Annotated in this window: 52 protein-coding genes, 1 tRNA gene and 2 pseudogenes (1 of these 55 running past the window's edge); 29 read left to right on the plus strand and 26 right to left on the minus strand. The window is 62.6% G+C overall.

Annotated elements, in window-relative coordinates:
- Positions 1-114 precede the first annotated feature (114 nt).
- A complete protein-coding gene (gene tyrS, locus H7993_RS18885; protein WP_185795312.1) occupies positions 115-1314 on the minus strand; it encodes a tyrosine--tRNA ligase in 1200 nt (399 codons plus the stop codon).
- 209 nt (positions 1315-1523) lie between these two features.
- Here tyrS and H7993_RS18890 point away from each other — a divergent pair, with 209 nt between their 5' ends.
- Positions 1524-2987 (plus strand): peptidoglycan DD-metalloendopeptidase family protein, encoded by a 1464-nt coding sequence (locus H7993_RS18890; protein ID WP_185795313.1) that lies wholly within the window; start codon positions 1524-1526, stop codon positions 2985-2987.
- Positions 2988-2990: 3 nt separating this feature from the next.
- Positions 2991-4082: an anhydro-N-acetylmuramic acid kinase gene (locus tag H7993_RS18895; RefSeq protein WP_185795314.1), complete on the plus strand. Its 1092-nt coding sequence runs from the start codon at positions 2991-2993 to the stop codon at positions 4080-4082.
- 61 nt (positions 4083-4143) lie between these two features.
- Here the strand turns inward: H7993_RS18895 and erpA are convergent, their stop codons facing one another.
- A complete protein-coding gene (gene erpA, locus H7993_RS18900) occupies positions 4144-4494 on the minus strand; it encodes an iron-sulfur cluster insertion protein ErpA (protein ID WP_122477191.1) in 351 nt (116 codons plus the stop codon).
- 140 nt (positions 4495-4634) lie between these two features.
- Positions 4635-5669, minus strand: a complete 1035-nt coding sequence (gene argC / locus H7993_RS18905) for an N-acetyl-gamma-glutamyl-phosphate reductase (RefSeq protein ID WP_185795315.1) — start codon at positions 5667-5669, stop codon at positions 4635-4637.
- A 135-nt stretch (positions 5670-5804) separates the two neighbouring features.
- Here argC and hemJ point away from each other — a divergent pair, with 135 nt between their 5' ends.
- The 4 genes from hemJ to coq7 all read left to right on the plus strand — a co-directional run bounded on the left by hemJ (position 5805) and on the right by coq7 (position 8233).
- Positions 5805-6230 carry a protoporphyrinogen oxidase HemJ gene (hemJ, locus tag H7993_RS18910; protein WP_122477187.1) on the plus strand — a complete coding sequence of 142 codons (426 nt, stop codon included), beginning with the start codon at positions 5805-5807 and terminating at the stop codon, positions 6228-6230.
- 95 nt (positions 6231-6325) lie between these two features.
- Positions 6326-7099, plus strand: a complete 774-nt coding sequence (locus H7993_RS18915; RefSeq protein WP_185795316.1) for an SDR family NAD(P)-dependent oxidoreductase — start codon at positions 6326-6328, stop codon at positions 7097-7099.
- 69 nt (positions 7100-7168) lie between these two features.
- Complete coding sequence (locus H7993_RS18920; RefSeq protein WP_185795317.1) at positions 7169-7507, plus strand: HIT domain-containing protein; 339 nt, start codon at positions 7169-7171, stop codon at positions 7505-7507.
- A 78-nt stretch (positions 7508-7585) separates the two neighbouring features.
- On the plus strand, positions 7586-8233 hold the full coding sequence (gene coq7 / locus H7993_RS18925) for a 2-polyprenyl-3-methyl-6-methoxy-1,4-benzoquinone monooxygenase (protein ID WP_122714957.1): 648 nt from the start codon (positions 7586-7588) through the stop codon (positions 8231-8233).
- A gap of 49 nt (positions 8234-8282) precedes the next feature.
- Here coq7 and H7993_RS18930 read toward each other — a convergent pair whose 3' ends face one another.
- On the minus strand, positions 8283-8705 hold the full coding sequence (locus H7993_RS18930; protein WP_122477181.1) for an OsmC family protein: 423 nt from the start codon (positions 8703-8705) through the stop codon (positions 8283-8285).
- A gap of 200 nt (positions 8706-8905) precedes the next feature.
- Here H7993_RS18930 and crp point away from each other — a divergent pair, with 200 nt between their 5' ends.
- On the plus strand, positions 8906-9544 hold the full coding sequence (gene crp / locus H7993_RS18935; RefSeq protein WP_122714955.1) for a cAMP-activated global transcriptional regulator CRP: 639 nt from the start codon (positions 8906-8908) through the stop codon (positions 9542-9544).
- Between the two features lie 31 nt (positions 9545-9575).
- Here crp and H7993_RS18940 read toward each other — a convergent pair whose 3' ends face one another.
- The 13 genes from H7993_RS18940 to H7993_RS19000 form a co-directional block, all read right to left on the minus strand.
- Positions 9576-10265, minus strand: a complete 690-nt coding sequence (locus H7993_RS18940; RefSeq protein WP_185795318.1) for a lipoate--protein ligase family protein — start codon at positions 10263-10265, stop codon at positions 9576-9578.
- Between the two features lie 41 nt (positions 10266-10306).
- The gene (gene trpC, locus H7993_RS18945) at positions 10307-11107 is read right to left on the minus strand and encodes an indole-3-glycerol phosphate synthase TrpC (protein ID WP_185795319.1); all 801 of its coding nucleotides are present in this window, start codon (positions 11105-11107) and stop codon (positions 10307-10309) included.
- Positions 11104-12153 carry an anthranilate phosphoribosyltransferase gene (gene trpD / locus H7993_RS18950; RefSeq protein ID WP_122477175.1) on the minus strand — a complete coding sequence of 350 codons (1050 nt, stop codon included), beginning with the start codon at positions 12151-12153 and terminating at the stop codon, positions 11104-11106. The genes trpC and trpD overlap by 4 nt, the downstream gene beginning before the upstream one ends.
- 9 nt (positions 12154-12162) lie before the next feature.
- Positions 12163-12762 (minus strand): aminodeoxychorismate/anthranilate synthase component II, encoded by a 600-nt coding sequence (locus H7993_RS18955; RefSeq protein ID WP_122477174.1) that lies wholly within the window; start codon positions 12760-12762, stop codon positions 12163-12165.
- A gap of 77 nt (positions 12763-12839) precedes the next feature.
- Positions 12840-14318, minus strand: coding sequence for an anthranilate synthase component I (gene trpE / locus H7993_RS18960; RefSeq protein ID WP_185795320.1), 1479 nt, complete (start codon positions 14316-14318; stop codon positions 12840-12842).
- 59 nt (positions 14319-14377) lie between these two features.
- The gene (locus tag H7993_RS18965; protein ID WP_185795321.1) at positions 14378-15196 is read right to left on the minus strand and encodes a phosphoglycolate phosphatase; all 819 of its coding nucleotides are present in this window, start codon (positions 15194-15196) and stop codon (positions 14378-14380) included.
- Positions 15193-15867: a ribulose-phosphate 3-epimerase gene (gene rpe, locus H7993_RS18970; protein WP_122477170.1), complete on the minus strand. Its 675-nt coding sequence runs from the start codon at positions 15865-15867 to the stop codon at positions 15193-15195. Before rpe ends, H7993_RS18965 begins: the two co-directional genes overlap by 4 nt.
- A gap of 75 nt (positions 15868-15942) precedes the next feature.
- A complete protein-coding gene (locus H7993_RS18975) occupies positions 15943-16767 on the minus strand; it encodes an ABC transporter permease (protein WP_122477168.1) in 825 nt (274 codons plus the stop codon).
- A gap of 11 nt (positions 16768-16778) precedes the next feature.
- Positions 16779-18026 (minus strand): ABC transporter permease, encoded by a 1248-nt coding sequence (locus tag H7993_RS18980; RefSeq protein ID WP_122477205.1) that lies wholly within the window; start codon positions 18024-18026, stop codon positions 16779-16781.
- Positions 18027-18104: 78 nt separating this feature from the next.
- Positions 18105-19139, minus strand: coding sequence for an ABC transporter substrate-binding protein (locus H7993_RS18985; protein ID WP_122477167.1), 1035 nt, complete (start codon positions 19137-19139; stop codon positions 18105-18107).
- 96 nt (positions 19140-19235) lie between these two features.
- Positions 19236-20351, minus strand: a complete 1116-nt coding sequence (locus tag H7993_RS18990; RefSeq protein WP_122477165.1) for an ABC transporter ATP-binding protein — start codon at positions 20349-20351, stop codon at positions 19236-19238.
- 201 nt (positions 20352-20552) lie between these two features.
- Entirely contained in the window at positions 20553-21182 is a 630-nt protein-coding gene (locus H7993_RS18995) for a response regulator (RefSeq protein WP_185795322.1), read from the minus strand.
- A gap of 35 nt (positions 21183-21217) precedes the next feature.
- Positions 21218-23215 carry a sensor histidine kinase gene (locus H7993_RS19000; RefSeq protein ID WP_185795323.1) on the minus strand — a complete coding sequence of 666 codons (1998 nt, stop codon included), beginning with the start codon at positions 23213-23215 and terminating at the stop codon, positions 21218-21220.
- Between the two features lie 169 nt (positions 23216-23384).
- Between H7993_RS19000 and H7993_RS19005 the strand changes: the two genes are divergently transcribed.
- Positions 23385-24329: an alpha/beta hydrolase family protein gene (locus H7993_RS19005; protein WP_185795324.1), complete on the plus strand. Its 945-nt coding sequence runs from the start codon at positions 23385-23387 to the stop codon at positions 24327-24329.
- Between the two features lie 31 nt (positions 24330-24360).
- On the opposite strand, the gene H7993_RS19010 is transcribed toward H7993_RS19005, so the two are convergent.
- From H7993_RS19010 to H7993_RS19020, 3 genes are read right to left on the minus strand one after another with little or no spacing between them, the layout of a single operon-like run.
- Complete coding sequence (locus tag H7993_RS19010; RefSeq protein ID WP_122477160.1) at positions 24361-25128, minus strand: DnaJ domain-containing protein; 768 nt, start codon at positions 25126-25128, stop codon at positions 24361-24363.
- A gap of 1 nt (position 25129) precedes the next feature.
- Positions 25130-25789: an N-acetylmuramate alpha-1-phosphate uridylyltransferase MurU gene (gene murU / locus H7993_RS19015; protein WP_185795325.1), complete on the minus strand. Its 660-nt coding sequence runs from the start codon at positions 25787-25789 to the stop codon at positions 25130-25132.
- Positions 25786-26799, minus strand: coding sequence for an aminoglycoside phosphotransferase family protein (locus H7993_RS19020; protein WP_185795326.1), 1014 nt, complete (start codon positions 26797-26799; stop codon positions 25786-25788). The genes murU and H7993_RS19020 overlap by 4 nt, the downstream gene beginning before the upstream one ends.
- A 130-nt stretch (positions 26800-26929) precedes the next feature.
- Between H7993_RS19020 and H7993_RS19025 the strand changes: the two genes are divergently transcribed.
- The 11 genes from H7993_RS19025 (at position 26930) to H7993_RS19075 (ending at position 40955) form a co-directional block, all read left to right on the plus strand.
- Positions 26930-29692, plus strand: coding sequence for an LPS-assembly protein LptD (locus tag H7993_RS19025; RefSeq protein ID WP_185795327.1), 2763 nt, complete (start codon positions 26930-26932; stop codon positions 29690-29692).
- Positions 29673-30989: a peptidylprolyl isomerase SurA gene (surA, locus tag H7993_RS19030; RefSeq protein ID WP_122477153.1), complete on the plus strand. Its 1317-nt coding sequence runs from the start codon at positions 29673-29675 to the stop codon at positions 30987-30989. The genes H7993_RS19025 and surA overlap by 20 nt, the downstream gene beginning before the upstream one ends.
- Positions 30986-31972: a 4-hydroxythreonine-4-phosphate dehydrogenase PdxA gene (pdxA, locus tag H7993_RS19035; protein ID WP_185795328.1), complete on the plus strand. Its 987-nt coding sequence runs from the start codon at positions 30986-30988 to the stop codon at positions 31970-31972. The genes surA and pdxA overlap by 4 nt, the downstream gene beginning before the upstream one ends.
- Positions 31972-32778: a 16S rRNA (adenine(1518)-N(6)/adenine(1519)-N(6))-dimethyltransferase RsmA gene (rsmA, locus tag H7993_RS19040; RefSeq protein ID WP_185795329.1), complete on the plus strand. Its 807-nt coding sequence runs from the start codon at positions 31972-31974 to the stop codon at positions 32776-32778. Before pdxA ends, rsmA begins: the two co-directional genes overlap by 1 nt.
- Positions 32779-32886: 108 nt before the next feature.
- Positions 32887-33267: a Co2+/Mg2+ efflux protein ApaG gene (apaG, locus tag H7993_RS19045; RefSeq protein ID WP_122477148.1), complete on the plus strand. Its 381-nt coding sequence runs from the start codon at positions 32887-32889 to the stop codon at positions 33265-33267.
- A complete protein-coding gene (locus H7993_RS19050; RefSeq protein ID WP_185795330.1) occupies positions 33267-34148 on the plus strand; it encodes a symmetrical bis(5'-nucleosyl)-tetraphosphatase in 882 nt (293 codons plus the stop codon). The genes apaG and H7993_RS19050 overlap by 1 nt, the downstream gene beginning before the upstream one ends.
- Before the next feature lie 28 nt (positions 34149-34176).
- Positions 34177-34500, plus strand: a complete 324-nt coding sequence (gene glpE, locus H7993_RS19055; protein ID WP_122477145.1) for a thiosulfate sulfurtransferase GlpE — start codon at positions 34177-34179, stop codon at positions 34498-34500.
- 307 nt (positions 34501-34807) lie between these two features.
- A complete protein-coding gene (locus tag H7993_RS19060; RefSeq protein WP_122477144.1) occupies positions 34808-36730 on the plus strand; it encodes a PrkA family serine protein kinase in 1923 nt (640 codons plus the stop codon).
- Between the two features lie 104 nt (positions 36731-36834).
- Positions 36835-38106, plus strand: coding sequence for a YeaH/YhbH family protein (locus tag H7993_RS19065; RefSeq protein ID WP_122477142.1), 1272 nt, complete (start codon positions 36835-36837; stop codon positions 38104-38106).
- On the plus strand, positions 38103-39665 hold the full coding sequence (locus tag H7993_RS19070) for a SpoVR family protein (protein ID WP_185795331.1): 1563 nt from the start codon (positions 38103-38105) through the stop codon (positions 39663-39665). The genes H7993_RS19065 and H7993_RS19070 overlap by 4 nt, the downstream gene beginning before the upstream one ends.
- Before the next feature lie 66 nt (positions 39666-39731).
- Positions 39732-40955: a multifunctional CCA addition/repair protein gene (locus tag H7993_RS19075; RefSeq protein ID WP_185795332.1), complete on the plus strand. Its 1224-nt coding sequence runs from the start codon at positions 39732-39734 to the stop codon at positions 40953-40955.
- A gap of 82 nt (positions 40956-41037) precedes the next feature.
- On the opposite strand, the gene folK is transcribed toward H7993_RS19075, so the two are convergent.
- Together folK and folB are read right to left on the minus strand one after the other, a co-directional pair.
- Positions 41038-41553, minus strand: a complete 516-nt coding sequence (gene folK / locus H7993_RS19080; RefSeq protein ID WP_122477137.1) for a 2-amino-4-hydroxy-6-hydroxymethyldihydropteridine diphosphokinase — start codon at positions 41551-41553, stop codon at positions 41038-41040.
- Positions 41544-41897, minus strand: a complete 354-nt coding sequence (gene folB / locus H7993_RS19085; RefSeq protein ID WP_122477136.1) for a dihydroneopterin aldolase — start codon at positions 41895-41897, stop codon at positions 41544-41546. Before folB ends, folK begins: the two co-directional genes overlap by 10 nt.
- Before the next feature lie 76 nt (positions 41898-41973).
- Between folB and plsY the strand changes: the two genes are divergently transcribed.
- On the plus strand, positions 41974-42543 hold the full coding sequence (gene plsY, locus H7993_RS19090) for a glycerol-3-phosphate 1-O-acyltransferase PlsY (RefSeq protein WP_122477134.1): 570 nt from the start codon (positions 41974-41976) through the stop codon (positions 42541-42543).
- Positions 42544-42561: 18 nt separating this feature from the next.
- On the opposite strand, the gene tsaD is transcribed toward plsY, so the two are convergent.
- Complete coding sequence (gene tsaD / locus H7993_RS19095; RefSeq protein ID WP_185795333.1) at positions 42562-43587, minus strand: tRNA (adenosine(37)-N6)-threonylcarbamoyltransferase complex transferase subunit TsaD; 1026 nt, start codon at positions 43585-43587, stop codon at positions 42562-42564.
- A gap of 195 nt (positions 43588-43782) precedes the next feature.
- Here tsaD and rpsU point away from each other — a divergent pair, with 195 nt between their 5' ends.
- The 7 genes and pseudogenes from rpsU to H7993_RS19130 all read left to right on the plus strand — a co-directional run bounded on the left by rpsU (position 43783) and on the right by H7993_RS19130 (position 52685).
- On the plus strand, positions 43783-43998 hold the full coding sequence (gene rpsU / locus H7993_RS19100; RefSeq protein WP_002551877.1) for a 30S ribosomal protein S21: 216 nt from the start codon (positions 43783-43785) through the stop codon (positions 43996-43998).
- Positions 43999-44306: 308 nt separating this feature from the next.
- Positions 44307-46265, plus strand: a complete 1959-nt coding sequence (dnaG, locus tag H7993_RS19105; protein ID WP_185795334.1) for a DNA primase — start codon at positions 44307-44309, stop codon at positions 46263-46265.
- A gap of 67 nt (positions 46266-46332) precedes the next feature.
- Positions 46333-48177, plus strand: a complete 1845-nt coding sequence (gene rpoD / locus H7993_RS19110; protein WP_185795335.1) for an RNA polymerase sigma factor RpoD — start codon at positions 46333-46335, stop codon at positions 48175-48177.
- A gap of 374 nt (positions 48178-48551) precedes the next feature.
- Positions 48552-51500: pseudogene (locus H7993_RS19115) on the plus strand (EAL domain-containing protein); the annotation flags it as partial.
- A 14-nt stretch (positions 51501-51514) separates the two neighbouring features.
- Positions 51515-51591, plus strand: a tRNA-Ile gene (locus H7993_RS19120).
- Positions 51592-51636: 45 nt separating this feature from the next.
- Positions 51637-51873, plus strand: a pseudogene (locus H7993_RS19125) (formate/nitrite transporter family protein); the annotation flags it as partial.
- Between the two features lie 41 nt (positions 51874-51914).
- Positions 51915-52685 carry a nuclease-related domain-containing protein gene (locus tag H7993_RS19130; RefSeq protein WP_185795336.1) on the plus strand — a complete coding sequence of 257 codons (771 nt, stop codon included), beginning with the start codon at positions 51915-51917 and terminating at the stop codon, positions 52683-52685.
- Between the two features lie 37 nt (positions 52686-52722).
- On the opposite strand, the gene H7993_RS19135 is transcribed toward H7993_RS19130, so the two are convergent.
- The 3 genes from H7993_RS19135 to H7993_RS19145 all read right to left on the minus strand — a co-directional run bounded on the left by H7993_RS19135 (position 52723) and on the right by H7993_RS19145 (position 55713).
- Positions 52723-53919 (minus strand): type II toxin-antitoxin system HipA family toxin, encoded by a 1197-nt coding sequence (locus tag H7993_RS19135; protein ID WP_185795337.1) that lies wholly within the window; start codon positions 53917-53919, stop codon positions 52723-52725.
- The gene (locus H7993_RS19140; RefSeq protein WP_122477203.1) at positions 53919-54170 is read right to left on the minus strand and encodes a helix-turn-helix transcriptional regulator; all 252 of its coding nucleotides are present in this window, start codon (positions 54168-54170) and stop codon (positions 53919-53921) included. Before H7993_RS19140 ends, H7993_RS19135 begins: the two co-directional genes overlap by 1 nt.
- A gap of 109 nt (positions 54171-54279) precedes the next feature.
- Complete coding sequence (locus H7993_RS19145; RefSeq protein ID WP_185795338.1) at positions 54280-55713, minus strand: DUF2723 domain-containing protein; 1434 nt, start codon at positions 55711-55713, stop codon at positions 54280-54282.
- A gap of 345 nt (positions 55714-56058) precedes the next feature.
- Here H7993_RS19145 and H7993_RS19150 point away from each other — a divergent pair, with 345 nt between their 5' ends.
- Both H7993_RS19150 and H7993_RS19155 read left to right on the plus strand, forming a co-directional pair.
- Positions 56059-56526 carry an Lrp/AsnC family transcriptional regulator gene (locus H7993_RS19150; RefSeq protein ID WP_185795339.1) on the plus strand — a complete coding sequence of 156 codons (468 nt, stop codon included), beginning with the start codon at positions 56059-56061 and terminating at the stop codon, positions 56524-56526.
- Positions 56527-56670: 144 nt separating this feature from the next.
- On the plus strand, positions 56671-57671 hold the 5' portion of the coding sequence (locus tag H7993_RS19155; protein ID WP_185795340.1) for a flavin monoamine oxidase family protein. The gene runs 682 nt beyond the window's last position; 1001 of the gene's 1683 nt are visible here — the first part of the coding sequence; it begins with the start codon at positions 56671-56673; its stop codon lies beyond the right edge, outside the window.

Here is a 57671-nt window from a genome sequence, read left to right on the forward strand (position 1 = left end):
TAACCCTCTGAAACAGCCAACTCATTGATTAACAAGGAGTTTATTGTTTCGGCTGCGCCGGAAGTGGGGCGAATTATAGACACTACAGATTCGCCGTCAAGCCCTTGTTTTGGATTATTCGTTTTTTAGCGTAATGCGGGCAAAAGCCTTCTTCCCGGCCTGCACTATATGGGTCGCACCCAGCGTGAAGACGAATGTCCGGTCTACCACGACGCCATCTACACGAACACTTCCGGCATTAAGTAGATCGCGAGCGCCCGCGGCGTTCTTGACCATCCCTGCTTTATTAAGGATAGCGGCAATGGGCATATCTTCCGCGCCTGCGATATCCATTTCCGGCAGATCCTCCGGCAACTCGCCCTCCTTCATGCGATTGCCCGCAGCCTTGTGCGCGCTTTGGGCGGCTTCCTCGCCATGGAATCGCGCGACGATTTCTTCGGCGAGCTTGATCTTGATGTCACGAGGATTGGCGCCGGCCTCCACGTCAGCCTTGAACGCTTCGATCTCGTCCATGCTGCGAAAGCTGAGCAGTTCGAAGTAACGCCACATCAACGCATCCGGGATGGAGACCAGCTTGCTGTACATGATGCCGGGCGCTTCCTGGATGCCGACGTAGTTACCCAGCGACTTGGACATCTTCTTCACGCCGTCCAAGCCTTCCAGCAACGGCAGGGTGACGATGCACTGAGCTTCCTGACCATAGGCGCGCTGCAACTCGCGCCCCATCAACAAGTTGAATTTCTGGTCGGTACCGCCCAGCTCGACGTCTGCGCGCAGGGCGACAGAGTCATAACCCTGAACCAGTGGATAGAGGAACTCGTGGATGGCGATCGGCTGGTTGCTGGTGTAGCGCTTGCTGAAGTCGTCACGCTCGAGCATACGCGCCACGGTGTACTGCGAAGCCAGGCGAATGAAATCGGCCGGGCTGAGGACGTCCATCCAGGTCGAGTTGAACGCCACCTCGGTTTTGGCCGGGTCAAGGATCTTGAACACCTGGGCCTTGTAGGTTTCGGCATTCTCGAGCACCTGCTCACGGGTCAAGGGCGGGCGCGTGGCGCTCTTGCCACTGGGATCACCGATGGAGCCCGTGAAGTCACCTATAAGGAAGATGACCTGGTGACCCAGCTCCTGGAACTGCCGAAGCTTGTTGATCAGCACCGTGTGACCCAGGTGCAGATCCGGAGCGGTGGGGTCGAAGCCTGCCTTGATACGCAGTGGCTGACCGCGCTTGAGCTTCTCGACCAGTTCGGATTCGACAAGCACCTCTTCCGTGCCGCGCTTGATCAGCGCCAGCTGCTCTTCAACAGACTTCATATAGGTCCTACAACGCTCGGATTCAAAGGGCTCAACGATACAAGATCACGGGTCAAATACAAGGCGCGAGCACAGATGTGACTCATTGGCGCCAAGCAAACGTCTGCGAGCTTGCTTTAGAGGGGTTTTGGTTATATTTTATACAGTTATTTCATCTTCATCATGTCATTCATCTCATCTTTCCATCTTCAAAAGTCAAAAAATCACCTATGACCAAGCAACCGCCTAAAGCGCCGCCGCTTTATCCGAAGAGCCACCTTGTGGCTGCCAGCGGCATAGCCGCCCTCCTCAGCCTTGCCTTGCTGGTATTTCCCTCCAGCGATGTGGAAGCAAAGCGCACCACCATGAGCCTGGAAATGCCGGCTCCCGCAGAACAGCTCAAGGATGCCGAACAGGACACTCCGGTAGCCCCGATCGCCGAGCAGGCTGCTCCCGCGCCATTCGCCCAGATCGAGACCAGCGATTCGACAGACACCGAGCAGGCTGCACAGCCAGCTGCGCCGGCTACTTCTCAGGCAGCTGCGAGCAAGGAAGCGACTGTCGCCAAGGACGTCGCAGCGGTCAAGAAAGAGCCTTCGCACCGTCAAGTCGTTGTGGCCAAGGGCGACACGCTCTCCACGCTGTTCGAAAAGGTTGGCCTGCCAGCTTCCACCGCCGCCCAAGTGGTAGGCACTGACAAGAAGGCCAAGCAGTTCACCCAGCTCAAGCGTGGGCAACTGCTGGAGTTCGAGCTGTCGCCGGAAGGCGATCTGCTTGGCCTGCACAGCAAAGTCAGCGAGCTGGACACCATCCGCCTGACCAAGGCCGGCAATGGTTTCGCATTCGAGCGTGAAACCAGCAAGCCAGTGACGCGCGAAGCCTATGCGCACGGAGTCATCAAGAACTCCCTGTCGCAATCTGCGGCGCGCGCTGGACTGTCCCACAGCCAGACCATGGACATGGCCAGCATCTTCGGCTACGACGTGGACTTCGCTCAGGATATTCGCCAGGGCGATGAATTCGACATCATCTATGAGCAGCGCGTACTCAATGGCAAGGTGATCGGCACTGGCGGCATCCTGGCCGCGCGCTTTACCAACCGCGGCAAGACCTATACCGCAGTCCGGTACACCAACAAGCAAGGCAACAGCAACTACTACACCGCCGATGGCAACAGCATGCGCAAGGCGTTCATTCGTACCCCGGTGGACTTCGCCCGCATCAGCTCGCGCTTCTCGATGGGCCGCAAGCATCCGATCCTGAACAAGATTCGCGCGCACAAGGGTGTCGATTATGCAGCGCCACGGGGCACGCCGATCAAAGCCGCCGGTGATGGCAAGGTAACGCTGGCCGGCCGCCGCGGTGGCTACGGCAATACCGTGATCATCCAGCACGGCAACAGCTACACCACGCTGTACGGGCACATGCAGGGCTTTGCCAAGGGCATCAAGACCGGCGGCAGCGTCAAGCAAGGCCAGGTCATCGGCTACATCGGCACCACCGGTTTGTCCACGGGCCCGCACTTGCACTACGAGTTCCAGGTCAATGGTGTCCATGTTGACCCACTGGGCCAGAAGCTGCCGATGGCCGACCCGATTGCCAAGGCCGAAAAACAGCGTTTCAACCAGCTGAGCCAGCCGTTGATGGCGAAGATGGACGCCGAGCGGACGACGCTGTTGGCGAGCAAGCGCTGAGTCATGACTTACTACCTGGGGGTAATGTCCGGCACCAGCCTGGACGGGCTGGACATTGCCCTGATCGAGCAGGACCGCTCGACTCGGCTGGTCGCGACACACTACGTGCCTATGCCCGAAGCGCTGCGCCAGCAACTGCTGGAACTGTGCGCCAGCGGGCCGGATGAGATAGCCCGGGCCGCTCTGGCGGAAAACCAGTGGGTCGCGTTGGCGGCTGATGGCATATCGGCCTTACTCACCGCACAGCAACTGGCCCCTGCAGACATCCGTGCCATCGGCAGCCACGGCCAGACCGTTCGCCACGAGCCTGCCCGTGGCTTCACCGTGCAGATTGGCAACCCTGCCCTGCTGGCAGAACTGACCCAGATCACCGTGGTAGGCGATTTTCGCCGCCGCGATGTCGCAGCCGGTGGTCAAGGTGCTCCCCTGGTGCCGGCTTTCCACGAGGCCCTGTTCGGCGCCGAAGGCGAGGCGCGTGCGGTGCTCAACGTGGGTGGTTTCAGCAACCTCAGCCTGATTGGCGGGAATACGCCGGTCAGCGGTTTCGATTGCGGACCTGGCAATGTGCTGATGGATGCCTGGATTCAGCTCAAGCGCGGCCTGGACTATGACCAGGGTGGCGCCTGGGCAGCAACCGGCACGCTACAGCCGCATTTGCTCGGCGCGCTGCTGGGCGACCCGTTCTTCGCTGGCAGCGGACCGAAAAGCACGGGCCGCGAGGTGTTCAATCTGGGGTGGCTGCAGCGACACCTGGAGGCGCGGCCCGCGCTCGCCGATGCCGACGTTCAGGCAACGCTTCTCGAGCTGACCGCGCAGAGTACCGTACAGTCGCTGCGTGTCGCCCAGCCGACCACCCATGCGCTGCTGGTGTGTGGCGGCGGCGCGCACAACCAGACGCTGATGACGCGCCTGCAAGCCTTGTTGCCAGAAGCTCAGGTGGCCAGTACGGCGAAAGCCGGTGTCGACCCGGACTGGGTCGAGGCAATGGCGTTCGCCTGGCTGGCCGATTGCTGCCTGCAGGGCATAGCCGCCAATCGGCCGAGCGTGACTGGCGCACGCGGTCTGCGAGTGCTGGGCGCTATATACCCGGCTTGACGCCTGAAGCCTGAAACGAAAACGCCGTGCAGATGCACGGCGTTTTTGCGTTGGCGCTGGATCAGATCGAGAAGGACTGACCGCAACCGCAAGTGGTGCTGGCGTTCGGGTTGTTGATGACGAACCGCGAACCTTCCAGACCTTCCTGGTAATCCACCTGCGCGCCGGCCAGGTACTGGAAGCTCATGGGATCGACCACCAGGCTGACGCCTTCGCGCTCGACGATGGTGTCGTCTTCGGCAACGTCTTCATCGAAGGTGAAGCCATACTGGAAGCCCGAGCAGCCGCCACCGGTGACGAAGACGCGCAGCTTGAGGCGATCATTACCCTCTTCGTCGACCAGGTTCTTGACCTTGATGGCGGCCCCTTGGGTGAATTGCAAAGCCATGGGGGTAAAGGATTCGACGCTCATGTAGAAGTTCTCCCGGCGTACGCCGTCATAATGCTCAATGGCGGCATTATCCGCTTCTCCTACGAAAATGGTCAAGAATTAGCCAGTGGCAAACGCAGAGAGGCCCGCAAGCGGGCCTCTGGAAAGCACTGCGGCAAGCGTCAGGGGAGCATGCCGGCGTGAGACAGACCGAAGCGCTCGTCCAGGCCGAACAGGATGTTCATGTTCTGTACGGCCTGGCCCGACGCCCCCTTGACCAGGTTGTCGATGACCGAAAGCACGACGACCAGATCACCGTCCTGTGGGCGATGCACGGCGATCCGGCAGACATTGGCGCCGCGTACGCTGCGGGTCTCGGGGTGGCTGCCGGCTGGCATGACATCGACGAACGGCTCGTCGGCATAACGCGCCTCGTACAACGCTTGCAGATCGACCGATTTGTCGACGACGGTGGCGTACAGCGTGGAGTGAATGCCACGGATCATTGGAGTGAGATGGGGAACGAAGGTCAGGCCCACTTCGCCGCCAGCCGCGCGACGCAAGCCCTGGGTGATTTCAGGCAGATGGCGATGCCCCTTGACTGCGTAGGCCTTCATGCTTTCACCCGCCTCGCAGAACAACGAGCCTACGCTGGCGCCACGACCCGCGCCGCTGACACCCGACTTGCAGTCGGCGATCAGGCGCGTGTTGTCGGCCAGGCCGGCCTCGAGCAGCGGCAGGAAACCGAGCTGAGTGGCCGTGGGATAGCAACCCGGCACGGCGATCAGACGCGCCTGGCGGATCTGCTCGCGGTTGACCTCGGGCAAGCCGTAGACAGCGTCGGCCAGCAGTTCCGGTGCACCATGGGGCTGGCCGTACCATTTGGCCCATTCATCGGCATCCTGCAGACGGAAGTCGGCGGACAGATCGATGATCCTGGTTCCCGCCGCGAGCAGCTCACCGGCCAGGGCATGGGCGACGCCATGGGGCGTGGCGAAGAACACCACGTCGCAAGCACCCAACGTCTTGATGTCAGGGACGCTGAACGCCAGGCCGTCGTAGTGGCCTCGCAGGTTGGGGTACAGGTCGGCAACGGGCAGGCCAGCCTCGGATCGGGAGGTAATGACCTCTACCTGCGCCTGCGGATGCTGCGCCAGCAGACGCAGTAGTTCGACCCCGGTATAACCCGTGCCGCCGACGATACCGACCTTGACCATAAACTGCCCTCTTCACGATGCGACTGGAAAGCCTTCGATGATAGGGGGCCTGCGTCTGTGTAACAACCGTTGAGATGACGTGGGCGCTGGCAGACTCTACTATCGACGCTACCGTGAACCTGGGAATAACTGGAAATGCTTTATCTATGGATCAAGGCCCTGCACATCGTCAGCGTCGTCTGCTGGTTTGCCGGGTTGTTCTACCTGCCGCGCCTGTTCGTCTACCACGCTCAGAGCGAGGACACCGTCAGCCGCGAACGCTTCGCCGTCATGGAGCGCAAGCTGTACCGCGGGATCATGACGCCGGCGATGATCGCCACGTTCATCTTCGGCATCTGGCTGATCGCGCTGTCGCCAGGCTGGATGAGCCAAGGGTGGATGCATGCCAAGCTGACCCTGGTCATCTTGTTGACCGGCTATCACCACGTATGCGGCGCGCAGATGAAGCGTTTCGCACGGGGCGAAAACAAGCGCAGCCATGTGTTTTTCCGCTGGTTCAACGAAATTCCGGTGCTGGTACTGCTGGCCGTAGTGATTCTGGTGGTGGTCAAGCCATTCTGATCCTGCGCACAAGCAACGCGCTCAAAGCCGGTGCGCCCTGTAGACTGTCCATATGAAATCGCGCCAGCTTGCCTGGCGCGGGTATGGAGAATTCGATGACCCGTTATGCCATGATCACAGGCGCGTCGGCAGGCCTGGGCCTGGCCATGGCCGAAGCCCTGGCCAGGCGCGGACGCAGCCTGCTGCTGGTGGCGCGCCACCGTGACCCGCTGGAAATCATTGCCGCTGAACTGACCCAGCGCTTTGGTGTGGAAGTACTGTTTCGTGCCTGTGACCTCGGCGAGCCATTGCGGCTATCCGGCTTCCTGCTGGAGCTCGAGGAAAGCGAACGTCAGATCGACCTGCTGGTGAACTGTGCCGCCGTGCGCTCCCATGGGCACTTTCTTGCCCAGGACTGGAGCCAGGAACAGGACCTGATCGAACTGAACATTCTGGCCCTGACCCGCCTCTGCCATGCCCTGGGCAACGCCATGGCCGTGCAGGGCGGTGGGCAGATTCTCAATGTAGCCTCGCTGGCCGCGTTTCAACCCGGCCCATGGATGAGCAGCTATGCGGCCAGCAAGGCCTATGTCCTGCATTTTTCCGAAGGGTTGCGCGAGGAACTCAAGCAGACCGGGGTGAAGGTCTCGGTGCTGTGTCCGGGCCCCGTACGCGCAAGCCAACGGCGAATTCCGCGCCTGGCGGGCAGCTCGCTGGTGCTGGACGCCGAGCAGGTCGCCTTGCAGACCGTGCGCGCGCTCGCCCGCGATCGCGCGGTGATCGTGCCCGGACGGCGCAATGGCTGGCTGGCAAGGGCTCCACGCCTGTTCCCGCGCTGGCTGACGCGGAGATTGGCCGGGTGGATCAACAAGGCCTATGCCCCGCATTGAAGCAGGCAACACTGGGCGCTGGACGCAAGCCTCAGTACACTGACCCTTCGACCGCCATGGAGATGCATTGTGGATACTCTGTTTACCAAGATCATCAACCGGGAGATTCCGGCCAGGATCATCTACGAGGACGACCAGGTGTTGGCCTTCCACGATATTGCGCCCCAGGCTCCGGTGCATTTCCTGGTCATCCCGAAAAAGGCCATCCGTACGCTCAACGACCTGACCGAAGACGACAAGGGCCTGGCAGGGCACATTCTGTACACCGCCCAGCGCCTGGCCAAGGAGCTGGGTTGCGAAGAAGGTTTCCGGGTGGTGATGAACTGCAACGAACTGGGCGGTCAGACCGTCTACCACATACACATGCATGTGCTGGGGCAGCGCCAGATGAACTGGCCGCCCGGCTGACCGGCATTCATTCGAGCCGCAGCCCAGTGCTGCGCGCTCGTGCGCCAACATGCAGGCAAGATTTCAACGGAGGTGCCCATGGCTACCCAGCGTCACTACTCGCCGATTGACCGATTGTTGCTGCAGGCCGACACGGCCATGCGCACCCTGCTGCCGTTCAGCGGCCATCCGTCGCGACCGTCGCCGGCCGTCGTCCAGCCCGAGGTGACGATGGACAAGCAACAGAGCCGGCACGTGGCCGGACTGATGCGCATCAATCACACCGGTGAGGTCTGCGCGCAGGCACTGTACCAAGGCCAGGCACTGACCGCGAAGCTGCCCCAGGTGCGCAAGGCCATGGAGCATGCAGCAGAAGAGGAAGTGGATCACCTGGCCTGGTGCGAGCAGCGCATTCGTCAATTGGGCAGCCATACCAGCGTGCTCAATCCGCTGTTCTATGGGATGTCGTTCGGTATCGGTGCAGCCGCAGGGATTATCAGTGACCGTGTGAGCCTGGGCTTCGTGGCAGCCACCGAGCATCAGGTGGTCAAGCACCTCGACGAGCATCTGCTGCAACTGCCTGCCGAGGACGTGAAATCGCGGGCGATTCTGGCGCAGATGCGCAGTGATGAGCAGGCCCACGCCGAATCGGCGCTCGACGCCGGCGGAGCCAGGTTTCCGGCACCGATACGCTTTGGCATGAGTTTGCTGGCCAAGGTCATGACCAAGAGCACCTATCGCATCTGAATGCGCATAGGGCATGCAGAAAGGGCGCTCGGTGAGCGCCCTTTTTCATTCATCCCAGCTCGACGATCTCGTAGTCATGGGTGATCTCGACGCCGGCGCGTCCCAGCATGATGGATGCCGAGCAATACTTCTCTGCCGAGAGTTCCACCGCACGCTTGACCTGGGCCTCTTTCAAGCCGCGGCCCTTGACCACGAAATGCAGGTGGATCTTGGTGAAGACCTTGGGGTCTTCGCTGGCGCGTTCGGCTTCCAGAAAGGCCTCGCAGCTTTCGATGGGTTGCCGCGATTTCTTGAGGATGCTGACCACGTCATAGTTGCTGCAGCCGCCCAGGCCCAGCAGCAACATTTCCATGGGGCGCACGCCCAGGTTGCGACCGCCGCTTTCGGGAGGCCCGTCCATGACCACGACATGGCCGCTGCCTGACTCGCCCAGAAACATGGCCTCGCCGGCCCATTGAATACGCGCCTTCATCTTTCCGGACTCCCGTGTTCATAAAGCGGACGAGCTTAACACAGCGCAGTTGTAACGATTGATGAGGCAGGATCGGCCGAACCGCCTGCCTCGCCGTCTAAATGGCGTGTGACTCTAGAGTGTGTCTGATAAGCTGACGCCAATGTACTGGCGTATCGCCGTGATTCATGCAGATAGATTGCCCTTTCCGGAACCAAGTCATGACCGCTGCCGCGCACAAGATCAAGAACCTCGAGAAGCTGCTCGCACACGGTCAGCGTTATCGGTTCGCCGCCAAGACCACCTTGATCGCCGCAGGTGCGCGTGACGACTCGCTTTCGTTGATTCTCAAAGGTTCGGCGACGGTGGTGATCGAGGCGGAGGAAGGCCGGGAGCTGGTGATTGCCTACCTCAACGTTGGCGATTTCTTCGGCGAGCTGGGCCTGTTTCAGACTGCAAGCGGCACACAGGCACACAACGCATGGGTACGCGCCAAGACCGAATGCGAAGTGGTGCAGATCAGCTATGCCGCGTTTCGCGAATTGGCCCAGCAGGAGCCGGAGATGCTCTACGCGGTGGGTGGGCAGATGGCGCAACGTCTGCGCGACACCACGCGCAAGGTCGGCGACCTGGCGTTCTTCGATGTGACCGGACGGGTTGCCCGCTGCCTGCTCGACCTGTGCAAGCAGCCCGACGCCATGACCCACCCCGATGGCATGCAGATCAAGATCACCCGGCAGGAAATCGGGCGTATCGTGGGTTGTTCACGGGAGATGGTCGGTCGCGTGCTCAAGGATCTTGAAGAGCGCAGCGTGGTCCATGTCAAAGGCAAGACCATGGTGGTGTTCGGCACGCGTTGAGCGCAAGGCAGCCTCCACGCTCGGGCAGCGTTCAAGCCAACGCCGACAGCATCCGCGTATAGACGGCGTGCAGCTCGTCGATCAGGTCAGGGGCGGGATGACGCTCATGCAGCGCGATATGGCTGTCGGCCTTGACCCGCTGTTCCAGACCACATTGCCGATTGAACAGATTGACCGCTGCTGCCATGGATTCACGCTCGTCATCCATCAGCATCGCCCCGTGCACCAACACCACCGGACGTGTGCCGCTCAAGCCCTGGCGCCAACGCTGCGCCGTGCCGACCCATTTGCGGCCGTCGAGATTGACGTTGAAACGGCCATCGCAAAAAGCCCCTTCTATTTCACCCAACGACGCACTGCCACCCAGTCGTTCGAGGGCATCGAGCAACGGCTGGCACAGGCGGCGGTAAGCCGTTTCGATACGATGCTGATCGCCTTCAGGCTGCGGAGCCACATACACCAACGCGACGTTGATGGTGGATGACGACTGCGGCACCGGTTCGCCGCCGGTTTCGCGCAGCAGCACCGGCCAGCCGCTGGCGGCCGAGGCGAGGCTGGCCTCTTGGAAACCATCGAGGCGGCTCATGCGTCGTGGCATCACCAGCGTGCGATCCGTCGGGCACCAGAACAGCAAACCCCAGGGTTGTTCGCCTTTGCAGACAGCGCCGAGCAGATCCTGCTCGGCGCGCAAACCCTGTTCCGTAGGCAAATGCACAAGCATTGACTGAGACTCATGAGGTGAAGGCCAAGGCGGCCATTGGATCAGGGGAAGAACAGCCGTTGCAGCTCCAGGCCTGGATCTTCGGCGCGCATGAATGCTTCGCCGACCAGGAAGGAATAGACCCCGTTGATTTCCATCAACTGGACATCGGCGCGGTTGAAAATTCCGCTCTCGGTGATCACCAGGCGATCACGTGGAATGCGTGGAAGCAGATCCAGGGTGGTTTCCAGGCTGACGTCGAAGGTGTGCAGGTTGCGGTTGTTGACCCCGACCAGCGGCGTGTCCAGGGTGTTCAGCGCGCGCTCCAGCTCATCGCCGTCGTGCACTTCGACCAGTACGTCGAGGCCGAGCCCTTTGGCCACTGCGGCAAGTTCAGCCATTTGCGCATCCTGCAGTGCCGAGACGATCAGCAGGATACAGTCGGCGCCCAGTGCCCGTGCCTCGATCACCTGATAGGGGTCGATCATGAAGTCCTTGCGGATCACCGGCAGCTGGCAGGCGCCGCGTGCCTGTTGCAAGTACAGGTCGGCGCCCTGGAAAAAGTCGATGTCGGTCAGCACCGACAGGCAGGTAGCCCCGCCCTTCTCGTAGCTGCGGGCGATGTCGGCCGGAACGAAGTGTTCGCGGATGACGCCCTTGCTTGGCGAAGCTTTCTTGACCTCGGCGATCACGGCTGGCCGCTTCGAAGCAGCCTGGGTGATCAAGGCCTGGGCAAACCTGCGCGGCGCGTCGGCCGCGGTGGCAAGACGCTCAAGCTCGGCGAGGCTGACCCGCGCGCGCCGCTCGGCCACTTCCTGCGTCTTGCGCGCCAGTATGTTTTCCAGCACGGTGGGCACGCTCATGCTTCGTTCTCCTGCTTGAATACCGCGGTAAAGGCACCCAGTTCTTCGAGCTTTTCGCGGGCCAGCCCGGTGTGCAATGCATCGTGAGCCATGGCCACGCCCTCTTTCAGGCTGCTCGCTACATCGGCAGCGTACAGCGCGGCGCCGGCGTTGAGCACGATCATTTCGGCCGCTTTCTCGCCCTGCTCGGTCTTGCGCCGACCCAAGGCGTCGCGGATCAATTCGAGCGAGGCTGCCGGGCTGTCGACCACCAGGCCATGCAAGCTCTGGCTCTTGATGCCGAGGTCTTCGGGCTCGACCCAATATTCGCTGACCTCGCCATTCTTGAGCTCGGCAACGAAGGTCGGCGCGGCAAGGCTGAATTCGTCCAGGCCATCGCGCGAATGCACCACCAGTACATGCTTGCTGCCTAGGCGCGCGAGCACTTCGGCCAGCGGTCGGCACAAGGCCTGGGTGAACACACCCACCACCTGATGCTTGACGCCGGCCGGGTTGGTCAGCGGGCCGAGCATGTTGAACAGGGTCCGCAGGCCCAGGTCGCGGCGCGGGATGGCCGCGTGCTTCATGGCACTGTGATGGGCCTGGGCGAACATGAAGCCGATGCCGACGCTGTCGATGCAGCGGGCGACCTGCTGTGCGTCCAGGTTGAGGTAGACGCCGGCAGCTTCGAGCAGGTCGGCGCTGCCGCTCTTGCCGGACACCGCGCGGTTGCCATGCTTGGCCACCGTGCAGCCGGCTGCCGCGACGACCAATGCCGAGGCGGTGGACACGTTGAAGATGTTGGCGCCGTCGCCACCGGTGCCGACGATGTCGACCACTTTGTCCAGGGTTCGCAGTTCGACCTTGCTGGCGAGTTCGCGCATCGCCGTCACGGCGCCGACGATCTCGTCGATGGTTTCGCTTTTCATGCGCATGCCCATCATGAAGGCGCCGATCTGCGCTTCGCTGCACTGGCCGGTCATGATGTCGAGCATCACCGCGCGCATTTCCTCGGTGGTGAGGTCCAGCTGGCTGACGATACGGGTCAGCGCGCTCTTGATATCCATGGGTATTCCTTAGCCCTGGCGGCTGCCGCCGGTCTGCTTGAGAAAGTTGGCGAACAGCTCGTGGCCTTGCTCGGTCAGGATCGATTCGGGGTGGAACTGCACGCCTTCGACATTCAGGGTCTTGTGCCGCAGGCCCATGATTTCGTCCACAGTGCCGTCTTCGTGGGTGGTCCAGGCCGTGAGCTCCAGGCACTCGGGCAAGGTCTGCGCCTTCACGACCAAAGAATGGTAGCGGGTGACCGTCAGCGGATGGTTGAGACCTTCGAACACGCCCAGGTCGGTGTGGGTGATCGGGCTGGTCTTGCCGTGCATGACCTGACGGGCGCGGACCACGTCGCCACCGAAGGCCTGGCCGATGGACTGATGGCCCAGGCAGACGCCAAGGATCGGCAGCTTGCCGGCAAAATGCCGGATCACGTCTAGGGAAACACCGGCTTCGTTGGGGGTGCACGGACCGGGCGACACGACGATGCGCTCAGGTGCCAAGGCTTCGATCTGGGCGATGCTGAGTTCATCGTTGCGGATGACTTTGACGTCGGCGCCCAGTTCGCCCAGGTACTGCACGACGTTGTAGGTAAAGGAGTCGTAATTGTCGATCATGAGCAACATGGTGCTTAACCTCTCGAATCTGCTGACGGACCACCGGCTCGCTGGAACCGGTGGACACTGGCTTGCCGGGTCCGGAATCAGTCTGGCGACTGCTCGGCCAGGGCCACGGCCTTGAACATGGCGCGACGCTTGTTCAGCGTCTCTTCCCATTCCAGCGCAGGCACCGAGTCGGCGACGATGCCGCCGCCGGCCTGCACGTGCAGCTCGCCGTTCTTGATGACCGCGGTACGAATGGCGATCGCGGTGTCCATGTTGCCGTTCCAGGCGAAGTAGCCGACCGCGCCGCCGTAGACACCGCGCTTGACCGGCTCCAGCTCGTCGATGATTTCCATGGCGCGGATCTTCGGCGCGCCGGACAAGGTGCCGGCCGGCAGAATGGCGCGCAGGGCGTCCATCGCGGTCAGGCCCTGCTTGAGGTGGCCGGTCACGTTGGACACGATGTGCATCACGTTGGAGTAACGCTCGATGACCATCTTTTCGGTCAGCTTCACCGAGCCGACTTCCGATACCCGGCCCACGTCGTTGCGGCCCAGGTCGATCAACATCAAGTGCTCGGCGATCTCCTTGTCGTCGGACAGCAGGTCGACTTCAAGCGCATGGTCGGCTTCCTCGGTAGCACCGCGTGGGCGCGTGCCGGCAATCGGGCGTACGGTGATCAGGTCGTCCTCGACACGCACCAGCACTTCGGGTGAGCTGCCGACCACATGGAAGTCGCCGAAATTGAAAAAGTACATGTAGGGCGTCGGGTTGAAGCAGCGCAGTGCGCGGTACAGGTCGATCGGCGCGGCCTTGAAGTCGATGGACATGCGCTGCGACGGCACCACCTGCATGACGTCGCCCGCCAGGATGTACTCCTTGATGGTGTCGACGGCGCCTTCGTAGTCGGACTGGGTAAAGCTTGAACGAAACACCGGGTCACTGGCCTGCGGGCGGTTGAAATCCAGACCGCGGCGCGGAGCGATGGGCTGGCGCAGTCGCTCCATCAAGGTTTCGAGCTGGCTGCGGGCCTGTTCGTAGGCGTCGGACTGGGCCGGATCGGCGAGGACGATGGCGTGCATCTTGCCCGCCAGGTTGTCGAACACCACCACGGCGTCGGACACCATCAGCAGGATGTCCGGAACCCCCAGCGGATCGGGGTTGGGGCACGGGCCCAGGCGTTTCTCAACGTAGCGCACGCAGTCGTAGCCGAAGTAACCGACCAGGCCACCGTTGAAGCGTGGCAGGCCGGCAATGGTCGGCACGTTGTAGCGCGCCTTGAAAGCTTCGACGAAGGCCAACGGGTCTTCGACTTCGCACGCTTCGATCTCAACGCCGTCGCAGGTCACGCTGGCGTGGTAGCCATGGACGCGCAGGACGGTGCGGCACGGCAGGCCGATGATCGAGTAACGGCCCCACTTCTCGCCGCCCTGCACAGATTCCAGCAGGTAGGAATTGGGCTGGTCGGCCAGCTTCAGGTAGATGGACAGGGGGGTGTCGAAGTCGGCCAGGGTTTCGTGGGCCATCGGAATGCGGTTGTAGCCTTCGGCAGCCAGGCGCAGGAAGTCTTCGCGGGTCATGATTCAGCCTCGTGATGGAGGGGTCGAACGGTCTGTGGGCAAACGTTGGAACGGAAAAGTCAGGCGCGCCAACGCCAGCGGGCCAGGGCCTTGATGACTTTCATCCAGAGTTTGCGAGTGACCACCACGATGGAATCTCTATGAGCGGGGGAGTTGCCGTTGGCCAACGTTATCCCAGTGGCCGGATCGAAGCAACCAGGCATCAGCGCGCGCAGATCGTCGATCACCAGCGCCGGTGATTCCTCGGCGATCGGACGCCCGTGATTGTAGCCGTAGCTGAGCGCAATACAGGTCACGCCGGCAGCCTTGGCCGCCTGCACGTCGCTGCGTGAATCGCCGACGAACAATGAATGCTGCGCCTTGACCTTGGCCATTTTCATGACGAAAAACAGGGCAGCCGGATCGGGCTTCTGCTGGGGCAGCGTGTCGCCGCCAATGATCCACTTGAAATAGCGGCCCAGGCCCATCTGGTCCAGCAAGGGGGCGACGAAGCGCTCCGGCTTGTTGGTGATCAGCGCCATCTTCACGCGTTTCTTGTGCAGCCATTTCAGTGTTTCGTGCACGCCTGGGTAGACCTGGGTCAAGGCATGGCTGGACGCATAGGCCGCCGAGAAAAGCTCGAGGGCGTGCGCGGTTTCCGCCTCGCCCACGTGCTGGTGCTCGAGGCCACCCGCGAGCGCCCGGCGAACCAGCACGCGGGCACCGTTGCCAACCCATTCGCGGACAGCTTCGAGCCCCGCCGGCGCGCGCCCCAACTGGGCCAGCATGGTGTCGACGGCGGCGGCCAGATCGGGTACGGAGTCCACCAGCGTGCCGTCCAGGTCGAACATCACCAGCCGTGGCAGGCCGCCGGGAAACAGCCGCTCCATGGCACTCATGAACGGGCCAGCGTCAATTCCGTGCGCATTTGCTCGATCACATGGCGGTAGTCCGGCGCGTTGAAGATGGCCGAGCCGGCAACGAAAGTGTCGGCCCCGGCGGCGGCGATCTCGCGGATGTTGGCGACGTTGACGCCACCGTCGATCTCCAGGCGGATATCGCGGCCGCTGGCGTCGATCAGGGCGCGGGCTTCGCGCAGCTTGTTCAGCGTGCCGGGAATGAACTTCTGGCCGCCGAAGCCGGGGTTGACGCTCATCAGGAGGATCATGTCGACCTTGTCCATGACGTATTCGAGCAGGTTCAGCGGTGTGGCCGGGTTGAATACCAGACCGGCCTTGCAGCCGCCCTCGCGGATCAATTGCAGCGAGCGGTCGATGTGCTGGGTCGCCTCGGGGTGGAAGGTGATGTAGCTGGCACCTGCCTCGATGAAGTCGCCGATGATGCGGTCGACCGGGCTGACCATCAGGTGCACATCGATGGGCGCGCTGACGCCGTATTTGCGCAGCGCCGCACACACCATCGGGCCGATGGTGAGGTTGGGGACATAGTGGTTGTCCATCACGTCGAAGTGGACGATATCGGCGCCAGCGGCGAGCACGTTATCGACTTCTTCGCCCAGGCGGGCGAAGTCCGCGGAGAGGATGGACGGGGCAATTGCGAAGGGCTGCATGGCGCACCTATTCAGGCTGGAATCACGGTGGCGCGCATTGTAGCTCAGGTGGGATGAGCGGGCGAACAAGCCCTGTCAAACGGCGGCGGTGCGCAGCTTTTCGCCGCGGCCGCGCAGCCATTCCAGTACCAGCAGCAGCAACACCGAGAAGACGATCAGCAGGGTGGCCGCGGCGGCGATGGTCGGGCTGAGGTTCTCGCGGATGCCGCTGAACATCTGCCGAGGCAAGGTGGCCTGCTCCGGCCCGGCCAGGAACAGGGTCACCACCACTTCATCGAACGAGGTGGCGAAGGCGAACAGCGCGCCGGAAATCACCCCCGGTGCAATCAGCGGCAGGGTCACCCGACGGAACGTGGTCAGCGGCGAAGCGCCAAGGCTGGCCGCCGCCCGTACCAGGTTGTGGTTGAAACCCTGCAACGTCGCCGACACCGTGATGATCACGAACGGTACACCCAGCACCGCGTGCACCACGATCAGCGAGAGAAAGCTGTTGCCCATCCCCAGCGGCGCGAAGAACAGATAACTGGCCACGCCGATGATCACCACCGGTACCACCATCGGCGAAATGACCAAGGCCATCACCAGGGACTTGCCAGGGAAGTCGCCGCGGGTCAGACCGATTGCTGCCAGGGTACCGAAGATCATCGCGACGACCGTGGCGGCCGGGGCGATGATCACGCTGTTGCGCAGCGCGCGCATCCACTCTGCCGAACCGAAGAAATCCTGGTACCAGTGCAGCGAAAAGCCCTGCAGGGGATACACCAGAAAGCTGCCGGAGTTGAACGACAGCGGAATGATCACCAGTACCGGCAGGATCAGGAACAGCAGAATCAAACCGCACAGGATGCGCAGGGTGTAGAACCACAGGCGTTCGATGGGCGACAGGTAAGGGCTCGTCATGTCAGTGTTCCTCAGCTCAGGCGCAGGCGGCTGGCGCCGACCAGCCAGCTATAGATCAGGTACAACACCACGGTGGCCAGAAGCAGCAGGCCGCCCAGCGCGGTCGCCATTCCCCAGTTGATGCTGGTGTTGGTGTAGAAGGCCACGAAGTAGCTGACCATCTGGTCGTTGGGGCTGCCCAGCAGCGCCGGAGTGATGTAATAGCCGATGGCCAGGATGAACACCAGCAGGCAGCCGGCGCCAACCCCGGCGTAGGTCTGCGGGAAGTACACCCGCCAGAAGCTGGCGAACGGATGGCAACCCAGGGAAATGGCCGCACGCATGTAAGTGGGCGAGATGCCTTTCATCACGCTGTAGATGGGCAGGATCATGAACGGCAGCAGGATGTGCACCATGGAGATGTAGACCCCGGCGCGGTTGAACACCAGCTCCAGCGGTTTATCGATGATGCCCATGGCCATCAGTGCGCTGTTGATCAGACCGCCCGATTGCAGCAGCACGATCCAGGCGGCGACACGCACCAGGATGGACGTCCAGAAGGGCAGCAGCACCAGGATCATCAGCAGATTGCTCTGCCGGGTCGGCAGGTTGGCCAGCAGATAGGCCAAGGGATAGGCCAGCGCCAGGCAGATGGCGGTGATTACCAGCCCCATCCAGAACGTGCGGGCGAAGATGTCCAGGTAGATGGCCTGGTCCGGCGTGGCAGGCGCCACCTCGCCGAGGTCGTCGATGCGGTGATCGACCGCCGCCAGCAGGTAGAACGGCGTGAGGGTGCTGGTGTTGCGGCGGATCGCCTGCCAGTAGGCCGGGTCACCCCAGCGCTCGTCGAGTGCCTGCAGCGCCTCTTTGTAGGAGGCCGGTTCGGTCTTGAACGGCAGGGCACGAGCGGTTTTCGCCAGCAGGCTGCGGTAGCCGGCCAGCTCCATGTTCAGACGCTTGGACAGATCGCCCAGGCTTTGATTCTTGCGCGACTCGGCGAGGTCCTCGGCCAGTGACCGGTACACCGGTTCGTCGGGCAGGCCCTTCCCGTCCCACGCGGTCACGGCCGCCACGGTGCGCGGCATGCCTTCGACCACTTCGGGGTTGCCGACGCTTTTGTACAGGAGCGCGGCGATGGGCACCAGAAACACCAGCAGCAGGAACAGCACCAGCGGCGCAATCAACGCCTGGGCTTTCCAGCGGTTGCGCCGTTCGGCCCGGGACAGCCGCTGTTTCAAGGTGAGGCTGGCGTCCTGTTTGAGAGGCACTGCGACGGCCATGGTCAACTCCGCGAATCATTCAGGTCTAAAAAGGCGCGCCCGGCAGGCGCGCCCATGACAGCGTTGCCGCGACGCGTGTTATTTGGCCGCCCAGGCATTGAAGCGCTGTTCCAGTTGCTCGCCGTTGTCGGCCCAGAAGCTCACGTCGATCTGCACCTGATTGACGATGTTTTCCGGCGTGGTCGGCATGTCCTTGAGAATGTCCTTGTTCAGCAGCGGCACGGCCTGGGTATTGGCAGGGCCGTAGGCGATGTTTTCCGAGTAGGTTTTCTGCTGCTGCGGCGCGACCGACCAGGCGATGAATTTCTTGGCGGCTTCGACATTCTTCGCCCCCTTGGGAATGGCCCAGGCATCGAAGTCGTAGATGCCGCCGTTCCAGACCACTTTCAGGTTGCTCTCTTTCTGCACGGCAGCGATGCGCCCGTTGTAGGCCGAGCTCATGACCACGTCGCCGGAGGCCAGGTACTGCGGCGGCTGGGCACCGGCCTCCCACCACTGGATGCTGGGCTTGAGTTCATCGAGTTTCTTGAAGGCGCGGTCCTGGCCGGCCTTGGTGGCGAGCACCGAATACACGTCTTTGGGCGCTACGCCGTCGGCCATCAGGGCGAATTCCAGGGTGTACTTGGCACCCTTGCGCAAGCCACGCTTGCCCGGGAATTCCTTGGTGTTCCAGAAATCGGTCCAACCGGTGGGCGCAGTCTTGAGTTTGTCGGCGTTGTAGGCCAGCACTGTGGACCAGACGAAGAAACCTACACCGCAGGGCTGGATGGCACCCTTGACGAAGTCTTCCTGCTTGCCGAACAGCGCCGGATCGAGCTCTTCGAACATGCCCTCGTCGCAGCCGCGGGACAGCTCGGGCGATTCCACCTCCACCAGGTCCCAGGACACGCTCTTGGTATCGACCATGGCCTTGACCTTGGCCATTTCGCCGTTGTACTCACCGGCGACGATCTTGCCGGAGCCGGCCTTTTCCCACGGTTCGTAGAACGCCTTGACCTGCGCGGCCTTGTTGGCCCCGCCGAAAGACACCACGGTCAGGTCGGTAGCGGCCAACGCCTGGCCGGCCCAGAACAGGCCGAGCGTCAGCCCGGTCAATTTCAAGTGCTTGAGCATTTAATCGTCTCTCCAAGTGCAGGTGGGTCAAGCGCGGGGCGATGGTTCGCCTCTGATCGTTTTGGTACGGTTGCAGCGACTTCAGCGGTGAAGCCCTCACTGATCCAACAGCGGGTCCAGCGCGCGGGCGTGTTCCAGGGGCCAGCCCAAGGGCACCACGTCGCCCACGGCCAATGCGGGGTCGAGCTGGGCGATGGGCTGCTTGACGAAGAAATCGGTCTTGCCGCACACCTCCAGGCGCACCCGTACGTGATCGCCCAGGTAGATGAATTCGGCGACTCGCCCCGAGAAGCGGTTGATGCACTCGCCGCTGTGGCCGTTCAGGCGAACTCGTTCGGGCCGAATCGACAGGGTCACCGGTGCGCCTATCTGGCCGACATTGATCGCCAGCGCCTCGATTTTTTCACCCCGTGGCAGTTCGACGATGCAGCGCTCGCCCTCGCGGCTGAGCAGACGTCCGTTGATGCGGTTGTTTTCGCCGATGAAGTTGGCGACGAAGGTGTTCTTTGGCTCCTCGTAGAGGGCACGGGGTGGGGCGATCTGCTGGATCTCGCCCTGATGGAACACGGCCACGCGGTCGGACATGGTCAGCGCCTCGCCCTGATCGTGGGTCACGTACACCACGGTGACGCCCAGGCGCTGGTGCAGGTGCTTGATCTCCATCTGCATATGCTCGCGCAGCTGTTTGTCCAGGGCACCCAGCGGTTCGTCCATGAGCACCAGTTGCGGCTCGAAAACCAAGGCGCGGGCCAGGGCCACACGCTGTTGCTGCCCGCCGGACAGCTGCGCCGGATAGCGGTGGGCAAAGGCATCGAGCTGGACCATACCGAGCACCCGTTTGACCCGCTCGCTGATGTCGGTCTTGCTCAGGCCGCGCACGGAAAGGGGGAAGGCCAGGTTTTCCGCCACGGTCATGTGCGGAAACAGGGCGTAGTTCTGGAACACCATGCCGATGTCACGCTTGTGCGGCGGCACGTGGTTGATCGAGCGTCCGGACAGCTGGATTTCCCCCGCCGTGGGGGTTTCGAAGCCTGCCAGCATCATCAGGCTGGTGGTCTTGCCGGAGCCGGAGGGGCCGAGGAGCGTAAGGAACTCGCCCTTGCGGATGTCCAGGTTGAGGTCCTTGACGATGAGGTTTTCACCGTCATAGCTTTTCTGCACGCCACGGAAGCTGACCAGTATCTCGTCCGTACTTGCGCTTGCCTCGCTCATACCCACACCTTTGTTGAATGACTGCCGTGGGGTCAAGCCTAGAGAAGGCCGCAACCCTTGCAAATCGGGGGCTGGGAGAGATTGCCATGGGGTAGTTGGAAGATTCGGGGTAGGGATTGCCCTACAGGCCTGTCGCCCCTGAGCATGGGCGAGAAGTGCCAGAGCGGCTGCGTGGCAGAACCCCGGGTGCCACTGTCGTTTTCAGACCAGCTTGTGCTCCATCGCGTACTTCACCAGGTCGGCCAGCGACGCCACATTGAGCTTGTGCATCAGGCGCGCCTTGTGGGTGCTGATGGTCTTGCTGCTCAGGGCCAACTGCTGGGCAATGTCGTTGACGTTGGCGCCGCGAGCCAGGCGTTCGAACACCGAGAACTCGCGCTCCGACAGCAGGGCATGCCGCGGCCGGGCATCGGTGAGCCCGACCTCGAAGACCATGCGGTCGGCCAGGGCCGGGTCGATGTAGCGCCCGCCCGCGGCGACTCGACGGATAGCGGTCAGCAGCAGCGCCGGGTCGCTGTCCTTGGTGGCATAACCGGCCGCGCCGACTTTCAATGCACGCGCAGCCATCTGCGCCTCGTCGTGCATGGACAACACCAGAATGGCCGGCGGATGGGGCAGCGCGCGGATCCGTGGAATGGCCTCCAGGCCATTGACGCCCGGCATGGAAATGTCCAGCAGGACCACGTCGCAAGGGGTGACGCGCAAGATCTCGAGCAACTGCTCGCCATTGCCGGCCTCCCCTGCCACCACCAGGTCCTTGGCCAGGGCAATCAGTTGCTTGATGCCTTCACGCACGATGGTGTGGTCTTCGGCCACCAGCACTCGGATCAACGGGTCACCCTCCAGCAATCAATTCAACGGTGCGCTCAGTTCAACGGCACGGTGACCGTCAGGGCAGTACCCTCGCCCAGCCGACTGCTCAGTTCAAGCCGGCCACCGAGCATCAGCACACGCTCACGCATGCCTACCAGGCCAAACGACAGCGAGCTCACCTCGGCAGGTTCGAAGCCGCAGCCATCGTCGGTGATCGACAGGCGCAGGTCGTTGCCTTCCTGGCTGAGCTCGATTTGCACAGTATGCGCCTGGGCGTGGCGAATGACATTGGTCAGCGCCTCTTGCAGAAGGCGAAAGAGGCCCACGGCCTTGGCGTCGTCCAGAGGCGGCAACTGTTCCGGAACGCTGACCAGGCAGGGAATCTGCGTGCGCTCCTCGAAGCGATGCGCCTGCCACTCGATGGCTGAGGCAATACCGGCATCCAGTATCGGCGGGCGCAAGGCGGTGGCCACGTCGCGCACCTGCTGGAACAGCTGGGCGATCAAGCGCTTCATGCTGTTGAGGCGTTCCTGCAGCCCGCTATCGAGGTCGGCGTAGGCCAGCTCGCACATCGAGGTTTCCAGTTTCAGTACCGTAAGGATCTGCCCCAGTTCGTCGTGCACTTCTCGGGCAATGCGCGCCTTTTCTTCCTCGCGCACGGTTTCCAGGTGCGCCGACAGCTCGCGCAGTTGCGCCTCGCTGTGCTGCAGGGCAGCCAGCGCCCGACGCCGCTCGGTCACATCGGTGAGGTAGACCACCAAATACTCGGCTTCGCGAAAGCGCAGGAAGCTCAGCGAGACATCGGTGGGCAGGACGCTGCCGTCGGCGCGTACGCAGTGGGTTTCGAAGGTTTGCGCAGTGTGTTCGCTGGCCCTGGCCAGCCGCCACAGGTTCAGCCAGCGGTCCATGCTCAGGCCCGGTTCGAAGTCGGCCAGGGGCTTGTCCACCACCGCGCCGGTGTCGTAGCCGAGCATGCGCTCGGCAGCGCGGTTGGCGTAGCGCACATGGCTGTCCCAGTTGACCCAGAGTATGCCGACCGTGCTCTGTTCGATGGAGAACTGGTTGACCCGCAGGGCTTCCTCGCTCGCCGCGCGCAGGGCAATGTCTTCCCGAGCCGCCAGCAGTTGCCGTTCCAGCGCGTGGACCTGGCGGCGCTGCCAGACCAGCAGTGCGATGATGGCCACGGCGATCAGCACCAGCAGCAGGCACAGGTTCTGCCAGAACCCTCGGGATTCGCTCAGGCGCGGGTACTGTGGCTGCAACCACCGCTCGTGCAGCCGCTCCAGGTCCTTGGCGGGCAGGGACTCCAAGGCCACGGTGACGATATGCGCCAACTGCGGCCAGTCGCGCCGCGTCGCCACCCGCAGCAACTGTGGATAACCTATGTCGCCGACCACCACCAGCTCGTCGAACTCGGCCTCGCGGGACAGCCGGCCCAACTGCGCCTCGTCCACCACCGCATAACGTGCCTGCTGGCTAAGCAGTAATTGCAGGGCCTGCCGTTCCAGCGGCACACCTTGCAGATTGAGGTGGCTGTAGGTGTTGCGCAAATAGTCGGCAACCGCCCCTGGCATGCGCACGGCGACCCGGTCATTGGCCGAAAGCGTCTCGAGATCGATGGCGACTTCGCCATTGCGCTCGCCTACCAACAACTGCGGCACGCGCAGGTAGGGATCGGAAAACTGCCACAGTTTCAATCCGGCAGGGGTTTGCGCAAGACCGGGCGCCAGGTCCACCTCGCCTGCGCGCAAACCCTGTTCCAGCGCCGGCTGGTCGGCGTAGTTGCGCCAGATCAGCTCCACCTGCATGGCCTTGGCCAGCCAGTTCATCAGGTCGACGTTGACGCCGGACAACTGGCCCAGGCGACGGTCCAGTTGCGCATAGGGTTGCTGCAGTACCAGCCCGACGCGCAAGGTGCGATGCTCATCCAGCCACTGGATCTGCGCAGCGTCGAGCGGCAGCTTCACGGCGGGCACGGCGGCGGCGCCATGGACGAGCAACGGCAGGCACAATCCGCCCAGCAGTGAAAGGCGACGCAGCAGTGGGTACATATCGGTATGAACGACCTTTGCGTGGATGGCACTAAGCTATAGGCTTTGAATATCGACCGGTGTCGGGATTATCCGCGAGAAAAGGATCGCCTGTCAGGTTGCATCGATGGCAGCGTGCACTCGGCCCGGTATCGAACAAGCGAGTCATTCATTTGGGCGGGAAGTACCGATGAAAGTTGTTCAGTTGAGAGCCGTTTGCCTGGCATTGCTGGTGCCCCTGCACGGTGTTGCAGCGGCCGAAGAGGCCGCGCCAGCCAAGGAGACGGCCGAAGTCCGCCAGCCTCTGGCGGAGCGCAGCGTCGAGGATGCCCAGGCACTGGAACGTCAGTTGCCCGCCAGCGAGCAGCAACAATTGCAGGCCGGCAGCGACGAGTTCCTGTCGTTGTGGCGTCCGGCCAATACCGCCGATGCGCAGGGTACGGTGATCATCGTGCCAGGGGCCGGGGAAACGGCGGACTGGCCTCAGGGCGTGGGGCCGTTGCGGCGCAAGTTGCCGGATGCGGCGTTCAACACCCTGAGCCTGAGCCTGCCGGACCTGGTCAGCCAGATGCCTTCGGCCAGGCCAAACGAGAAACCGCCATTGCCGGTGACCACCGACACCCAGGCGACGCCACCGGACGCCGGCGCCGGGGTGGAAAAAGCCACGGCTCAGGACGCCGATACGGCCAGCACCGAGGTGCAGCTGCAAGACCCGATGCAGGTGGATGCCGAGCGGATCTTTGCCCGCATCGAAGCCGGCATCGCTTTCGCCCAGCAACACAACTCACGCAGGATCGTGCTCTTGGGGCATGGCAGCGGCGCTTACTGGGCGACCCGCTACATGGCCGAACGGCAGCCGGCGCACGTGCAGAAGCTGGTGTTGGTGGATACCCGCACACCGGGCAATGCGCCGCAGCAGATCGACGAACTGGCCGCGCTGCTCAAGGTGCCCACCACTGATGTCTACTACAGCGATCGTCAAGCAGCGGCTGACGCCGCGCAACGGCGTTTGCAGGCCAGCAAGCGGCAGAAAAGTGCGGTGTACTCGCAGGTTTCGCTCAGGTCGCTGCCGGACAAGGCCGCGCAGGCCGAGCAGCTGTTCCGGCGGGTCAAGGGTGCCTTGAATGCGCAGTAAGCCACTGCGCGGTTGATGCCACGCCTGCGCATCAGCGCAGGTCCAGGCGCTCGCGGATCAGGCTGTAGGCGTTGTGCAGTTCGCGCGTACGGTCGGTGGCCTCGCGAATCTGCGCCGGTGTGGCACCACCGCCCACCAGTTTGTCGGGATGGTGGCGGCTGAGCAGACGCCGATAGGCACGCTTGATCTGGTCGGGCTCGGTGGTCGACGAAACCCCCAACAGGCGCAGCGCTTCTTCGAAGGCCCCGCCTCGCTTGGTCACCGGCCTGTGGCGCGGCTCGTAATCCTGCCCCAGCCCCTGCACCCGTGCCGAGGACCAGCCCAGCCACTTGCCCCAGGTGACCACCAGTTCGCGCTCGGCGGTACCGGCCTGGCCATCGGCCCAGACCATCCGCCAGCAGGCACGCAGCATGCCTTCGGCGGAGTTGGGTTGGTGCTTGAGAAGCAGCAGGTGACTGCGCAGCTGATCGCCTCCCGTCTTGCCGCGATTGAACGCAACGATGGCCCGTTTTCGCGCCTGCTCGTTGAGGTTCAACGAGCGCATTTCCCGCCGCGCCTGCTGGATATGCACCGCCAGCACCTGGCCTTCGGCCTTGGCCACCCGGCCCAGCAGGACGAACAGCAGTTGCTCGTCACGCAGTACCGATTTGCCCTTGAGCCTATCTACCAATTCACTCCAGGTCTGCAACCTGAGGTGTCGATCCAGCGCCTGACCGAGCACTATGCCCAGCAGCGCCCCTGGAATGCTGGCGAGGGCATAACCTGCCGCCGCGCCGACTACCGTTCCGGGCCACAACATATCAACCTCGCTCGGCCAGCAGGCGGTCGAGTTCGGTCAGGCGTTGCGCAGTGCCGACGTCGATCCACTGGCCCTGATAGTGCTCGCCGGTGACCTGCCCAACGTCCATTGCGCGGCGCAACAGCGGTGCGAGCTTGAAGGCTGGCTCGCCATGGCCGTCGAACAGATCGGGATGGAGCACGGCAATACCGCTGTAGGTCAGGCCGGGCTGGTCGCGCACCTGGCCTTCGACCAGGCTGAAGTCGCCTTCGGGGTGATGAGCCGGGTTGTCGACCAGCACCAGATGCGCGTGGCCCGCCAACGGACCGCGCAACCGACTGAAATCGTAGTCGGTCCAGATGTCGCCGTTGACCACCACGAACGGTGCATCGCCGAGCAATGGCAACGCGTGGCGAATGCCACCGCCGGTTTCCAGTGGCTCGGTTTCGCGGGAATACTCGATGGCTACCCCGTAGCGAGCGCCGTCGCCCAGGTAGTCTTCGATCTGCTGGCCCAGCCAGGCATGATTGATCACGACCTCGGCAAAGCCGGCCCGGGACAGGGCCAGCAGGTGATACTCGATCAACCGCTTGCCGCCGGCGGCCAGCAACGGCTTGGGCGTGGTCAGCGTCAGCGGGCGCATGCGCTCGCCTTTGCCTGCCGCCAGGATCATGGCTTTCATGAGGACACTCCAAGGCTCTTGAACAGTTCACCCAGTTCAGCCAGCTCGGGGCGCCGCGCCAGTACCGTCTCTATATAAGAGAAGAAACGCGGCGCGTCGGCCAGGTAACGGGGTTTGCCATCACGATGGCAGATACGGGCAAAAATGCCGATCACTTTCAGATGACGCTGCACGCCCATCAGATCACTGGCACGGCAGAACTCGGCGAAGTCCAGCTGCACCGGCACGCCCTGCTCGCCCGCCCGTTCCCAGTAGCGCTGCAACCAGGTCTGCACACGCGCTTCGGGCCAGCTGAGGAAGGCGTCCTTGAACAGGCAGGTGATGTCGTAGGTGACCGGGCCGTAGACCGCATCCTGAAAGTCCAGCACGCCCGGGTTGGGCTCGCTGCGCATGAGGTTGCGCGGCATGTAGTCGCGATGCACCAGCACCTTGGGCTGCGCCAGGGCGCTGTCGATCAGGCGCGTGCACACCCGTTGCCAGGCGGCCGATTGCTCGGCGTCGAGCTGCTTGCCCAAAGCCTTGCCGACATACCATTGCGGAAACAGCTCGAGCTCGCGCTGCAACAGCGCAACGTCGTAGCTGGGCAGGTCCCCGCTGGCCGGCAGTTTCTGCAGTGCCAGCAGCGCGTCGATGGCATCGGCAAACAGCGCGTCGGCGTTGTCCGCATCGATCACGTCCAGGTAGGTCTGGTGGCCCAGATCGCTCAACAACAGGAAGCCGCGCTCGAGGTCCTGGGCATGAATCTGCGGCACATTGAGGCCGGCGCTCGCCAGCAGTTCGTCGATTTTCACGAACGGCGCGCAGTTTTCCTGGGGCGGCGGCGCATCCATGACGATAAAACTGCGACCCTGGCCCTGCCAGCGAAAGTATCGGCGAAAACTTGCATCGCTACTGGCCGCGGTCAACGTGGCCGGGGGTACGGCGCCCCATTGGCGAGCCTGGAAGAGCTTCTCCAGCTGCTCGTCGAGCCATGTTTTGAGGTGTTGCAGGCGTACATCTTGATCAGGCATTGCAAGGGTCTCCGACGGCGCTAGCCGTCAAGCGGGTCATGCTTTATTATCCAGCATCTTTTTCAGACCATCGAGAGGCGTGCGGCCCCCCCGCGGGCAAGATGGCACGCAGGAAGCCCGGACTAATAAGATGGCATTGAAATCCCCCGCGTTTCGTAAAAAATTTCCGTTGCTGGTCACTGGCGGTTTGCTGGTGATGCAACCCATGGCCACCCCGTTCGTTTTTGCTGCAGAGCAATTCGACTGCCAAGTCTCCGCTGCTGGTGCCTGGGACTGCAACCCCAAGGCCAACGCCGCGCAGTTGCCGCCGCGCCCCGTGCACGACGGCGCGGCAGTGGCGAGCGGCGGCAGCGGTGCCTCTTCACGCGAAGAGAAAACCGTCGGACCGGTTGCGGTCACGCAGAGCAAGGGCCGTGGCCTGAGCTCGCGCAGCCCCGACTACAGCCATCTCGACTGGGTGCCGCGCAGCAAGCTGACCGCCGCCCAACTGGCCGAGACCGGGCCGTACTGCTCCGGTGCGTACATCGAGCCGGTGCGTCCGGGCATGAACGACAACACCCCGAAGAGCGAGGCACCGACCTTCATCGGCGCCAAGGCTTCGCGCTACCAGACCGAGGAGCAGATCGCCTCGCTGGCCGGTGACGTCGTGATGCGCCAGGGCAGCATGCAGATCGAGGCCGACGAGGCCAGCCTGCACCAGGCCGAGAACCGCGGCGAGCTCAACGGCAACGTCAAGCTGCGCGACAACGGCGCGCTGGTCGTGGGCGACCACGCCCAGATCCAGCTCGACACCGGTGAGGCCCAGGTCGACAACGCCGAATACGTGCTGCACAAGTCGCGCATCCGCGGCAATGCGCTGTACGCCAAGCGCGCCGAGAACGCGATCATCCGCCTCAAGGACGGTACCTATACCACCTGCGAGCCGGACAGCAACGCCTGGCAGCTCAAGGGCAACAACATCACGCTGAACCCGGCCACCGGTTTCGGCACGGCGACCAACGTCACCCTTCGCGTGAAGGATATTCCGGTGCTGTACACGCCGTATATCTACTTCCCGATCGACGACCGTCGCCAGTCCGGCTTCCTGCCGCCGTCCTTCGCCAGCGACAGCGACAGCGGCTTCACCCTGGTTGCCCCGTACTACTTCAACCTGGCGCCGAACTACGACGCCACGTTGTACCCGCGCTACATGGCCAAGCGTGGCTTGATGATGGAAGGCGAATTCCGCTACCTGACCAAGACCAGCGAAGGCCAGTTCGGCGGCGCGTACCTGAACGACGAAAACGACGATCGCAGCCAGCAGTCCGACTACGACAAGACCCGCTGGATGGTCAACTGGCAGCACAAGGGCGGCCTGGATTCGCGCCTGACCACTGAAGTCGACTACACCGACATCAGCGATCCGTACTACTTCCAGGACCTGCAGTCGGACCAGATCGGCGTCGAGCGCACCGACTGGATCAATCAGCAGGGTGCCCTGACCTATCGCGGTGACAACTACACCGCACGCTTGAACGCCCAGGCGTACAAGCTGGCGACCGTGGCCGACATCACCCCGTACAACCGCATGCCGCAGATCACCTTCAACGGTGCGCTGCCTTACCATCCGGGCGGTCTGGACTTCACCTACAACAGCGAGATCGTGCGTTTCGAGCGTGACCTGCGCACCGGCACCTTCATCAACGAAGACGGTTTCGGCGAGCGCCGCATCGACAATAACGTGACAGGCCTGGCGCGTGCCAACGGCAACCGCCTGAACCTGGAGCCGGGCGTGTCCCTGCCGCTGAACTGGAACTGGGGCTTCGTGCGTCCGTCGCTCAAGTACATGTACACCCAGTACGATCTGGACCTGGACAGCCAGGGCAAGAACAGCCTGCTGGCCGACGAGCGTTTCAGCAGCTCGCAGAACCGCGGCGTACCGATCGCCAGCATCGACAGCGGCCTGTACTTCGACCGCGACACCCAGATGTTCGGCACCAACTTCCGCCAGACTCTGGAACCGCGCCTGTTCTACCTCTATGTTCCCGAGGAAGACCAGACCGACATTCCAGTGTTCGACACGTCGGAAACCACCTTCAGCTATGGCTCGCTGTTCCGCGAAAACCGCTTCACCGGTTCCGACCGCGTGGGCGACGAGAACAAGCTGTCGCTGGGCGTGACCAGCCGCTGGATCGAGGAGAACGGTTTCGAGCGTCAGCGCGTGGCCGTCGGCCAGGCCGTATACTTCAAGGATCGTGAAGTGCAACTGCCGGGCGTCGATTTCAAGACGCGCGACGATGCCCAGGCCAACGTTTCGCCGTACGCCCTGGAGTACGAATATCGCTTCAACCGCGACTGGCGCTTCAGCTCGGACTTCAACTGGGATCCGGACAGCCGCAGCACCCGTTCGGGCAGCGCGATGTTCCACTACCAGCCTGAAGACAACCCGAACAAGGTGGTCAACCTGGGCTACCGCTACCGCGACGACACCGTGCACTACGATTCGGCGACCGGTCGCTGGACCTTCGGTGGCGACTACGGTCAGCCGGGTGATCCGAACTACGTGAAGGACTACTACAAGATCCAGCAGCATGACTTCTCGGTCATGTGGCCGATCGTGCCGCAGTGGAGCGTCATCAGCCGCTGGCAGTTCGACTACAACCGCAATCGCACGCTGGAAGCCTTTGGTGGTTTCGAATACGACAACTGCTGCTGGAAGATGCGTCTGATCAACCGCTACTGGGTTGACTACGACGAGTACAGCCAGGCCGCCCCGCAGAACGAAAAAGGCGACCACGGCATCTTCCTGCAAATCGTGCTGAAGGGCCTCGGTGGCGTGGTAGGCAATAAGGTCGAGGGTTTCCTCGACAAGGGCATTCAAGGTTATCGTGAACGTGAAGACCAAGCTATGTGATCTGCTGCGCCCAGTCGTGCTGGGCGCCATGCTGCTGGGCACCACGGCGCACGCCGCGGTGCAACAGCTGGACCGCGTCGTGGCCATCGTCGACAACGACGTGGTCATGCAAAGCCAGCTCGACCAGCGCGTCAAGGAAGTGCAGCAAACCATCGCCAAGCGTGGCGGTGGCGTACCTGCAGCGAGCGTCCTGCAACAGCAGGTGCTGGAACGCCTGATCGTCGAGAATCTGCAGCTGCAGATCGGCGAACGTTCCGGCATTCGCATTACCGACGAAGAACTCAACGGCGCCATCGCCACCATTGCCCAGCGCAACAACATGTCGACCGAGCAGTTCCGTGCCGCACTGGCGCATGACGGCCTGTCGTATGACGATGCGCGCGAGCAGGTGAAGCGCGAGATGATCATCAGCCGCGTACGCCAGCGTCGCGTGGCCGAGCGCATCCAGGTATCCGAGCAGGAAGTGAAGAACTTCCTCGCCTCGGACCTGGGCAAGATGCAGCTGTCCGAAGAACTGCACCTGGCCAACATCCAGATCCAGGTCCCGGAAAGCGCCAGCTCGGCGGCTATCCAGGCAGCGGCGAGCAAGGCCGAGGACATCTATCGCCAGCTCAAGCAGGGTGCCGACTTCAACAAGTTGGCGATTGCCAGCTCGTCGAGCGAGAACGCCCTGGAAGGCGGCGACATGGGCTGGCGCAAGCCCGCTCAGCTGCCGGCACCGTTCGACCGCATGCTCAGCAGCATGCCGGTCGGCGATGTCACCCAGCCGGTGCGCACGCCCGTGGGCTTCATCATCCTCAAGGTGCTGGACAAGCGCGGTGGCGCCACCCAGACCGTTGACGAAGTGCACGTACGTCACATTCTGTTGAAGCCGAGCGAGATTCGCAGCCCGGCCCAGACCGAAGAACTGGCACGCAAGCTGTACGAGCGCATCGAAAACGGCGAGGACTTCGCTACTTTGGCGAAGAATTTCTCGGAAGATCCAGGTTCGGCGCTCAACGGCGGCGATCTGAACTGGGTCAACCCTCAGTCGCTGGTGCCCGAGTTCCGCGAAACCATGGCGTCGACGCCGGTGGAAACGGTTTCGCGTCCGTTCCAGACCCAGTTCGGCTGGCATGTGCTGCAGGTGCTGGGGCGCCGTGCAACCGACAACACCGAGCAGGCCCGCGACCAGCAGGCAATGACCGTGTTGCGCAACCGCAAGTATGACGAAGAGCTGCAGACCTGGATGCGCCAGATCCGCGACGAAGCCTACGTCGAAATCAAGCTGCCTGGCGCCGACCAGGCTGCGCAGTGACCCCCAAGCGTTTCGCATTGACGCCCGGCGAGCCGGCGGGCATAGGTCCAGACCTGTGCCTGCTGCTGGCCGCGCAACCCCAGCCTCACCCCCTGATCGCCATCACCAGCCGTGATCTGCTCGCCGAGCGGGCCGCGCAGCTGGGGCTGGCCGTCAGTCTGCTGGAAGTCGATGCCGACGCCCTCCCCGACCAGCCTGCGCCAGCGGGCAGCCTGTACGTCTGGGACACGCCTCTGGGCGCGCCGGTACTCACCGGCCAGCTGAATACCGCCAACGCCGCGTTCGTGCTGCAGACCTTGACGCGTGCAGCGCAGGGCTGCCTCGACGGGCTGTTCGCGGGCATGATTACTGCGCCGGTGCACAAGGGTGTGATCAACGACGGTGGCATCGCGTTCTCCGGACACACTGAATTCCTCGCCGACCTCACCGCTACCGAACAGGTGGTGATGATGCTTGCAACCGGCGATCTGCGCGTCGCACTGGTAACCACTCACCTGCCCCTGCGCGAGGTGTCCGATGCGATCACCGTCGAGCGCCTGGAGCGGGTCACGCGCATTCTGCACGCAGACCTGCAGGGCAAGTTCGGCCTGGCCCGGCCGCGCATCCTGGTCTGCGGTCTGAACCCCCATGCCGGCGAAAGCGGCCACCTGGGCCGCGAGGAAATCGACATCATCGAGCCTACCCTGGAGCGTCTGCGCGCCGAAGGCATGGATCTGCGCGGGCCGCTGCCCGCCGATACGCTCTTCACTCCCAAATACCTGCAGCATTGCGATGCGGTGCTGGCGATGTATCACGACCAAGGCCTGCCCGTACTCAAGTACAAAGGCTTTGGCGCCGCGGTCAACGTGACCCTGGGGTTGCCGATCATTCGCACCTCCGTGGACCACGGCACCGCCCTGGACCTGGCCGGAACCGGCAAGGTCGATACCGGCAGCCTGCGCGTCGCCCTCGACACCGCCTATCGAATGGCCGAGACATTTTAATGACCGAGCACTACCAACACCGGGCGCGCAAGCGCTTTGGCCAGAACTTTCTCCACGATGCCGGCGTGATCGACCGTATCCTGCGCTCCATCCACGCCAAGCCCGGTGAACACCTGCTGGAAATCGGCCCGGGCCAGGGCGCCCTTACCGAAGGCCTGCTGGGCAGCGGTGCGCAACTGGACGTGGTGGAACTGGACAAGGACCTGGTGCCGATCCTCAATCAGCAATTCGCCGGCAAGGGCAATTTCCGCCTGCACCAGGGCGATGCATTGAAGTTCGACTTCACCAGCCTGGGCGCCGAGCCTGGCAGCCTGCGCGTGGTCGGCAACCTGCCGTACAACATCTCCACCCCACTGATCTTCCACCTGCTGCACAACGCCCACCTGATCCGCGACATGCATTTCATGCTGCAGAAGGAAGTGGTCGAGCGCATGGCAGCAGGCCCTGGCGGCGGCGACTGGGGACGGCTGTCGATCATGGTTCAGTACCACTGCCGTGTCGAGCACCTGTTCAACGTCGGGCCGGGCGCGTTCAATCCGCCGCCCAAGGTCGATTCGGCCATCGTGCGCCTGGTACCTCACACCACCCTGCCCCACCCGGCCAAGGATCACCGCCTGCTCGAGCGAGTGGTGCGCGAAGCCTTCAACCAGCGGCGCAAGACGTTGCGCAACACGCTCAAGGCGCTGCTGCCCGTCGAGGCGATCGAAGCGGCCGGCGTCGACGGCAGCCTGCGGCCCGAACAGCTCGACCTGGCGGCTTTCGTGCGCCTGGCTGATCAACTCGCCGAACGAAGCGACCCGCTCTGACCTCTAACCTGGACCAAGCGATTGGTCCACAGGCCACCGCGTTGCCCCGGACTGACCCTGAACCGGCCAACGCCGGCTACATTAGCTCTCGTTTTCAAGGCCCTTTGCATGTCCGATCCCCGTTATCAGATCGACGTCAGCGTCGTGACCCGTTTCCTGGCAGAACAATCACAGCCCGAGCAGCAGCGTTTTGCCTTTGCCTATACCGTTACCGTGAGCAACAACGGACAGATACCGGCTCGCCTGCTGTCTCGCCACTGGGTGATCACCGATGGCGATGGCAAGGTCGAGGAAGTCCGGGGCGCCGGTGTCATTGGCCAGCAACCGCTGATCGCCGCCGGTGAAAGCCACACCTATTCCAGCGGCACGGTGATGGCCACCACGGTGGGCAACATGCAGGGCAGTTATCAGATGCAGGCCGAAGACGGCAAGCAGTTCGAAGCCGTCATCGCCCCGTTTCGCCTCGCCGTACCAGGCGCCCTGCACTGATGGCAGTGTACGCAGTCGGTGACTTGCAAGGCTGCCTGCAGCCACTCAAGTGCCTGCTGCAACAGGTCGCCTTCGACCCTGCCAAGGACACGCTGTGGCTGGTGGGCGACCTGGTCAACCGCGGGCCGAGTTCGCTGGAAACCCTGCGCTACCTGTATGGCATGCGTGACGCGCTGGTGTGTGTGCTGGGCAATCACGACCTGCACCTGCTGGCGGTGGCCAACGACGCCGAGCGGCTCAAGCGCGGCGATACCTTGCGCGAAATCCTCGACGCACCCGACGGCCCGCAGTTGCTCGACTGGCTGCGCCGGCAGAAGCTGCTGCACCATGACGAACAGCGCAATGCCGTGCTGGTGCATGCCGGGATTCCACCACAATGGTCGCTGCGCAAGGCCTTGCGCCTGGCCGCCGAGGTCGAGACCGCGCTGCGTGATGACCAGCTGTTCAAGCCTTTTCTGGACGGCATGTACGGCAACGAGCCGAACAAGTGGGACAAGGCGTTGCAGGGCGTTGCCCGCTTGCGTGTGATCACCAACTACTTCACCCGCATGCGTTTCTGCACCGCGGACGGCAAGCTCGACCTCAAGGGCAAGGAAGGCGCCGACACCGCGCTGCCCGGCTACGCGCCCTGGTTCGCCCACAAGGAGCGCAAGACGCGCGACCTGAAGATCATCTTCGGCCATTGGGCGGCGCTGGAAGGGCGTTGCGAGGCGCCGGGCGTGTTCGCGCTCGATACCGGATGCGTGTGGGGCGGTGCGATGACGCTGCTCGACGTCGACAGCGGTGAGCGCCTGTCCTGCAAATGCACCGATGAGGGCGATGTGCACTTGCCTGCAGCGACCCCCGCGGCGGATTTCCCTCCCCCATGCGACAAACGCTAGAATGGGCGACCAGCCCAGGAGCCTGTCCATGACCGAATTCAAACGCATCCCTCCGCAAGACGTCCAGAGCCTGCGCGAACAGGGCGCCGTGGTGGTGGATATCCGCGACCCGCAAACCTTCGCGGCTGGCCATATCACCGATTCCACGCACCTGGACAACCACTCGCTGCACGGTTTCATCACTGCGGCCGATCTGGACAAGCCGCTGGTCGTGGTCTGCTACCACGGCAATTCCAGCCAGAGCGCCGCTGCCTACTTGGTGAGCCAGGGCTTTTCCGATGTGTACAGCATGGACGGCGGCTTCGAGCTATGGCGCAGCACCTTTCCGGGCGAAACCAGCCAGGCTGAATAATCCTTCGCAAGCCCCGCGCGACGAAATTTTTTTCGTCGCCGACGCCGCGCCCCACGGGCCTTCGCAGCATTGTCGCCAGGCCCTGGCGGCAGTTAATTGCGCATCCGCGCTTGAAGTCTTCGATAACCAACTATCCTTAAGCTCAGGCCATCCATAACAGGGGAGAGCCGGTACACCGGCGCGCGGGTCAATCGGTCAAGGCTACAAGGGTGTTCTGGGGGGTATACGGCCACCACGGGGTTTGGGTGACCGCCAGCATCAACTGAGTGATCCGACGTCGGCTCCACGTATCGAGCGAGGTGACGTCATGAGTATCTTTAGCCACTTCCAACAACGCTTCGAATCCACACGCCAGGAAGAGCTCTCGTTACAGGAGTACCTCGAGCTGTGCAAAACCGACCGCAGGACCTACGCGTCTGCTGCCGAGCGGATCCTGATGGCGATAGGGGAGCCCGAATTGCTCGACACGTCGGCCAATTCCCGGCTGTCGCGCATCTTCTCCAACAAGGTGATTCGTCGCTACCCAGCGTTCGAAGACTTCCACGGCATGGAGGAATGCATCGACCAGATCGTGTCGTACTTCCGCCATGCGGCGCAGGGCCTGGAAGAAAAGAAACAGATCCTGTACCTGCTGGGCCCGGTAGGCGGCGGCAAGTCGTCGCTGGCCGAGAAGCTCAAGCAGCTGATCGAGAAGGTCCCGTTCTACGCGATCAAGGGTTCGCCGGTGTTCGAGTCGCCCCTGGGGCTGTTCAATGCCACCGAGGACGGCGCGATCCTTGAAGAAGACTTCGGCATTCCGCAACGCTACCTGAGCACCATCATGTCGCCCTGGGCCACCAAGCGCCTGGCCGAGTTCGGCGGCGACATCAGCCAGTTCCGCGTGGTCAAGCTCTACCCTTCCATTCTCAACCAGATCGCCGTGGCCAAGACCGAGCCGGGCGACGAGAACAACCAGGACATTTCCGCGCTGGTGGGCAAGGTCGACATCCGCAAGCTGGAGGAATACCCGCAGAATGACGCCGATGCCTACAGCTACTCGGGTGCCCTGTGCCGGGCCAACCAGGGCCTGATGGAATTCGTCGAGATGTTCAAGGCGCCGATCAAGGTGCTCCATCCGCTGCTGACCGCCACCCAGGAGGGTAACTACAACAGTACCGAGGGCCTGGGCGCGATTCCCTATTCGGGCATCCTGCTGGCGCACTCCAACGAATCGGAGTGGCACAGCTTCCGCAACAACAAGAACAACGAGGCGTTCATCGACCGGATCTACATCGTCAAGGTGCCGTACTGCCTGCGTGTCAGCGACGAGATCAAGATCTACGACAAGCTGCTGTTCAACAGCTCGCTGTCCAAGGCTCATTGCGCGCCCGACACCCTGAAGATGCTGGCGCAGTTCACCGTGCTGTCGCGGCTCAAGGAGCCGGACAACTCCAACATCTATTCGAAGATGCGCGTGTACGACGGCGAGAACCTCAAGGACACCGATCCCAAGGCCAAGTCGATCCAGGAATACCGCGACACCGCGGGCGTGGATGAAGGCATGAATGGCCTGTCGACGCGCTTCGCCTTCAAGATTCTCTCCAAGGTGTTCAACTTCGACCCCCACGAGATCGCCGCCAACCCGGTGCACCTGCTTTATGTACTGGAGCAGCAGATCGAACAGGAGCAATTCCCTGCCGAGGTGCGCGAGCGGTACCTGCGCTTCCTCAAGGAATACCTGGCACCGCGCTACATCGAGTTCATCGGCAAGGAGATCCAGACCGCGTACCTGGAGTCGTACAGCGAGTACGGGCAGAACATCTTCGACCGCTACGTGCTGTACGCCGATTTCTGGATTCAGGATCAGGAGTACCGCGACCCGGAAACCGGCGAGATTCTCAACCGCGTGGCCCTCAACGAAGAGCTGGAAAAGATCGAGAAGCCAGCCGGCATCAGCAATCCGAAGGATTTCCGCAACGAGATCGTCAACTTCGTGCTGCGCGCCCGCGCCAACAACAACGGCAAGAATCCGACCTGGCTCAGCTACGAGAAGCTGCGCGTGGTGATCGAGAAGAAAATGTTCTCCAACACCGAGGACTTGTTGCCGGTCATCAGTTTCAACGCCAAGGCCAGCAAGGAGGACCAGCAGAAGCACAACGACTTCGTCACTCGCATGGTCGAGCGCGGCTATACCGACAAGCAGGTCCGTCTGCTGTCCGAGTGGTATCTGCGGGTCAGGAAGTCGCAGTGATCGCGCGGTAGGTTTCAGGCTGCGACAAGCCCAGGCAGGCATCGATGCCCGGGCTTTTCGCTGCTCTCGACTTGTGGCTTGCAGCCCGGCTGCCCGGAGGCCTAATGAGCTATGTGATCGACCGACGCCTCAATGGCAAGAACAAGAGTACGGTGAACCGCCAGCGTTTCCTGCGGCGTTACCGTGACCACATCAAGAAGGCCGTGGAAGATGCCGTCGGCCGTCGTTCCATCACCGACATGGAACATGGCGAGCAGATCAGCATTCCCGGCCGCGATATCGACGAGCCGGTGTTGCAGCACGGCCGCGGCGGCAAGCAGACCGTGGTGCACCCCGGCAACAAGGAGTTCACCGCCGGCGAACACATCGCCCGCCCCCAGGGCGGAGGCGGCGGCAAGGGACCTGGCAAGGCGGGCAACTCCGGCGAGGGCATGGACGAGTTCGTGTTCCAGATCACCCAGGAGGAATTTCTCGAATTCATGTTCGAGGACCTGGAACTGCCCAACCTGGTGAAGCGCAACCTCAGTGGTACCGACACCTACAAGACGGTGCGTGCCGGTATCAGCAACGAGGGCAACCCTTCGCGCATCAACATCATCCGCACCCTGCGCTCGGCCCATGCGCGGCGCATAGCGCTTTCAGGCAGCAGCCGCGCCAAGCTCAAGGCGGCCAAGCTTGAGCTCGAGCGTTTGAAGATCGAGGAACCGGATAATTTCGGTGACATTCAGGCATTGATCGGCGAAATCGAAAAGCTCAGCGCCCGCATCCATCGCGTGCCTTTTCTGGACACCTTCGACCTCAAGTACAACCTGCTGGTCAAGCATCCCAACCCCAGTTCCAAGGCGGTGATGTTCTGCCTGATGGACGTGTCCGGTTCCATGACCCAAGCCACCAAGGACATAGCCAAGCGCTTCTTCATCTTGCTGTATCTGTTTCTCAAGCGTAACTACGACAAGATCGAAGTAGTGTTCATCCGCCATCACACCAGCGCCCGCGAAGTCGACGAGGAAGAGTTCTTCTATTCGCGCGAGACCGGCGGCACCATCGTTTCCAGCGCCCTGAAACTGATGCAGGAGATCATGGCCGCGCGGTACCCAACCAACGAATGGAACATCTATGCCGCCCAGGCCTCGGACGGCGATAACTGGAACGACGACTCACCGATTTGCCGGGAAATCCTCACCCAGCAGATCATGCCGTTCGTGCAGTACTACACCTATGTGGAAATCACGCCGCGCGAACATCAGGCCCTGTGGTACGAATACGAGCGCATCAGCGAGTCGTTCGCCGATACGTTCGCCCAGCAGCAGCTGGTGTCGGCCGGTGATATCTATCCGGTCTTCCGTGAACTCTTCCAGCGCAGGTTAGCGACATGACCGCCAGAGAGCAGAAGCGCCAACCCATCTCCACGGGCTCGGAATGGACGTTCGAGCTCATCCAGACCTACGACCGGGAAATCAGCCGCATCGCCGAGCGCTATGCGCTGGACACCTACCCCAACCAGATCGAGGTGATCACTGCCGAGCAGATGATGGATGCGTACGCCTCGGTGGGGATGCCCCTGGGCTATCACCATTGGTCCTACGGCAAGCATTTTCTCAGCACCGAGAAGTCCTACACCCGCGGCCAGATGGGCCTGGCCTACGAGATCGTCATCAACTCCGATCCGTGCATCGCCTACCTGATGGAAGAGAACACCATCTGCATGCAGGCGCTGGTGGTGGCCCATGCCTGCTATGGGCACAACAGCTTCTTCAAGGGCAACTACCTGTTCCGCACCTGGACCGACGCCAGTTCGATCATCGATTACCTGGTGTTCGCCAAGTCCTACATCATGAAGTGCGAGGAACGTCATGGCATCGATGCCGTGGAGGATCTGCTCGATTCCTGCCACGCCCTGATGAACTACGGTGTCGACCGCTACAAGCGTCCCTACCCCATTTCCGCGGAAGAAGAGCGTCGCCGCCAGGCCGATCGCGAAGAGCACCTGCAGCGGCAGATCAACGATCTGTGGCGCACCATTCCCAAGGGCGCCGACAAGAACCGCGAGGAAGACAACGCTCGCTTCCCGGCCGAGCCGCAGGAGAACATCCTGTATTTCATCGAAAAGCATGCGCCGCTGCTCGAACCCTGGCAGCGCGAGATCGTACGGATCGTGCGCAAGATCGCCCAGTACTTCTACCCGCAACGCCAGACCCAGGTGATGAACGAAGGCTGGGCAACGTTCTGGCACTACACCCTGATGAACGACCTCTACGACGAAGGCCTGGTGACCGACGGCTTCATGATGGAGTTTCTGCAGTCGCACACCAGCGTGGTGTTCCAGCCCGGCTTCGACAGCCCCTACTACAATGGCATCAACCCCTATGCCCTGGGCTTTGCCATGTACCGCGACATACGCCGCATGTGCGAGCACCCGGACGATGAAGATCGCCATTGGTTTCCCGACATCGCCGGCAGTGACTGGCTGTCGACCATCAAGTTCGCCATGAGCAGCTTCAAGGACGAGAGCTTCATCCTGCAGTACCTGTCGCCCAAGGTCATTCGCGACCTGAAGCTGTTCAGCATCATGGACGACGATCGGCGGGACGAGTTACTGGTGCCAGCCATCCACGATGAAAACGGCTATCGCACCATTCGCGAAACGCTGGCGGCGCAGTACAACCTGGGGAACCGCGAGCCCAATGTGCAGATCTGGAGCATCGATCGACGCGGTGACCGCTCGCTGACCCTGCGTCATCAACAACATGACCGCAAGCCACTGGGCGAATCCACCGACGAGGTGCTCAAGCACCTGCACCGCCTTTGGGGGTTCGATATCCACCTGGATACGCTGCAGGGCGATCAGTTGGTCAAGACCCATCACGTGCCACCGCGCAGCGAGCATGCGGACGGCAGCCATGGGCGGATGGACCTCAACGTCGTCCACCTCTGAGGCAGGTGCGTGCGCAAAACCGCCGATGGCTTGGTGTTATCCTTCCGGGCCATCGGAGGTGTTGCAATGAAGATCTATGAAGTGGGTGGAGCGGTGCGCGACCGCTTGCTGGGTATACCGGTCGTGGACATCGATCGCGTGGTGGTCGGTGCCGACGCCGAACGCATGCTCGCTGACGGCTATCGCCCCGTGGGCAGTGATTTCCCGGTGTTCCTGCATCCGCAGACCGGCGAGGAATATGCCCTGGCACGTACCGAGCGCAAGAGCGGACGTGGCTATGGCGGGTTCGTCTTCCACGCCAGCCCGGACGTGACCCTGGAGCAGGACCTGTCGCGGCGCGACCTGACCATCAATGCCATGGCCGAGGACGACGACGGCCGCATCATCGATCCGTACGGCGGTCAGCAGGACCTGAACGAGCGCCTGCTCAGGCACGTGTCCCCAGCGTTCATCGAAGACCCCTTGCGCGTGCTGCGGGTCGCACGTTTCGCCGCGCGCTATGCCGGACTGGGTTTTCGCGTGGCCGAACCGACCCTGCAGCTCATGCGTCAGTTGAGCGAGTCGGGCGAGCTGCAGGCCTTGACCGCCGAACGCAGCTGGAAGGAGATTTCCCGAGCATTGATGGAGGCTCATCCCCAGGTGTTCATTCAAGTGCTGCGCGATTGCAGGGCGCTGGAGCACCTGCTGCCTGAGGTCGACGCGTTGTTTGGCGTGCCGCAGCCGCCGGCCCATCATCCAGAGATCGACACCGGCGTGCATACCCTGAGCGTGCTTGAACAGGCGGCGCGCCATGGCCAGCCACTGAGCGTGCGCTGGGCGTGCCTGCTGCACGACCTGGGCAAGGGCACCACGCGCCCCAGCGAGTGGCCGCGGCATATCGCCCACGAGCAGCGGGGCGTGAAACTGATCAAGGCGGTCAACGAACGCTTCAAGGTGCCCAGGGATTGTCAGGAGCTGGCGGTGTTGGTGGGTGAATATCACACGCACGGCCATCGAGCCCTGGAGCTCAAGCCGTCGACGCTGCTGGAGTTGCTGCAGAGCTTCGATGTGTACCGTCGCCCCGGGCGCTTCGAGGATTTCATCATGGCGTGCGAGATGGACGCGCGTGGACGCTTGGGGTTCGAGGCGCGGGAATATCCGCAGGCGGATTATCTAAGGGGTGCGGCTGCAGCGGCGCGGGGTGTGGCGGTTCAGCCGCTGGTTGCCCAGGGGTTCAAGGGCCAGGCATTGGGGGAGGCGTTGAAGCGGGCGCGGTTGGAGGCACTCAAGGCGTATAAGGCGGGGGTTTGAGGGTGGCCTTGGGGGCCTCTTCGCGGGCAGAGACCCGCTCCCACAGGTGGGGAGCTGTGCTTGTGAAGAAGACGGTGATGATTCAAAGCGTGACGGGAGTCAATTGCTGCCCGCGCCATTCGAATGGAACGGGGGCCAACACCTGATCGATGTTCGACTCGCGCCAAAGCTGGTCAAGACTCACCCCTGCGCCTGGATGCACCAACTCTGGCGCGATCAATGCCAATGGCCACAGTACAAACGCATTTTTCAGAATTTCGGCACGGGGCAGCACCAGTCCGTCGAAGTTACCGACCAGGTCGCCGTACAGCAATACATCGATATCCAACGGCAGACCTTTGCGCTCCGGGGCGTAGCGGCCATTGTCGGCTTCGATGAACTTCAACCGACGATCCAGTGCGGTCAACGGCAAGTCGGTCAGCCCGGTTACCACCAGATTGAAGAACGGGCCGCTCTTGATGCCCACCGGCTGGCTTTCGAATACCGCTGAACAGCGCATGTCCACGAGCAAGGGCGCCAACGCATCGAGCCCCGCACACAGATGACGTTCACGGTCGGTGTTGCTGCCCAGGCCCAGGTAGATTCTATTCAGCGACATCCGCGCTCGATCTCCACACCGACACCTTGCGCCGCCGCGACGGCACCCGGCTTGGTGACCTTGAGCCGCAGCCAGGGAATGCCGAACTCGCTCATCAACAGCTGGGCCAGACGTTCGGCGAACGTCTCGACCAGTTCGAAGCGAGCCTGCGCGGCAAATGCCTGGACGCGCTGCGACACCGTCGCATAGTCGAGGGCCAGGGTAAGGTCGTCGCCAGCCGCAGCCGGGCGGTTGTCCCAGGCGAACACCAGGTCCAGACGCAGGCACTGACGAATGTCACGCTCCCAGTCGTAGGCGCCGATCACCGTGTCGACTTCCAGACCTTCGATAAACACTCTGTCCAAGCACTTCACTCCGCAGCACGACAAGGGCGCCAGGCGCCGTTAGAATCAAGGGTTTCCAGACCCGGAAATAGTAAGCATGTTCTGGTTGCTGGCGCTTGGCGCCTACCTGCTCGGCTCGCTGTCCTTCGCTATCGTGCTCAGTCGCGCGACGGGCACTCCCGACCCGCGAATGAGCGGTTCGGGCAACGCCGGGGCAACCAACATGCTGCGCCTGGCCGGTAAAAAGCTCGCCATCCTCACTCTGCTGGGCGACTTGTGCAAGGGTTTGCTGCCGGTGCTGGCCGCCGCCTGGGCCGGGATGACCCTCGGGCAGCAAGCCTGGATCGGGCTCTGCGCGGTAATCGGCCACCTGTTCCCGCTGTATTTCCGCTTCAAGGGCGGCAAGGGCGTGGCCACCTCCGCTGGCCTGCTGATGGGGCTGTACCCACCCGCTGCACTGCTGGCAATGCTGGCCTGGGCGCTGACCTTTCGGCTCAGCCGCACCAGTTCGCTGGCGGCCCTGATCGCCACGCCCCTGACCCTACCGTTACTGGCCTGGCAGCGCCCTGAGGCGCTGCTACCCATGAGCGTGCTGACGGTGCTGGTGATCTGGCGTCACCGCGGCAACCTGCGCGATCTGTTCGCCGGCCGCGAGCGTCACTTCTGAGCGGGCTGGCCAGCACGTTCAAAGCGGTGGCAACTGCTCCATTGGCCAACGTGCCTGGACACTGATCGCCAGGGTTTCCTGCTGCCCGGCCAACAGCCGCTGACAACCAGCATAGGCGATCATTGCGCCGTTATCCGTACAGAACTGCGGACGGGCGTAATAGACATTGCCACCCAGTTCACCCAGCATTTTTTCCAGGCCCTGGCGCAGCGACTGGTTGGCACTCACCCCGCCGGCGATCACCAGACGCTTGAGACCGGTCTGCTTCAAGGCGCGGCGGCATTTGTAGGTCAGGGTATCGACCACCGCCTGCTCGAAGGCCAGGGAGATGTCGCAGCGGGTCTGATCGCCGTCGTCTCCGGCGCTGCGGCACTCCTGCCAGGTGTTGAGGGCAAAGGTCTTCAAGCCGCTGAAGCTGAAATCCAGGCCAGGGCGGTCGCACATCGGTCGGGGGAAGGTAAAGCGCCCCGCCACACCCTGCTTGGCCAAGCGAGCGATCTCCGGGCCACCCGGGTAATTCAGGCCGATCAGCTTGGCGGTCTTGTCGAAGGCTTCCCCCGCGGCATCGTCCAGGGTCTCGCCCAGCAACGCATACTGGCCGATGCCGTCGACCTGCACCAATTGCGTATGGCCGCCGGACACCAGCAGAGCGACGAACGGAAACTGTGGCGGCTGCTCTTCCAGCATGGGCGCCAACAAGTGGCCTTCCATGTGATGAACGCCCAGAGCCGGTATGTCCCAGGCGAACGCCAGCGCCTGCGCACAGGAGGCACCTACCAGCAGCGCCCCGACCAGGCCGGGGCCGGCCGTGTAGGCGATGGCGTCGATCTCGGTTGCCGCGCAGTCGGCTTCGGCCAAGACCTGGCGGATCAACGGCAGCATGCGTTTGACGTGATCGCGCGAGGCAAGCTCGGGCACGACCCCGCCATAGGCGCGATGCAGGTCGATCTGGCTGAACAGCGCGTCGGCCAGCAGGCCGCGTTCGCTGTCGTATAATGCGACACCGGTTTCGTCGCAGGACGTTTCCAATCCCAGTACTAGCATGGCCAGGCCTTGTGGAGCTCTATTCGAAGGCGCGCATGATAGTCGTCGAACAAGGCACCGACCAGCGGTTTTCGATCAGAGGCTTTGCATTCCTGTCGGGTAAGGGTTAACATCCGCAACCCTTAAAAACCGACGTACTTATGCGCGATTTTGCCATGAGATGTCGACCCCGGTAATGAATGAAGGTAGCTCTGGATGCCAGCCGTCAAAGTTAAAGAGAACGAACCCTTCGACGTAGCTCTGCGTCGTTTCAAGCGCTCCTGCGAAAAAGCCGGTGTACTGGCTGAAGTTCGTAGCCGCGAATTTTACGAGAAGCCGACTTCGGAGCGTAAGCGCAAGGCAGCAGCCGCTGTCAAACGCCACGCCAAGAAAGTCCAGCGCGAACAGCGCCGCGCCGTTCGTCTGTACTAATACACAGACGTTCGTTGCAAGCTTCTGCCTTGCCCGGCCCACAGCCGGGCTGCCGGCAGTTGCAGCAGTACCCCGCCTCAACCGTCAGAACTGGTTTCATCGCCAGATCGTGCGCGTCATTCTGACGAGCCTTGCAAGGCTGCAGACGAGCACACTTATTCCTTTGGCAACGCCCTGCTTCGACTGCTGCCCCCGGGCTCCGTTGAACGTACAGACGTTTCCGATACAGAAATCTGCGCTGCAACACCTGCCAGACCGATTTCCAATGGGTACACTTCCGCTCCTGGGCTGCTGATAAAGAGAACGCCATGGCCGGGCTGATTCCCCAAGGCTTCATCGACGACCTGCTCAACCGCACCGATATCGTCGATGTCGTGCAGTCTCGCCTGCAAATGAAGAAAGCCGGCAAGAACTACACCGCCTGCTGCCCGTTCCACAAGGAAAAGACTCCCTCGTTCAGCGTCAGCCCCGACAAGCAGTTCTATTACTGTTTTGGCTGCGGCGCGGGCGGCAATGCCCTTGGCTTCATCATGGACCACGACAACCTGGACTTCCCCCAGGCCGTCGAGGAACTGGCCAAGGCCGCCGGCATGGAAGTGCCGCGCGAAGACAGCGGGCGCAACAGCAAGCCTCGCCAGCCCACCGACTCACCGTTGTACACCTTGCTTGAAGCTGCCGCGCAGTTCTACCGCATGGCGCTCAAGGGGCATGCGCAACGTCGCGCGGCAGTCGACTACCTCAAGGGTCGGGGCCTGTCCGGCGAGATCGCCCGCGATTTCGGCCTGGGCTTCGCCCCGCCCGGCTGGGACAACCTGTTCAAGCACCTGAGCAGCGACAGCCTGCAACAGAAAGCCATGATCGACGCCGGCCTGCTGGTGGAGAACGCCGACTCCGGCAAGCGCTACGACCGTTTTCGCGACCGCGTGATGTTCCCCATCCGCGACAGCCGCGGACGGGTCATCGCCTTCGGTGGCCGCGTGCTCGGTGACGACAAGCCCAAGTACCTGAACTCGCCGGAAACCCCGGTGTTCCACAAGGGCCAGGAGCTGTACGGCCTGTACGAGGCACGCAAGCACAACCGCAACCTCGACGAGATCATCGTCGTGGAAGGCTACATGGACGTCATTGCCCTGGCCCAGCAAGGCCTGCGCAATGCCGTCGCGACCCTGGGCACGGCCACCAGCGAGGAACATCTCAAGCGCCTGTTCCGCGTGGTGCCCAGCGTGTTGTTCTGCTTCGACGGCGACCAGGCCGGCCGCAATGCCGCCTGGCGCGCACTGGAAGCTGCACTGCCGAGCCTGCAGGATGGGCGCAAGGCGCGCTTCCTGTTTCTGCCCGAAGGCGAAGACCCGGATACCCTGGTGCGCTCTGAAGGAACAGACGCCTTCCGCGCCCGCATCAACCAGCACGCACAGCCGCTGGCCGACTATTTTTTCCAGCAGTTGACCGAAGAAGCCGATCCGCGCTCGCTCGAAGGCAAGGCGCACATGGCGACACTGGCTGCGCCGCTGATCGACAAGGTGCCCGGCGCCAATCTGCGCACGTTGATGCGCAACCGCCTGAGCCAGATCACCGGCTTGAGCGGCGAGGCTGTCAGCCAGCTGGTGCAAAGCGCCCCTGCCACACCGATGCCCAGCCATGATCCACTGGCCGATTACGATTCGATGCCGGGTTATTCGCCCGACTTCAGTGACTTTCATGCGCCGCCGGCCTTCGAACCACAGCAACAATGGACATCGGCCAAGCCAGGCGGGAAGAAATGGGAAGGCAAGCCCTGGAAGGGCAAAGGCAAGCGTGATTTCGAGCCGCGCCCGCAGCCGCGCACGCCGGTGACCGTCGAGCCGCCTACCTTGAGCGCGCTGCGAACCTTGCTGCACTACCCGCAACTGGCGGAAAAGGTCGAGGACGTCAGCCATTTTGCCGATGAAGAACAGGTACACGCGCAGTTGCTGGTGGCATTGCTCGAAGCCCTGCAGAAGAATCCTAAGCTACGCTCTCTGCAGTTGATCGCGCGCTGGCACGGCACCGAACAGGGCAAGCTGCTGCGAGCACTGGCCGAGAAAGAATGGCTGATCGATGCCGATAACCTTGAACAACAGTTTTTCGACACTATAACTAGCTTGTCCGCTCGCCAACGCGAGCGTTGTCTCGAGCATTTGCTCAGAAAATCAAGACAGAGTGAACTGAGCGCAGAGGAAAAGAATCAACTGCGCGAGCTACTCAGCCGCAATGTTCACGCACAAACCCCGACCTCAACTGGCGCGTGAGGTCCTAGCTCGGGTATAATCCTCGGCTTGTTTTTTGCCCGCCAAGACCTTCAGTGGATAGGGTGTTATGTCCGGAAAAGCGCAACAGCAGTCTCGTATCAAAGAGTTGATCACCCGTGGTCGTGAGCAGGGTTACCTGACTTACGCCGAGGTCAACGATCACCTGCCCGAGGATATTTCAGATCCGGAGCAGGTGGAAGACATCATCCGCATGATCAACGACATGGGGATCAACGTATTCGAGAGTGCTCCGGATGCGGATGCCCTTTTGTTGGCCGAAGCCGATACCGACGAAGCGGCGGCCGAAGAGGCCGCTGCCGCGTTGGCAGCGGTCGAGACCGACATCGGTCGCACGACCGACCCGGTGCGCATGTACATGCGCGAAATGGGTACGGTCGAGCTGCTCACGCGTGAAGGCGAAATCGAAATCGCCAAACGTATCGAAGAGGGCATCCGTGAAGTGATGGGCGCAATTGCGCACTTCCCCGGCACGGTCGAGCACATCCTCAGCGAATACGATCGTGTGACCACCGAGGGCGGCCGCCTGTCCGACGTGCTCAGCGGCTACATCGACCCGGACGAAGGCATTGCGCCGCCGGCCGAGGTACCGCCGCCGGTCGAGAAATCGGCCGACAAGGCCGATGGCAAGGACGACGACGAAGAGGAAGCCGACAGCGACGACGAGGACGAAGTCGAAAGCGGTCCGGATCCCGTCATCGCCCAGCAGCGCTTCGGCGCCGTGTCCGACCAGCTCGCCGTCACTTTGAAGGCTCTGAAGAAGCATGGCCGTCACAGCAAGCAAGGCATTGCCGAGATGCTGCTGCTGGCCGAGCTGTTCATGCCGATCAAGCTGGTGCCCAAGCAGTTCGAAGGCCTGGTGGAGCGTGTTCGTGGTGCTCTGGAGCGTCTGCGTCAGCAGGAACGCGCCATCATGCAGCTGTGCGTGCGTGATGCACGCATGCCGCGTGCCGACTTCCTGCGCCAGTTCCCCGGCAACGAAGTCGACCAGACCTGGAGCGATGCCCTGGCCAACGGCAAGGCGAAGTACGCTGAAGCCATCGGTCGCCTGCAGGCCGACATCCAGCGCTGCCAGCAGAAGCTGAGCGCGCTGGAAGCGGAAACCGGCCTGACCATCGCCGAGATCAAGGACATCAACCGTCGCATGTCGATCGGCGAAGCCAAGGCGCGTCGGGCGAAGAAAGAGATGGTCGAGGCCAACCTGCGTCTGGTGATCTCGATTGCCAAGAAGTACACCAACCGTGGCCTGCAATTCCTTGACCTGATCCAGGAAGGCAACATCGGCTTGATGAAGGCGGTGGACAAGTTCGAATACCGTCGCGGCTACAAGTTCTCGACGTACGCCACCTGGTGGATTCGTCAGGCCATCACTCGCTCGATCGCCGACCAGGCACGCACCATCCGTATTCCGGTGCACATGATCGAGACCATCAACAAGCTCAACCGCATTTCGCGGCAGATGCTGCAGGAGATGGGTCGCGAGCCTACGCCTGAAGAGCTGGGCGAGCGCATGGAGATGCCCGAGGACAAGATCCGCAAGGTCTTGAAGATCGCCAAGGAGCCTATCTCCATGGAGACGCCGATTGGTGACGACGAAGACTCCCATCTGGGTGACTTCATCGAAGACTCCACCATGCAGTCGCCGATCGACGTGGCCACCGTGGAGAGCCTCAAGGAAGCCACGCGCGAAGTGCTGGGCGGCCTTACGGCACGGGAAGCCAAGGTGCTGCGCATGCGTTTCGGCATCGACATGAACACCGACCACACCCTCGAGGAAGTCGGCAAGCAGTTCGATGTTACCCGCGAGCGTATCCGCCAGATCGAAGCCAAGGCGCTGCGCAAGCTGCGTCACCCGACCAGAAGCGAGCACCTGCGCTCGTTCCTCGACGAATAAGCTTCTGCGACGAGCACCACCAGAACCCCCGGCCCTGTCGGGGGTTTTGCATCATGGACCGATGGCCTTCAAGTTTGTTATCACCCCCTCTTCCCGCTGGCCGCCGCGCCCGACTACACTGGCCTTTTCTGCGCTGGTCCAACGAGGCTGCCATGCATCGACTGCCGGCACTTGTGCTGCTGACTTCGCTCGCCGGGCCAGCCATCGCCGACACCCCTCCTCCCGCCGGCTACCCGCCAGGGCAACTTGAACGTGCGTCGTTGCACACCGACGGCGCAAACGCGCGCCCTGTGTTCGCAGCGCTGGCAAGCGACCGCGCGCCGTCGCTGGACGAGGAGACTGTGGCCGATGCCGCGCCCGCGCGCGACTGGTACAACACCCTGATCTACGGTCTGCCAGGGCTGGTCATGTTGGTGATTGCCCTGGGCGTGGTGATCCGCATCAACCGTCGCCTGACCTCGGAGATCAGCCAGCGCATTGCCCTGGAGCATGAGCTGCGCAGCAGCGAATACCATTACCGCGGCTTGGTCGAGAGCCTTTCGGCCATCGCCTGGGAAGCCGACACCACCGACTACACCTACAGTTACGTCTCGCCCCATGCCGAGGCCCTGCTGGGCTACCCTCTGCAGAGCTGGCTGGAGCCGGGCTTCTGGCAGCGCATCCTGCACCCCGAGGACGCCCGCCGAGCGCGCGCCTACTGCTCGGAACAGACCGCCGCAGGCGTCGGGCATGCCCTTGAATACCGGGTGATCACCGCCGACGGACGCAGCCTGTGGGTGCGTGACATCGTCAGCCTGATCAAGCATGACCTGCGCCCGGTGATGCGCGGCCTGATGATCGACATCAGCGAAACCAAGAAGATCGAAGAGGCCCAGCGCCTGTCCGAGCAGAAATTCGCCTCGGTGTTCCGCCAGTGCCCCGACATCCTGGTCATCGCGCGGCTCAGCGACGGCTGCCTGCTGGAGGTCAACGAGGCTTTCGAAGAGCAGATCGGCCTCAAGGCGCCGCAGGTGGTCGGACGCCGCGCCGCCGAGCTGGATATCTGGGGCGTGGACGGCGTGGCACCGCGCTTGCTCAAGCGCCTGCAGGGCGGCAGCGTGCGCAACCTGGAGATGACCTTTCGCCGCGACAACGGCCAGCGCTTCACCGGCCTGCTTTCGGCCGAGCCGTTCGAACTGGAAACCACCGCTGCCCTGGTCGTGGTGGTGCGCGACATCAGCGAGCTGAAGCAGACCCAGCAACGCCTGCAGATTTCCGAAGAGAAATTCGCCAAGGCGTTCCACGCCTCGCCCGACGGCATGCTGCTGACCCGGCAGAGCGACGGGCTGCTGATCGAGGTCAACGAAGGCTTCAGCATCATGACCGGGCACAAGAGCAAGACCTCGCTGGATCGCTCGACCCTGGAGCTGGGCATCTGGGCCGACCCCAACGAGCGCAAGCGGTTGCTGGAGAAGCTGCAGCGACAAGGCTTCGTCCGCGACTTCGCCTGCCGCATTCGGCGCATCGATGGCCAGGTGCGACTCTGTGAGGTGTCGGTGCGCCCGCTGCCGATCGGTGGCGACGCCTGCATGCTGACGATTGCCCGCGACATCACCGAGCGCCACCAGATGCAGCACAAGCTGGCGCTGGCGGCGACCGTGTTCGAAAGCACCGCCGAGGGCGTGCTGATCACCGACACCCAGCAGCGCATCAGCATGGTCAACCGCGCGTTCACCGAGATTACCGGCTTCAGCGAACAGGAGGTGCTGGGCCAGACCCCTCGCCTGCTCGCCTCGGGCCAGCACGACAGCGCGTTCTACATCGCCATGTGGCATCGGCTGGCGGCCGAAGGGCATTGGCAGGGCGAGATCTGCAACCGGCGCAAGAACGGCGAGCTGTACCCCAGCTGGCTGACCATCAGCTCGGTGCGCAACGGCGACGAAGCGATCACCCATTTCGTGGCGGTGTTCGCCGACATTTCCAGCCTCAAGCACGCACAGGCGCGGCTGGACTATCAGGCCCATCACGACCCCCTGACCGGCCTGCCCAACCGCACCTTGTTCGAAAGCCGGCTTGCCGCCGCGCTGGCCAGCCAGACCGAAACCGGCGGCCAGGGCGCGGTGCTGTTCCTCGATCTCGATCGTTTCAAACACATCAACGACAGCCTCGGCCACCCGGTGGGCGACCTGCTGCTCAAGGGCATCGCCCAGCGCCTCAAGGAGCAAGTGCGCGACATCGACACCGTGGCGCGCCTGGGCGGCGACGAGTTCATCATCCTGCTGCCGGGCCTGGCCCACGCCAGCGATGCCGAGCATATCGCCGCCAAGGTCCTGGCCTGCTTTACTGCGCCGTTCCAGGCCGGCGACCACGAGTTCTTCACCAGCGCCAGCATCGGCACCAGCCTGTATCCGCAGGACGGCAGCGACGTCGCCACCCTGGTCAAGAACGCCGATGCCGCCATGTACCGCTCCAAGGCCAAGGGTCGCAACCGGGTGGAGAGCTACACCCGCGACCTCACCACCCAGGCCACCACCCGCATCGCGCTGGAGCACGAGCTACGCCGCGCCATCGAGCGCGACGAGCTGAGCCTGAGCTACCAGCCCAAGTTCAGCATCGACACCCACAGCCTGGTGGGCGCCGAAGCGCTGATCCGCTGGAAGCACCCCAACTTCGGCGACGTGCCGCCCGAGCAATTCATTTCGCTGGCCGAAGAGAACGGGATGATCCTGCAGCTCGGCGATTGGGTGCTGGAACAGGCCTGCCGACAGATGTGCGAGTGGAAACGGCTATACCACGAGTTCGGCCCGCTGTCGGTCAACCTCGCCGGCGCCCAGCTGCGCCAGCCCAACCTGCTCAAGCGCATCGAAGGACTGCTGGCCGACAGCGGCCTGCGCCCGCAGTCGCTGCAGCTGGAGATCACCGAAAACTTCATCATGAGCCAGGCCGAAGAAGCCCTGGTGGTGCTGCACCAGCTCAAGCACCTGGGCGTACAGCTGGCCATCGACGACTTCGGCACTGGCTACTCCTCGCTGAGCTACCTCAAGCGCTTGCCGCTGGACATTCTCAAGATCGACCAGTCGTTCGTCCGCGGCCTGCCCGACGACCCCCATGATGCCGCCATCGTACGAGCCATCATCGCCCTGGGCCGCAGCATGCAACTCACCGTCATCGCCGAAGGCGTGGAAACCCCCGCGCAGCAGGCATTCCTCGCCCGCGAAGGCTGCGAGCAGATCCAGGGCTACCTGGTCAGCCTGCCCCTGCCCCCCGAGCGCTTCGCCGCGACCTTTCTTCGTATGCGCCTTTCGGATTTTTCGGATAGCACTCCCTTCAATCCATCGCTATAATCGGCGGCCTTCTGGGGCCTATAGCTCAGTTGGTTAGAGCAGGGGACTCATAATCCCTTGGTCGTAGGTTCGAGTCCTACTGGGCCCACCAAGATTTGAGAGCCGCGCTTTGCGCGGCTTTTTTTGTTTTGGAAAGGCCTTCGTGGCGATCGGCTTCCAGCACGTGGTCGCCAATATGTTCGTCATACCGGCGGCGATCTTTGCCGGGGCCTTGAGCTGGGCGCAGTTCGCCGATAACTTCGTTCCGGTATTCTTGGGTAACGCCGTGGGAGGCGCGGTCTTTGTCGGGCTGGCCTATCATGTGGCGTACTTCAAGACGGCAACCGGCTCCGAAGCGTCGGCCACGGCCGGTGGTGCGCGAACGCAGAAATAATCCAGCTATGCTGGCGTTGGTACTGTCATCAAGGTTGAGAAATGGACTTCACACCTGTCATCGCCCAGCTCTGGGGCATGCTGAGCTGGGCGCTCCCGCTCCTGTTGCTAATCACGTTGTTCAAGTCGCCGTGGGCCAAGGGTCATATCGGTGAGTTGCTGGTACGCTTGTTTGCACACTGGCAACTGGACCAACACACCTATCGACGCCTGCACAACGTCACCCTGAATACGCCTGACGGCACCACGCAGATCGATCACGTGTTTCTCTCGGTCCATGGCATTTTTGTGCTGGAAACGAAGAACATGAGCGGCTGGATTTTCGGTACTGAACACCAGGCGCAGTGGACGCAGAAGTTTCCCAGGCGCAGCTTCAAATTCCAGAACCCTCTTCGGCAGAACTACAAACACCTGAAGGCGCTGGAAGCCACTTTAGGGGTGAGCCCTGCCCACCTGCATTCGGTGATCACGTTCGTCGGGGGCAGTACGTTCAAGACCGAGATGCCGGCCAATGTGACTCGGGGCATCGGGTTCATCCGCTATATCAAGTCGTTTCGGCAGGTGGTGTTCAGCGAGGCGGAAGTCGATGACATGTTTCAAGCATTGAAGGCCGGGCGTCTGGCGCCGAGCATTGCGACTCATCGCGAACACGTGCAACAACTCAAGCGTCGCAGTGATCCAAGCGCTGAACGTTGTTGCCCGAAGTGTGGCAATGCGCTGGTCATTCGCACGCGGAAAACGGGAGCCAATGCCGGGCAGCAATTTTGGGGGTGTTCAGCTTTTCCCAAGTGTAGAGTCATGCAAAGTCTCTAAGGTGCTGCGCTCCATCAGGCTGTTGATTGAAGGCAAACTACCCAAATGTTTGCCTGAACGGAGCGGCACTTTTCTGTATTGCGGCGACCACGTGCTGCGCTTGCTCCGTCACCTCACCCGAGCTCGCCAGCACCTGCTCCAACGCCTGCAATTGCCTGCGGATCACTTCTTGTGGCTGCTCTACAGCACAGAGCTGGGCGAAATCCAGCAAGCCCTGTCGCGAGGCGAACATTGATTTGTTACCGATCAGGTCCAGGGCAAGTACGTCGTCAGGGATATAGGCCGTGGTGTTGACGATGTCGTAGGCGGGTGCAAGCCGTGCATCGCCCTGGGCGGGATTGGCGTAGAGCAGTCCGAAGTTTTTCAGATGAGCATCGCCGTTGCCGACGATGCAGCTGAGAGTCACGATGGCGAATAGCTGAGACAGTGAATGCTCTATCCGGTCCGGGGCGCAGAACATACGGATGGCTCTGGCAATGGACGAGTAGCTCTTGCTGTACTTCTGTTCGGCAGCCAGGCCCATGAGGGCTGTCATGTCCTCGAAGCCAATGGGGTTGAGCTGCTCGTCCCGATCGAAGCGGCGCATGACGAATAGTTTGGTGTTATCGGACAGGTAGAATTCCGGCACGACGATTCCAGAAGCCTTGGCCACGGACATGCAGAGAAACTCGTTGATCGCCAGGCCAGGAAATTCATCTCGGCCGCTCTTGATGATCAGTTCGGACGTTTTCGAGGTGAATCGCTGCGGCGCGTGGTTTTGATGCTCAGGTACCAGCACCTTGGGTTGCACCCCTGAGATGCCGGCACGCAGGATGTAGCGATCGACCAGGCTGGCGAAGATGTCCTCGGCACCATCCCAGGCGAGGATCTCATCCAGCCTTTCTCCGGGGAACTGTTGGCGTTGCAACAGCGCATCGACTTCCGGCGAGTTGACTGCGACTCGCCCGATGGGCGAACTGCTGCCTGAAAGAGCCAGGAGTAGCATTGGATCGACGTTTGTCAGCTTGGCCAGGCGATTACGCAGCTGCTCCAGCACGTAACCCTCAGGCAGATTCATCTGGAAGATGGGATGAAGTTCACGATGGCGATACTCATCCATTCGCGGGGGCATGAGCAAACTGATCGCCCTGTGGGCACTAGCGTCATCGCGATAGCGGAAGATGTAGTCATCTTCGCTGCGCATCACTCTTCCGCTCTCTCCTTCCGGGGTTGAAACCTGCAGTAGGGTCGGCATCAGTCGAATATCCCGTGAATTTCATCCAGCGTGGGCAGCACGGCAGGTATGACCGTGAGTTCGCAATTCAGCGCAGCGAGCACGCGTGCATAGGCGGTCATGCCGACCGAGAGATCGCCCTTCTCGATCGCAATGACCTTCTGCCGTGTGACAAAAGCTAATGCGGCAAGCCGGGCTTGAGTCATGCCACGATTGAGGCGGCGTTGCCGGATTTGCGCGCCCAGACGGGTGGCAATGAGCTCGTAATCCATGTTCTGTATACGTGACAAAGTGAGGTCAATGTAACGTATACCCAACCCTAACGAAAATAAAGCGTCGGCTGACACAAAGTGCAGCCTTTAGGCTCCTCTCTGGAAACCCTCACTTCGCCTGCAAACGAAACCCCAGCAAATTCTCCTGCAACCGGTACTGCTCCCCGATGTTTCCGCAAAAGCTGGTACGCGGCAGAAAGGCGCCGGCGCCGTTCAGGTAGGGCGGGATGTTGGTGCTCTGTTCGCAGCCTTGCAGGATGCGGCCGCGCAGCGCGCCGTTGGCTTGGGCGGAGCGCAGGGCGCCCAGTGGGGTGGTGTCGGCGACGACCAGGGCGCCGGGCGGCACCAGGGTTTCGTAGGTGCGGGCGAACTGGTGCGCGGAGCGGTCTTGCAGGTAGGGCACCAGGTAGTAGCGGATGTCGTTGCGAAACGGCAGGGCTTCGGTGTGGGTCGGCAGCTTGACCCAGCCGTTGGCGTACAGCCCCCACATCGACAGCATGGCCACCGGCCCCGCCAATACCGACAGGTAGACGACGGCAGTGCCGATCCGGCCGCCAGGCAGGTATCTGGCCAGGTGGACCACGCCGAGGATGCTGGCCAGGGCGATGCCCGGCAGGAACAGGGTAAAGCGGTCGAATACGCCGTAGGACACGGCGAACAGGAAGTTGAGCAGCAGCGCTGCCCAAAGCACCTGCAGCGCACGGGTTTTCGGCCACAGGATGAGGCCGAGGATTTGCGGGCCGATCAGCGACAGTGCCAGCAGCACCACGGCGTTTTTCTCGTGCCACAGGTCGTCGAAACGCCAGAGCGTGTCGTTGCGACCGCCGACGATGATCGCCAGTTGGTCGGGGCCTGCCAGGTAACGGCGGGTGATGTCGAACAGGCTCATGCCAGTGCCCAGGTCGTTGATCACGGCAGGCCAGGCCGGCGCAAAACCCAGGGCGATGCCGGGCAGCACCAGTAGCAGGCGCAGCCTGTGTTGCACGGCCAGCTGCACATACAACGGCAGCAGCACCACCAGTGTCAGGGGGTGAATCGCCAGGGCAAGGCCGCTGAGCGCACCGATGGCCAGCAGGCGCCCGGTGGCACCGAGTCGCGCCGGTGCGAAGCACAGCCAGTAGGCGCCGATGATCAGCAGGGCATGCAGCACGTAGGGTTCGGCCTTGGTGGAGGCCCAGAACACGGCGTGGGCAAGCACGGTGGCGGTCGCGGCCAGCAACGCCAGGTGGCGTGGGGTGCCGACACTGACCGCCAGGCCGTGGACGACCACGGCCAGTGGCAGCAACAGGATGGCGTTGAGCAGGCTGAGCAGGTGCATGCCCAGCAGCGCGTGGATGACACGAGCGACGAGCGCGTAGAGCGGGTGACTCACCGGTCCCAGGGACTCGCTGAAGAACGGGCCTTGGGCGGCGTCGGCCAGCATCAGGCCATTGTCCATCCATTGCACCGGACCGCTGGCGGCCAGGAAGCTGGCGATCACGGCGCACGCCAGCATCAAGCCGGCCACGACGGTCGGCATGTGCGTGCCACGGGTTGAACTCATGTTCCTTGTTCTCCTGTTCCTTGCTCTGAGGGGCCGCGAGCAGCGGGTTGTTCAGTAAAGGTCTGAATGCAAACAGCAGCGGTGGGTGAACTATCGCGTGGCGAACTATAGAGGGATTGATAGTTTTGCCACTTCAATTTAATCAATCCATTGCACTCAGACTGCCGCTCGCCTGACGCCAGAAACAGCAAGTTCGACTGCACTTTCGACAAGTCGCGTCAAACTTTCCGTTCAACTGCAGGGTGCTGAACAAAAGGCTCTGCGTGATTTGAAAAAGCGTGGCTGGCAACATTGCTTTGAGCACGGCGCCGATCAATGGCCTAATCAACGCTCGCCCACTCGCTGATGGAGCCTGTTTTGTCCGACCGCCACTCGTTTGCCCTGGATGCTCTGGACCGCCAACTGATCGCCGCCCTGCAGATCAATGCCCGCGAAAGCGTGGCGATGCTCGCTCGCGGCCTGGGCATCGCCCGTACCACGGTCACCGCACGGCTGGCGCGGCTCGAAAGCTCCGGGGTCATCAGCGGCTACGGGGTAAGGCTGGGCCAGCACGCACTGGATGGCGGCTTGCAGGCTTACGTCGGCATCACCGTGCAGCCGCGTTCCGGCAAGGACGTGGTACGGCGCCTGAGTGGCATGGCGCAGGTGCAGCAACTGTGCGCCGTCAGTGGCGAGTTCGATTACGTGGCCTGGCTGCGCACCGATTCGCCGGAACAACTGGATGAGTTGCTGGACCAGATCGGCAGCGTCGACGGGGTGGAGAAAACCACGACCTCGATTATCCTCAGCAACAAGGTGGACCGCCGGGGTTGAGTGCAAGTAGGCACAATGCAGCAACGACGCATCCAATCGACCGATAAAACGTCACATCGACGACACTTTGCGTCTTATTTACCGCAGCGCCCTTGCCTAGAATGAACGTGCCTTTTCTTCGTTCAGCCTCAGCCAAGGTCCCCCATGAGCCCAACTTCGCGTCACCCCGCCGACGGCAAGAAGCCCGTCACCGTTTTCGGCCCGGACTTTCCCTTTGCTTTCGACGACTGGATAGAGCATCCGGCCGGGCTGGGCGTGATTCCCGAGCATCACCATGGGGCCGAGGTGGCCATTGTCGGCGCCGGTATCGCCGGGCTGGTGGCGGCCTACGAGCTGATGAAGTTGGGACTGCGGCCAGTCGTCTATGAAGCCTCGAAAATGGGCGGGCGCCTGCGCTCGCAGAAGTTCGAGGGCACCGAGGAGATCGTTGCCGAGCTGGGCGGGATGCGCTTTCCGGTTTCGTCCACGGCGTTCTACCACTACGTCGACAAGCTTGGCCTGAAGACCAAGCCCTTTCCCAACCCGCTGACGCCGGCGTCGGGCAGCACCGTGATCGATCTGGAGGGCGAGACCTACTACGCCCAGAGTTTGTCCGACCTGCCGGCGCTGTTTCAGGAAGTCGCCGACGCCTGGGCCGATGCACTGGAGGAAGGCGCACGCTTCGGTGATATCCAGCAGGCGATACGCGATCGCGACGTGCCGCGCCTCAAGGAACTGTGGAACACCCTGGTGCCGCTGTGGGACGACCGCACCTTCTATGACTTCGTGGCCACGTCCAAGGCCTTTGCGCAGTTGTCATTCCACCACCGCGAGGTGTTTGGCCAGGTCGGTTTCGGCACCGGCGGCTGGGATTCGGACTTCCCCAATTCGATGCTGGAAATCTTCCGTGTGGTGATGACCAATTGTGACGATCACCAGCATCTGGTGATCGGCGGCGTGGAGCAGGTGCCGCTGGGCTTGTGGAAACATGCGCCCGAACGCTGTGCTCACTGGCCGGCCGGCACCAGCTTGGCTTCACTGCACCGGGGCGCGCCGCGCGGCGGGGTGAAGAAGATCGCCCGCGCCGCCGATGGTCGCTTTGCGGTGACCGATCACTGGGACGACACCCGCCACTACGCCGCCGTGCTGACCACCTGCCAGAGCTG

This window comes from Pseudomonas baltica (assembly GCF_014235765.1).
GTDB lineage: Bacteria > Pseudomonadota > Gammaproteobacteria > Pseudomonadales > Pseudomonadaceae > Aquipseudomonas > Aquipseudomonas baltica.

Coding starts and splice junctions, on each gene's coding strand:
- rsmA (WP_185795329.1), top strand. CDS start 31,972: ATGACCGAGCACTACCAACACCGGGCGCGCAAGCGCTTTGGCCAGAAC.
- apaG (WP_122477148.1), top strand. CDS start 32,887: ATGTCCGATCCCCGTTATCAGATCGACGTCAGCGTCGTGACCCGTTTC.
- rpoD (WP_185795335.1), top strand. CDS start 46,333: ATGTCCGGAAAAGCGCAACAGCAGTCTCGTATCAAAGAGTTGATCACC.
- H7993_RS18940 (WP_185795318.1), bottom strand. CDS start 10,265: ATGCTTGTGCATTTGCCTACGGAACAGGGTTTGCGCGCCGAGCAGGAT.
- H7993_RS18980 (WP_122477205.1), bottom strand. CDS start 18,026: ATGGCCGTCGCAGTGCCTCTCAAACAGGACGCCAGCCTCACCTTGAAA.
- H7993_RS19065 (WP_122477142.1), top strand. CDS start 36,835: ATGAGCTATGTGATCGACCGACGCCTCAATGGCAAGAACAAGAGTACG.
- crp (WP_122714955.1), top strand. CDS start 8,906: ATGACCGCTGCCGCGCACAAGATCAAGAACCTCGAGAAGCTGCTCGCA.
- rpe (WP_122477170.1), bottom strand. CDS start 15,867: ATGCAGCCCTTCGCAATTGCCCCGTCCATCCTCTCCGCGGACTTCGCC.
- H7993_RS19010 (WP_122477160.1), bottom strand. CDS start 25,128: ATGTTGTGGCCCGGAACGGTAGTCGGCGCGGCGGCAGGTTATGCCCTC.
- H7993_RS19130 (WP_185795336.1), top strand. CDS start 51,915: ATGGACTTCACACCTGTCATCGCCCAGCTCTGGGGCATGCTGAGCTGG.
- H7993_RS19145 (WP_185795338.1), bottom strand. CDS start 55,713: ATGAGTTCAACCCGTGGCACGCACATGCCGACCGTCGTGGCCGGCTTG.
- glpE (WP_122477145.1), top strand. CDS start 34,177: ATGACCGAATTCAAACGCATCCCTCCGCAAGACGTCCAGAGCCTGCGC.
- H7993_RS19020 (WP_185795326.1), bottom strand. CDS start 26,799: ATGCCTGATCAAGATGTACGCCTGCAACACCTCAAAACATGGCTCGAC.
- murU (WP_185795325.1), bottom strand. CDS start 25,789: ATGAAAGCCATGATCCTGGCGGCAGGCAAAGGCGAGCGCATGCGCCCG.
- H7993_RS18895 (WP_185795314.1), top strand. CDS start 2,991: ATGACTTACTACCTGGGGGTAATGTCCGGCACCAGCCTGGACGGGCTG.
- tyrS (WP_185795312.1), bottom strand. CDS start 1,314: ATGAAGTCTGTTGAAGAGCAGCTGGCGCTGATCAAGCGCGGCACGGAA.
- H7993_RS19140 (WP_122477203.1), bottom strand. CDS start 54,170: ATGGATTACGAGCTCATTGCCACCCGTCTGGGCGCGCAAATCCGGCAA.
- H7993_RS19050 (WP_185795330.1), top strand. CDS start 33,267: ATGGCAGTGTACGCAGTCGGTGACTTGCAAGGCTGCCTGCAGCCACTC.
- H7993_RS18890 (WP_185795313.1), top strand. CDS start 1,524: ATGACCAAGCAACCGCCTAAAGCGCCGCCGCTTTATCCGAAGAGCCAC.
- H7993_RS19135 (WP_185795337.1), bottom strand. CDS start 53,919: ATGCCGACCCTACTGCAGGTTTCAACCCCGGAAGGAGAGAGCGGAAGA.
- H7993_RS18985 (WP_122477167.1), bottom strand. CDS start 19,139: ATGCTCAAGCACTTGAAATTGACCGGGCTGACGCTCGGCCTGTTCTGG.
- rpsU (WP_002551877.1), top strand. CDS start 43,783: ATGCCAGCCGTCAAAGTTAAAGAGAACGAACCCTTCGACGTAGCTCTG.
- tsaD (WP_185795333.1), bottom strand. CDS start 43,587: ATGCTAGTACTGGGATTGGAAACGTCCTGCGACGAAACCGGTGTCGCA.
- H7993_RS18990 (WP_122477165.1), bottom strand. CDS start 20,351: ATGAGCGAGGCAAGCGCAAGTACGGACGAGATACTGGTCAGCTTCCGT.
- trpD (WP_122477175.1), bottom strand. CDS start 12,153: ATGGATATCAAGAGCGCGCTGACCCGTATCGTCAGCCAGCTGGACCTC.
- H7993_RS18965 (WP_185795321.1), bottom strand. CDS start 15,196: ATGAGTGCCATGGAGCGGCTGTTTCCCGGCGGCCTGCCACGGCTGGTG.
- H7993_RS18915 (WP_185795316.1), top strand. CDS start 6,326: ATGACCCGTTATGCCATGATCACAGGCGCGTCGGCAGGCCTGGGCCTG.
- H7993_RS19075 (WP_185795332.1), top strand. CDS start 39,732: ATGAAGATCTATGAAGTGGGTGGAGCGGTGCGCGACCGCTTGCTGGGT.
- hemJ (WP_122477187.1), top strand. CDS start 5,805: ATGCTTTATCTATGGATCAAGGCCCTGCACATCGTCAGCGTCGTCTGC.
- H7993_RS19060 (WP_122477144.1), top strand. CDS start 34,808: ATGAGTATCTTTAGCCACTTCCAACAACGCTTCGAATCCACACGCCAG.
- H7993_RS19025 (WP_185795327.1), top strand. CDS start 26,930: ATGGCATTGAAATCCCCCGCGTTTCGTAAAAAATTTCCGTTGCTGGTC.
- plsY (WP_122477134.1), top strand. CDS start 41,974: ATGTTCTGGTTGCTGGCGCTTGGCGCCTACCTGCTCGGCTCGCTGTCC.
- H7993_RS19000 (WP_185795323.1), bottom strand. CDS start 23,215: ATGTACCCACTGCTGCGTCGCCTTTCACTGCTGGGCGGATTGTGCCTG.
- trpC (WP_185795319.1), bottom strand. CDS start 11,107: ATGAGCGTGCCCACCGTGCTGGAAAACATACTGGCGCGCAAGACGCAG.
- H7993_RS18930 (WP_122477181.1), bottom strand. CDS start 8,705: ATGAAGGCGCGTATTCAATGGGCCGGCGAGGCCATGTTTCTGGGCGAG.
- erpA (WP_122477191.1), bottom strand. CDS start 4,494: ATGAGCGTCGAATCCTTTACCCCCATGGCTTTGCAATTCACCCAAGGG.
- H7993_RS19150 (WP_185795339.1), top strand. CDS start 56,059: ATGGAGCCTGTTTTGTCCGACCGCCACTCGTTTGCCCTGGATGCTCTG.
- dnaG (WP_185795334.1), top strand. CDS start 44,307: ATGGCCGGGCTGATTCCCCAAGGCTTCATCGACGACCTGCTCAACCGC.
- H7993_RS18955 (WP_122477174.1), bottom strand. CDS start 12,762: ATGTTGCTCATGATCGACAATTACGACTCCTTTACCTACAACGTCGTG.
- H7993_RS18975 (WP_122477168.1), bottom strand. CDS start 16,767: ATGACGAGCCCTTACCTGTCGCCCATCGAACGCCTGTGGTTCTACACC.
- coq7 (WP_122714957.1), top strand. CDS start 7,586: ATGGCTACCCAGCGTCACTACTCGCCGATTGACCGATTGTTGCTGCAG.
- trpE (WP_185795320.1), bottom strand. CDS start 14,318: ATGACCCGCGAAGACTTCCTGCGCCTGGCTGCCGAAGGCTACAACCGC.
- H7993_RS19005 (WP_185795324.1), top strand. CDS start 23,385: ATGAAAGTTGTTCAGTTGAGAGCCGTTTGCCTGGCATTGCTGGTGCCC.
- H7993_RS19070 (WP_185795331.1), top strand. CDS start 38,103: ATGACCGCCAGAGAGCAGAAGCGCCAACCCATCTCCACGGGCTCGGAA.
- argC (WP_185795315.1), bottom strand. CDS start 5,669: ATGGTCAAGGTCGGTATCGTCGGCGGCACGGGTTATACCGGGGTCGAA.
- folK (WP_122477137.1), bottom strand. CDS start 41,553: ATGTCGCTGAATAGAATCTACCTGGGCCTGGGCAGCAACACCGACCGT.